This window comes from Leptolyngbya sp. 7M, assembly GCF_018128485.1.
Genome location: NZ_CP070897.1, coordinates 4,234,777 through 4,292,447 on the forward strand (window position 1 = coordinate 4,234,777; position 57,671 = coordinate 4,292,447).

Here is a 57,671-nt window from a genome sequence, read left to right on the forward strand (position 1 = left end):
TTGGGAGGTTTTGGTTGTAGACAACAACAGCCAGGATCAGACTGCCGCAATTGTTGAAGCGTTTCAGACCACGTTCCCTTGTCCACTCCGCTATTGCGTAGAACGCCAGCAAGGCGCGAGCTATGCTCGCCAACGAGCGGTCCGAGAGTCCTACAGTGAGTTAATCGGATTTCTCGACGACGACAATTTGCCCGATCCAGGCTGGGTGTTGGCGGCCTATCAGTTTGCCCAGCAGCATCCTCGAGTTGGTGCCTACGGCAGCCGGATTACTGGCGAGTTTGAAGTGGAACCACCGGCTCATTTTCAGCGCATTGCCCCCTTTATGGCGATCGTAGAGCGAGGTTCCCAACCCCATCGCTATGAGCCTGAGAAAAAGCTACTGCCCCCTTCGGCTGGGTTAGTGGTGCGCAAACAAGCTTGGCTGGCTCATGTACCAGAGCAAACCCTATTGAACCGTTTGCACTTCAAGCGATCTGACGGTAATGATTGCAGTGAAGATATCGAGGCATTGTCCTACATTCAGCAGTCAGACTGGGAGATTTGGCACAATCCTGAGATGCGCATTGCGCACAAAATTCCGGCTTGGCGATTAGAGCGTCACTATTTGCTGCCGCTGTTTCGCAGTATTGGTTTAAGTCGCTGTGCGACGCGCCTAGTGAGTATGATTTGGGGCCGCCGCGTTTACCGTCCTCGGCTTTGAAGCAGTGGGCGTATCTGAAGTCCAGCAGGGTTTGCAGATGCTCAACCGCAACCAGCACTACGGAGCCGCCGTGGCCCCCATTACCGCCTGCTGGACCGCCCGCCGGCACATATTTCTCCCGGCGAAACGCCACTAGGCCATCGCCGCCTTTGCCTGCCTGCACTTCAATTTCAGCCTGATCAATAAATTGCATTCTCTTCTCACCTCCACCTTTAGATGGTAGGCGATTCCCTTCCCAACTGCATGGGCTTAAACGCGGGTGAGAAAGAGCGCTCGTTCCTCGTTGCGGCGGCGAACCAACCCTGGCAGAACCTGCCCACCGCCGTAAACCCAGCGAGAAAACTGATTGGCCGCGCCTTGATAGTCTCTCTGGTTCAGCAGCGAAAGCATGGTGGATTGGGCGAATGCACCGGATCCTACATTAAAGGTGAAGGACACCAGCGCCGAAAATTGATTTGAGTTGAGCGGTACCTTGACCAGATTGCGCACGGCTTTTTCAAACCGCATCAGGTCTTTTTTCAGCAATGCTTCCGCCTCGGCCTTGGTGATCACATCTCCTGGCCCCACCTCTGGCCCCGTATGCCCATAGCCAATCGTCCAAATCCCAACCGGATCGCGATAGGCTTTCAGCACTAATCCTTCAAATTTCTTCACTAGTTCCAGTCCCTTTTGATTGATCCGACCTAGTTCCGAGGAGCCACCGGGATTCGGAGTCGTGACATTATCGGCCCGGAAGGCAGCAGCCCAAGTCGCAGGGCCGACCATGCCATCGACCTGCAATCCCTTTTCGCGCTGAAACTGGCGGCAAATTTTGTCGCTCTGCGGCCCGTAGAAGCCATCAACCTGAATCGACCAGCCCCGCTCTTGCATCCGTTCTTGCCATTGTTTAGCGGCTGTATCGAACTTGAGGGGTGCACCGGGCACATACTTCAGCACTCGACCTGGATAGGGCAAGCCTACGGCTCTTTGACGAGTAGCAGGACCCAAGGGGCCAGTCTTCTGACCATCTACTGCAACTAAGGCATTGCCCTGCTTCACACCAGTTAATGGATCCTTCTCAGCATCTTTGCCTGAAGCAGCACTATTGCGTCTTCTCGGTTTAGCCGCGTCTGTTTCCTCGGATGGAAGCAATGGATCACGGTCTGGACTGAAAGAATCCGCAGAAAGTGGATTGGACCTTTGACCAACTGGCTTACGAGCATGAGGTTGGGCAACATCCGAAATGTCAGCGGCGTCGAGGTGGAGTGATTTGCTTGAGCGGTTGAGTGGAGAAGGCAGCTCAGCAAAAGGCGATTTCTCCAACGCATGGGATTGATTGGGTTGGGGTAAGCGGGTTCCTGGGTTGCCCAATAGACCACCCAGAAGGCCATAATGGGCCGTAGAGTCGGGGCCTGTGAGAATCAGAGTTGTGCTAGTTGGAAATTCGACCATCTTCAGAGACTCCTTGATGCAGCATCAAGGAATACTTACGGTCCCGGAATGATTAAACCGCAAGATTCGCTTCCTGGCTGCAATTACGTTTTAAGAACCGTTGTAGAGTGCCCAGTCAATTGGGTTTGGTCTCAGGGTTGTACAAAACTTCAAATCAGAGCACGTTAACCAGGCAAGCCCTGTATGAAATAGAGGTGTAGGTCATTTCTTGGTTATACTGCTGACGGATTGAAAGCGGTAACGTCAAAATATGATGAAAGAGCGTAATGTTTACGGTCTTTAGATGATTGTTTCAGTAATATTACCCAATACCCGATCCGTGATTCGGGAGTTGTGCGGCTTGAATTTTAGGGAACTCTACAAAGTAAAGTTCTGCTAATTCAGTCCATGCAGAGATATACCTAGATGATAAAGGTAGTCCTATTCCCATATGATCTGCTCTTTAAATCTAGGTAAGGTTTTTTCACTCATGTGATTTACGGAATATACAAGCATGACATCATCGAAACGCGCACTAATTACCGGGATTACCGGTCAAGACGGTTCCTACCTGAGCGAACTGCTGCTGGAAAAGGGCTACGAAGTGCATGGCATTATCCGCCGAACTTCAACCTTCAATACGGATCGGATCGACCATATCTATGAAGATCCGCATGAAGAACAGGCTCGTCTATTCTTACACTATGGTGATTTAACGGATGGAACCACCCTGCGGCGAATTCTAGAAGAAGTGCAGCCAACCGAGATCTACAACTTGGGTGCCCAGTCCCATGTGGCAAAGTGGCCAACCTTTCCTCTGGCGGCATGGGCATTGATGCCACGCCCTTGATCCATCCTGACAATATTGTGTTGGCGCAGGATATTGCCCAGCATTTTCAGCTCGTTTGTTTGGGAATCGATGTGCTGACGCCAGATATCAGTCGCTCATGGCGCGAGGGCCAGTTTGGGATCGTGGAAATTAACGCGGCTCCGGGAGTGTATATGCACCTCAAGCCGGCTATTGGTCACTGCGTCGATGTGACGCTGCCGATCCTGCATACCTTTTTTGAGACCGGAGACGATGCCCGTATTCCCATCATCACGTTCAACTATTTGCCCGTAGACGAACTACAAGAGCTAATCGATCAGATTTTGCTGCAACACCCCAATTGGATAATCGGAGCCATCTGTCGCGATGCGGTTTTTATCAATCGCTCCGAAAAAAATCTGTCTGGTTCCTACAACACCAAAGTTCAGAGCCTGCTGCGCAACCCCAAACTCGACTTGCTAATTGCCGAGTACCGCGAATCGGTATTTGAGCAGGAAGGGCTGTTCTACGACCGCAGCGATATCTTGATCCTCGATGATCCGACCGATATTGAACTGACGCTTAGTCGGGTGGTGCCAGAAGATGCTGCGGTGGTGATTAAAGAAAGAGACGCTATCTCAGTGCGCAGTCGGGGCTTGGTCGAGCAGTACAATCTGGGCGAAAATGAGCCGTTCAAGCGGATCTACTGGAGCGAAATTGCCGCAATTCTTCAGGCGTTGGCCGAAAAATGAATTTTGCTATGACCTCCAAGCCGATTGGTTGAAGGAGTTTCTGACTTCTGACTCCTACCCACTCTAACGCGACCTCAAATAGCGCCGCTGCAAATCAATCGTGTCCAACAGTTCACCAAGACTGTAGATTACTTCGGCCAGTGATTCGCGGAAAGTCGCATCTTCGGTCAGTTCGGACAGGGTTGACAAGAAGATTAGCTCAGCTTGAATGGCGTCGGACAGCAGCGCATAGTTCGAGCGAATCACCTGATGAATGGCGTCCATAACCTCATGACCAAAACAATCTACAAACCCTATACTACCATTTAATGGCAGTACTGTTAGTAGGAAGTGTCATCTAACAGTAAGATTGGCCGAAGCTCGATCCAGGAGTAGGCTACGAGTTGTTGCTATGTCCAACTGGTCCGGGAATGCCCATTCGCAACACTATTAAAGCTGTAGCAGCGTCTAAGGGAGACAACACCAACTACAAGTTTTGGAAGCGAACTGGGTTCCCACAGAGCACGGCTTACAGAATTTATAGAGATCCCACCGTCTACCCCTCTGCTCCTGTTCTGGAAGTAATCTGCAAGGTGTATGGCGTGCAGCCAGGAGACTGTCTGGAGTATGTGCCCGATGAGGAGGGATCTAGCTAGCTGAACGCTTTCAACCTTAAGGCAAAAATCCTGCGTCTGTGGTTTGTTCAACCGCATCAGAAATAGCTCCAGAGATTGCTCTAACCGGTCTCGCGGATTGCCAGCGCCAAGGCTTCGTCATGGGAATCTGCCACGCTGCGCCCTGGCAGAAGCCAGCTCTACTGTATAGCAAACTACAAAACAGCCCGATCAGCCTCTGTATGCTGTATACAAAGAGTTTGGTATACTTATAGAGCTTGAGTAGCCAACTAAATCAACCAAATTTTCAGCTCGTGCAGTACTAGCGGCTCGCTGGCGACGGGCTAAATGCTTGTACTTATCCATGCTTTATCGAATAGGCAAGCAGTGGCCAAGAGGCTCTCACTCTAGGCTAACCAGCTAACCAGGTCGAATTGACTCAAACATCCGAGGCTTTGTCAGGTCTGAGGATTGATCGAGCTTGAGAATGAGTAAAGTTTAAAGAACAGCACAATTTCACAACCAGTTCACAACCAGTCATACCTGCCCCGCAACAAGCGATTCAGCACCCAATCGATTCAGCACCAAGACGCATGAGGAAAACAGTATGCACAACTTGAAGGTTGTCATCATTGGTTCGGGCATTGGCGGTTTGACCGCAGGCATTGCACTGGCTCAGGCCGGGTATCAAGTCGAGATTTATGATCGGGTCGGGGAATTGCGTCCGGCGGGGGCAGGTATCTCTCTCTGGTCTAATGGGGTCAAGGTTCTCAACCGTTTGGGCCTGGGCGATCAAATCTCGAAATGTGGCGGTCAGATGGATCAGATGCAGTACCGCTACTGCACCGGCGAATTGCTGAATCATATTGATCTGTATCCGCTGCAAGCGAATTTTATCTTGAGAAGTTTGAAAGTCTGAAATAATTGCAAAATCGAGTACGCTTTGACTAGCGTAGTAGGCTTTGTTCTCATCTCCCAAGACAAAGCGATCGGCTCCGGGTGCACTACCTAAGCTCGAATCACCAAGCAGCACATCAATTTTTCCAGCACCCGGTTCTGCTGCACCCGGATCAATGCCAAGGATAGTATCATTACCTCCCCGTCCCCATAAAATGAGGTTAGTTGTCGGGTCGCCGAGGAGAATATCGCTGCCTGGAGTACCTGGATTTAATAATCCTAGAATTGAACCAATAATGCTATTGTCTTCAGAAGGTTCTTCTAGGAAGGTAACAATCTGAGGATTTGCAAGAGAATAACTCTGCCATACTCCAGCTATAATTATGGATAATAGTTGATCGGTATAGCTCTGAAAGGGGTTAAGGGTAATGAAAGAATTAGAAAAAGTATTGTTTCCGCGCTGAAACCAAGGGAAAACGTTCATAGTTTATTTAGAACAGAATATGACTAGAGTGAGCTTGAGCTAAACAAACCAAATAAAATCTGGAGCTAGACCAAGATGAAATCGACTATGAAAAATCAGCCCAATCTATCAAGCTGTATGAAAGCTTGGGGCAGCGAAGCCAGCAATTGCAACTCAAAGCTAGACCTTTTAGCTGAAAGGTCCAAGATAAATTCAGGCTTTAGCTGCTTTTTACTGTTGACTGCTAATTTTCTGTGTTAGCTATGTTGAATGCACTAAACACAGCTTCATAATCTTCATCAACAACCTTCTCGTCAACGTATTTACACCCAAATTGCTAAAAACGCTCGTTGCTTGCCAAAACATAGGCCATCTTGATTGACAATGGACCTGAATTGACAATCGATTGACCACCATGAAATAAACCAAAACGCTGAGGTTCAGACAAGCGCTTGAAGATGCTTGACTGACAAAACAGCACCCTTGAGAAGCACACCTTTACTTGCTGCCTGAATTTTTACATATTTATTTGACGCAGCTCAGTAGCTTCCTTGCTTCTTTATCAAGAAAAAACATTTGTTACTAGTAATACTAGTTAGGAAAATGCCAAAACGGCTTCCTAGGCTCGATTTTACAGTGTTCTACGTGATTGTACTTAAACTTTATAAAATTTTTAACTAAGTGTTTTGCTGTATCAGAAAAAATATAGGTTGAGTAATCCGTGGTCAGGATGTGGAGCAGAGTGAAAATCGCTAGCTGTTGTTGGGTTGGCAGCACAAAAAACTCGCCTAATTAGATAGACGAGACCAACAGCGAATTGAATCAAGTGTCCATTGAGCAGCAATACGAGTTGTCTTCCCTCAGCCCTGCCCCTCCAGCGGATGTGTATACTGAGTTGAATCGAGGGTAGCGCGATTAGAGTAGGATTGGTCTGGCCGCCAATCCGGAGGGTAGAAGGCAAACTTGAATCTTTCTGTCCAGCTTCGAGCTATGCGCAGATCGTTGAACAGTCTACCCCATTCACCTAAGGCGATCACAACAGGATTGTAAGAGCGAATTGGCTGGGTTAAGCCATAGACTGGTGGGTTGTGGAGCTGCTCTTCGGCAAAGGTGCCAAACCAGCGATCGAACACAATTAAAACGCCACCATAATTGCGGTCGATGTACTCCTGGTTTGAAGCGTGATGAACTCGGTGATGGGAAGGTGTATTCAAAAGCCATTCTAGCGGTCCCAGTTTAGGAATCAGCTCTGTATGAATCCAAAATTGATAGAGCAAGTTAATTGACAAACCTGTGAGAACAGCAAGCGGATGAAAGCCTAGCCAAATTAGTGGTATAAAAAACAGAATGTTGCCAGACAACCAACCCGTCCAGCCCAACCGATACGCTGCAGACAGGTTCAAATGCTCGACTGAATGATGTACAGCGTGGGTTGCCCACAGCCATCGCACTCGATGGGTCGCCCGATGGTACCAGTAATAGCAAAACTCGATACCTACAAACAGTAGGAGGAGATTCCAACCGGTATTGAGTGGCAGAGTGAACAAGCGGTGTTTCCACACCCAGAGCAGAATTCCTACATGTACCGATTTGAACATGGCGCTAGTCACAGAGTGCCCGATCGCGACTCCAAGAGATGCCAGGCTCTCTTTCCAAGAATAGTGATAGTTGCGGCTGCGCCGGATGAAGATAAATTCAATTAGAATCAATCCTATAAAGAACCAGTAGAGATGGTAAGTGAATAGGTACCGCATAGCAATGTTCTCCGGACTGAGCCATTGAAACGGTGATGCCACTCTGCTGTAAACAGCTCATCAGAATATGCATATCTGTGGTTGAATCTTCTACAACAAGTGCGGTACCCATAGTTATTCCCTCGTATGTAAGCAGCAGGTTAGAAAATGAACTTGAAAATTGCTATCGTCGTTGTTATTAGGCCATTAAGTAGATCAACATCATCAATTTGAAGAGCCGTAGTGTCAGCGTCTCGCTGGTGGGGGCAAGATGCCCGCACTGCATCTACCGTTTAATTAGATTGACCTACTTAGCCATTAGCCATTAGTCGTTAGTAGTAAATCGGTTGTTCACCTGATTACAAACGGCAAATCACTAGTAGTGCAATGACGCATGACGAATGTTCGCCAAAGTAGCATTCCCCCATTTGATAAATTTTTCATGTATTTCATAGTAACCTTTGCTCCCTACCTCATCTACCCCTCCACTCAATTTCTACAACTGCACCGAAGAAAGATCAGAAGCAGGTTGTAGGTGTTTATGAATAACCCCCAGCACTGCCTCAGCGTTGAGTGGTTTACTAAGAAAGTCGGAGGCCCCCACAAAGTTTGATCGCAGCCGATTGGCGTAACCATCGCTTCCAGTCAAAATCACAATTGGCGTTTTACGGAAACAGGAAATCTTGCGTAACTTCTCACAGATTTCATATCCATTCACGTTTGGCATTATCAAATCTAAAAAAATTAAATCTGGTTTACGAGCCAGCAAAATTCCAATTGCTCGCAGCGGATCCTCTACCCCCAAAAACTGATACCCCGATGTAATCAGCAATTGTTCCATCATGTTGCGCACCGTTGAGCTATCGTCTACGCAGGCAATCAATGCTGAGGTCGGTGTGACCATAATCTGCGCGGCTCTGGGCGGCTCCCGCTGAAATACGAGACCGGGTAAGTCAGCAATACTTGTGAATTCTACGAGACCCATCTGATTAAAGTGCTGCAAGGCTGATGTGATCTCTACTACATCTCGTCGCATTTCTATAGCCACATCTCTTAAAGTCCGCTGGCCATCGAGCAAATGGATTAGGGTTTGATATAGTTGAGCTGATCCTAACTGCCGTAGTTGATTGGGCTGCTTGATGATCGGAGCTTGATTTGGGGAATAGCCCTCTAAACCAGCTTGGTGCCATCGTTGTTGCCACAAGTCAGCCTTCCCAATAGCCATGTCTACTCCAATTGGCTGGAATAGAGGTGAGAATGTTTTACTATACTGAATTCTTTCTGTTACCTCTGTGGCCTGCATCACATCAAATATGACTTCAGTGATAGCCACATCAATGAACTTTTCGGCCTGTTCTAGCTTGATTCGCTGCTGCGTCACCCACAGGTTTAATAGGGCATACTCCCAGCTAAATTCATGTTTGGTTGGATCGACTTTCGCTAGGTCAGCTTGCCAAGCTAGCCGATAGGTTGGAATGCGAGGGCAAAACGTCAGCAAGTTCCGTCGCCATCGTCGCACAGGATGTGGGCCGCCTGTTGCATATAGAAGACGACCTTGACAGAAATAGAAATTCCAACACTGTCCTGCGGCGTCAGTCTGCACCAACTGGCCGGTGAACCGAAGCTGCTCAAGATTTTTTAAGAATTCGATATGTCTCAAAGCGGTCACTCTTCTCGCCTCAAAACTAGCAGGCAATAGACTTTGATTTGATGCTGGATTTAGGCTAGAACTCCTCACATGGTGATCTAGCGATCGTGGATACGAAGTGGTTGCTCTACGAATAACTGTAGATTTCCGTAGGGTGAATCCTGGTTATTTTCGGCGTGTGCAGGTGGATCTGAATAGCCGCAGGTTTTACCCCAACGATAGTTGGTACAGGATTTGAGACTCGAACCCTAGATCGGCAGATAATTGCAAACCCTGGTTGAAGCGGTAGATACTCAAAACTTAATCTGCACCCTACTTAAATCCTGCATGGGAATCCTGACTTCGATCTTTATGGAGTCCCTTCTTCGAGACAGCTGAGATGGAAACGTAGTCATAACAGCACAACACTCAATCCATAATCTTGTGTTCGATTCAGATCTGGCAATGGTTGATAGCAAGATTAACTGAATCTTCAAATATCCTGGATAGAAACTGGATTGCCTGACGGCGAACTCAGCTGTCGTGCAGCCTGATTCTTTATAATATTCTTTATAATAGAGGCTTTGCTTCAGCGCTTGATTCCGGGTGAGGTTGGTTATAAAGTTTCGTTGGCTGTCACGAAGCTTCGACAGGTGTGGTCTACTACAACCCCGATAAACCTGGCAGTACACCTGTAGCTCTACTAGAGTTGAACAAGAATCTCAATCTTGGTGCTGATTCCTTCCGGGTTATTGGCTAGAAATTGAGTAGATTTGATTTGCTTCAATTGATCGTGCAATTGATCCACTGAGACTGTCAAGCATCTACATTTAGCAAGGAACAGTGGTCTGTTACCTGCTAGTCTATTAACCGTAGAAACAACATACGCTGTGGTAAGCTCTGAGTGCTGTTTAGGGTTTGCCTCGTAAGCTTACACAGCAATTACGGCTCTGGGAATTTCTTCGTTTCGTGTTTCAAGGCTCTATTTATTAACTAAGTCATCTACTATTTCTATTTGCTCACACCTATCTAGGTACAGATCTAGTGAGTACTGATTCATCATTCAACTTGCGTCTGCATAGCCTTTATTACAATTTAGGATGTATTCTACATCAACAGGGCAAGTTGGCCGCAGCAGCCGATAGCTACAGTCAAGCACTAGCGCTGAAGCCAATACCAGCAGCTACAGCTTCCCAACGACGTCTGACGATTGGTCCTGAGCCGCATGGTCAACGGGTGAAGCGATCCCACTCCCAGCGCCATGTCAACTCGATTGATTACGCCAAGATTTACAACAATCTAGCCTGTTTGTTTGTACAGCAGGGGCGATGGCAGGAGGCAATTCAAACCTATCAGCAGGCGATTGCGATTCAACCTAACCAAGCGGCGTTGTATAACAATTTAGGTCGTGCCTTGTTTCGCCAGGATCCGGTGCAGGCTATTGGTGCCTATCGCCGTGCGATTGAATTGCAGCCCGATTTTGTCTTAGCGCACCACAACCTGGGCTTGACGCTGCAATATCAGGGACAGCATCGTGCTGCCATTGACTGCTTCCAACGCACATTGCAACTCAATCCAACCCATCTGTCTGCTCATAGCGATTGTGCTGTCTCTTGGTTAGCGTTGGGTGAAATCGATTTAATGCTGGATAGCTTGCGGCAGGCCATTCAGCTTGATGCTGACAAACTTGAATCTTACTGCGACGGGGTTGAGCAGGTGACAGATACCGATGATGAGTTGCTCTTAGCGAAAAAAAGCTGCGGTCGGTTTTTGCAAACGCTATTGCAGCAGACTGAATCAATCGACTGGAAGCCGGCCCGTGATTACCTGACTCAAACCTATTGCCATTGGGCCAATGTTCTAACCACCTATGGCGGCAGCGAACAGCTACGACGAGCCGAAATCTACTATCAGCGAGCCTTGCAGCTACAGCCGAAAAATGTTCTGATTGCGCTAGGGTTAGCCGACTGTTTAGTACAGCAAGAACGGTACAATGCAGCAATTTTGGTTTGCCATGCGGCTTTAGCCATTTGTCCGGATGCTGCTCCGATCTATCAGAAAGTAGGGTATGTCTTGGAGCAGCAACAGCACTACTCAGCTGCCATCATGTATTATCAAAAGGCGTTGAATTTGCCAAGTCAGTCAAAGCTACCGTTAAAACTACCATCAAAGCTGCCATTAAACAAGGCAGTTAAGATAACCGAGTTCACAGTAGGGTTGACAGCCGTTGCGGAAAGTGTTCCCCATGCTGTTTCCAAAAGCTACTACGCTTCCACTTGGGATTGGATGGTTGCCCATGACCTGACGGATAACTATGTAGCGTTATCGCTGAATGCCTTTGGCAAGACGGCCAATGCGGCAACCCAGCAGTTGGCGATGGAGCAAAATGATTATTCTATTGGTTCGGCTGTTGGTTTAGCAAATACTAGCTCAGCTAATGCTAATTCGGGTAACGGCGATAGTTGTGCAGGGTTGAACTGTACGCGCTGTTTGCAGCAAATCTGGGATCGGTTTAATCCAATTCATTTAGGTGATGGTTTACATATCTGCAATGGAAATCCCGTATCTATTGATACATTTCCTTTATTTGTTGCGAAGCTTCCTTATGGACAAGCTTGGGCCGTTCCGCAACAGAATGCTTGGATGGTGTGCAATGCCATTGCTGTACTTACGTCTGATCAATATCTGCTAGCTGATCTTTACCGTGCCTATCCCGGACAACTACCTGGATGTGACCATCCTGATTCTAATCTTCATCGAATATATACACAACCTTCTCTGGCTTCGTTGCAGAATATTGAAGGAAGGGTCGCCGTGTTATCAAGTCTCTCTGGTAACACCTACTTTCACTGGATGGTCGATGTTTTACCTCGCGACCAAATCCTGGTGCCGGTGCTCGATCAAGTCCGGTTGGGATAGGTCTAAATTTAATCCGCCTGCCCCACCAGGGTAAATGCTGCCCAGCATTGGGGATGGGGGTATTGCTGCCGGGTTGAGAGCATGGCTTGCCGTAGGGCTTGAGCCTTATCAGACTGGTGTAGCAGATTCTGATAAAACTGCGTCATCAGATAGGCCGTACTCTTATCGGGTACTTTCCAAAGCGAAACAATTACACTCGGTACTCCTGCCGCAATCAATGAGCGCGATAGGCCAATGACTCCATCGCCGGTAATTGTACCTCGACCCGTATCACACGCGCTTAGAACCACCAACTCTGCGCCTAAGGACAATTCGGCAATTTCAGCTGCCGTCAGTAGGCCATTTTGCCCGACGGAAGTTGCCGCGTCTGCTGGGTTATTAGAATCGGGTTCTGGCGCAAGCGCAAGCGCACCGGGAATGGTATGGATTCCAGCTGGATTGGTAACGCTATACTCTAGCAGTCCATGAGTAGCCAAATGGATCAATCGGGCCTGGGGCATTTGTTGCACGATTGTTTTCTTGGTAGCATTTGCCCCAGTGTATACTTTGGCATTAAAAAGAGCAGCAATCATCTCAGCTTCGCGTTGGGCTTCTGGCAACGGCATCAGGGGTGGAATCGTTGGTGATGTTGGCATCGTCGGGTTGCCCACGATTAGCACGGTATCCGGAGCAACGGCTGTTTGGTCGTACAGTGAACTCAGTTCCTGTCGTCGCTGGTGAGTCATCGCCAGAACTTGAATTGAAGGGGCAATTAAGACCGTATGCTGCTGGATCAGACAGGTGCCCTGTTCATCTTGGAGAGCGGCAAAGGGAACAAGAAACAGCTCAGCCTGGGGAATAACAATGACCCGCGTCGTGGAATCAGACGGAAATTGATCTCGAATCGGACGGATTAACAGATCATAAAGCTGCTGGAATGGATAAAGCAGTGGCTGCGGATGGGTTGGCTCTACATCGGGTTTGCTGTTGATTTGAGCTGACGCACTGCTGATCTTGCGTCCCCTTGCACCAATCATGGCTCGGCTCAGATGCACCAGCTCGCTGAGCGGTTGATCCAGATTAGCTAAATCAGTTGAGTGAAAGCTAATATCGCCGGTGGGCTGCACGACCCAAATATAGAGCTGTAGATGAGACCCGTCAACATTATTGATCAACGAATACTGTACGAGTACAGCGTTCTGTTGTTGCGCAATTTGTTGAATCGAAGCAATCGTGGGGGCCGAGGCGGCTAACGCTCTGGCCTGCTGATCCGAAAGCTGATTCGCCAATAGCTCTACAAAGGCTCTGGCTCGACCTCGTTCCGCCACTTCTAGCGCTTTGAGCTGTTTCTCCGGATTCGCTTGACTGACCAAAACGTCTTGCAGGAACTGATAGGCTTGGAGCTGGGTTTCAAAGAGCGAAACTTTATGGGTGTCTGATAAGTCAGATTGCCGTAATGTTTCTAAAATTTCTAAAGCGTCATAACATGCCTCTTCAGCAGCGGCAACTTGCCCTTCCTGGAATAATGTACTCCCTATATTCACCAACGTTATTCCTTGACCGGCGCGGTCGCCAATTGTCCGCGCGATTGCCAAACTTGCCTGAAGATAAGATAACGCTTGCGTGTATTGCTTCAAATACATATAGGCAGTGCCGATATTGTTGAGCGCAAACCATTCTCCAGAACAGTCGCTCACCTCGCGGGCCACCACCAGCGCCTGCTGATGAAATTCCAACGCCTGTTCAGGCTCTCCCAGATCTAAATAGATGGCTCCAATATTGTTCAGCGTCACGCCAACCGGAATGCGATTGCCTAATTCTCGCTGTACCGCTAAGGCATCTTTTAACGCAGCTAAGGCTTGTGGGTATTGTTTCAGATTGATGTAAATGGCACCGATATTATTGAGGATCGTTCCCTCCTGAGTGCGGTCACCAATTTGCCGCAGCAGGGTTAGAGCCTGCTGAAAGTGCTCCAAGGCTAGGGAATATTGCCCCAAATTTCGATAGATGCCGCCGATACTATTCAAGACAATGGCGGTTTGAGCCTCATCCTTCAGTTCTTGCGCAATTGCCAAAGCTTGCTGTGCGGACTGTAAGGCCCGCGCGTACTGACCTAAGTAGCTGAACGCAGCGCTCATGTTGTTGAGGATGAGACTGGCTTGAGCGCGATCGCCTGTGCGATGAGTTAGCGTCAGGGCCTGCTCAAATGGATATCATACTTGACACCTTCGTATTCACCAGTTTTGGGCAAATGTTTTTCTAGCAGTCCTAGTTCTCTAACAGTCGCCCCACCCACCGCCGTATTGATCACCTGATCCTGTGTTCCAATCGCAATACGGATGACTTTTCCAGAGTTGTTACCAGAATTGTTATTCGCACTCGTCTGCTCAGAGTTTGTACTGGAACAACCGCTCACTATTGCCACTGAAGCCATCACCAAACAGGACGCAATTCCTTGCTTGAGCCAGTTCTTATCTTGCATTACTCAAATTATTCAACTCATTTGGAACTTATTAATCCAGTAGTTTGGATACCCATCTGTAAATCGATATACATCTTTTGCGAACAGGGGCATTTGACTGATAAAAGTCTTAACTGAGTTGATACATTTTGTTTATGGCTAGCTGCGGTAGGCCGAGGCGTTTTAGCAGAGCTAATCTGGCTGCCCTGCTCTAGCCCAATCATCCTAGGCTTGTTTAGACAATCCCAAATAAGGAAGAAACGCTCGCCGCACTTCTGAAGCACCCCGCAGGCTTGGCTCGATTACGGCAGTAAACCAGGACGGATCGCCCGTGAGAAAGTGAGCATGCAGATCAACTAACTGTCCATAGCGATTAGCGACTTCTTGAATAAGAGTGTTGATCTGCTCAAGACTTTTGCGGGCAATCGCTGGGTCGATATTGAGAAAATTGCGGCTGTCATCACCTAAACTAGAATCGTATACATTACCTAGTAAAATAGGGCGAATCGGTAAATGTTGGACGAAGTGGTTAAGAGCATTAGCAAAGACATCCATTCCCCTACCCGTATCTTGAATCAATCCCTGCAACAGATCGTTACCGCCAATCGTGATCAGGGCAATTGCAGGCTCCTCAACCCTTAATCCCTGGATTTGAGCAGGTAAATCCTCAACCGTCGCACCATCAACAGCTCGATGCTCCAGCCGAGCCGGTCCCCTAGAGCTGAGATCCTGACCCGCAAATTCGGGAAATAGCACATCATTATTCCAAACCAGCAGTTGACCAGGGTGAACACCAAACTCGTTGTAGTGTCCACAGTCGAGAATCGAATCGCCAAACGTATATAAAGTTATCATTGTCTTTTGAATTGAGCAGTACCTACACAAGGAGACAGAAATCAGTATATCGCTCGGTGCGCTCTGTGGCTCTGTAGTTTAGCTATATCCAGTTGATTCAGACTCAAAGCCAGAAGCTAAGTTCCGAATCAGGATTGTAGAAGCTAGGCAGCTTGCGCCACCCGCTTGACCCCAACCCAACGGCTTGTTCCACAATATCTGCCGCTCGTTTGACGCCACCCGCTTGTTGGAAATGCACTCAGTCCCCCTCCATGCGCAATCACGGGCTGAACATCCAACCCTTTGCACGCTGCTGCAATGCAGTGAAAAATCTCTTTCATGTTTTGAACGCTGCCTAAAGACGCATAGATTAACAGCTGTCCAGTCAGTTGAGTAAATGGAAAGGTTGTCAATCGAGGAGATAGATTGCGAAAGAGTCCGGTGTAATGAAAACGACCGGGTATGTCGGGTATCGGAAACTCAAAGGCAGCAGGCTGTTGGCTAATGTGGGTTTTGGCAATCGACTCGTAAGTTTTACGATAGGGCAGCAACTTCCACTGTCGGCAATAGTGATTGATTACGCCTAGAATCGGCTAGCCGAATTCGGCAACGCCGGAAAATTAGCAGGAACGATGGAGCCGATGTACGGTTGGTAATTGCCACCAAGCTACCGATGGATGCTCGTGGTGCTCTTCGTGATAGCCAAAGTGGTAGCAGGTAATAAATGACCAGAATATCGGTAAAGGATTGGTACGAGCGCGATGGCTATTTTTGAAACCTTCACTTGGTTCGTTATGGGTTAGAAACGTGCCAAAGTAGAACAACTGCACTGAGCTTAGCACCGATGGAGCAACCCAAAATAGAGTTAGGTTATTTTGAGGAACATGTAGAATGTGATGCAGCAGGATATAAACCAGCGTTAGCCCAATCAACTGCTTCCACTTCCAGTAGCGACTTATGAAGTAGAAATACCAGCGTACAGGATGGTTGTGTTCACCGTCATGAAAGTCCGGATCTTGATCGCTGGCCGGATAGCGGTGATGCAGCCAATGTTTTTCCAGCAGTTCCCGGTAGGAGAACAACCCATAGCAGGTCACGGCCAATGAACCGAGGAAGTGATTAACCTTGGCTGATTGGGGATACGTTTCTGAGAACGCCACTATGAAGGCAACACAAAATCTTCCGATCCTGCTATCAACTCCCCCAATAGCGGCACCGCCCGAAAACGAAGGTGGATTAGAGCTAGGGCGCGTGGTAGCGGCACTGCGACGGCAGGTCTGGCTGATTGCTGGTGTGACAACCGTGATGATAGGGGCAGCCGTTCTCAAAATTGTAACGGCAACGCCGATTTATCGATCTGGTTTTGAGATTTTGACGGAACCGGTTACGGTGGAAACAGAAGTTTTGTCTTCTCTTCCCCAAACCCTGAGCAGCCGCCAAGACCAGTCCCTAACGACGACAACGCTGGACGAGACCAAGATCCGGGTTTTGCGTAGCCCCGATGTCTTAAACCCGGTTGTGGAGCAACTCAAGCGTGACTATCCTGAGATCACCTACGAAAGTTTGATTCGCGATCTGGTGATTCAAGTTGATGCAAAGAATATTTTGCAGGTCTCGTATGGCAACCCCGACAAAGAGCTGGTTCAAACTGTTTTGGATCTACTTTCCGAGGCATACCTCCGATATAGCCTGGAAGATCGCCGTCAAGATATTCGGCGGGGGATCGACTTTGTAGACAGCCAATTGCCTGCCTTAAAAAGTCAGGTAGCCCAATGGCAAGGCCAACTCCAGGAATTTCGGCAACAGTATAATTTGATTGACCCAGAGTCACAGGCTAGTTTGTTGTCGGATCAGATGGGGAGTCTTAGACGGGATCTGATCGAAACTCAAACTCAGCTGCGCGAAACTCGCTTGACCTATCAACAATTACAAACTGCTTTATCACAGCCGTCGCTGGAGCAAGCTGGTTCGTCCCCGCTCGTTGATAGTCCGCGCTATCAGAAATTGCTCGATCAATTATTGGAGATCGACAGCCAGCTAGCGCAAGATTCCATTCTTTATCTAGAGCGCAGCCCTGAACTGAACGTATTGATCCAACAGCGGCAGAATCTGTTGCCCTTGCTACAGCAAGAAGGCTTTCGGGTGGCACAGCAGGTAGCTAGTCAAATTCAGGAACTCCAGGATCGGGAGCAGTCCCTGAGTGCCTCAATTGGCTCAACCAATCAACAGATTAAGCAGCTCTCTGCTGTGATGCGCCAATATACCGACATCCAGCGAGAGCTAGAGATTGCTACTGATAATCTCACCCAATTTTTGGCGAAGCGTGAGGGGCTACGCATTGATGCAGCACAGCGCCAGTTGCCGTGGAGATTACTAACTGCACCCAATGAGCCTTATCCTAGTGCGGCAAGCACTAAACGAACGCTGGCATTAGGAGCAATTTTAGGATTACTGCTGGGTACAGGGGCCGCGTTGGCGATTGATCGATTGAGTAGTGTGCTACACACCTCTAAAGAAGTAAAAGATAGTGCGAAGCTGCCAATTCTAGGGATTATTCCGACGAATAAGTCACTGAACGAGTTGGATAAATGGCTCAGTTCAAATGCAGTGTTAGGCTCTCTAAACGGAAGCGGATCGATCGATTCTCTTCAATTCCATCGACTAATGGCTGATCCATTTCTAGAAGCCTTCCGACTACTCTGTGTGAATGTGAGACTGTTGAGTCCAGATCGGCCAATCCGTTCATTGACCGTAAGCTCGCCCGTTCCAGCCAATGGTAAAACCACGGTTGCCTTCTATTTGGCGCAGGTGGCGGCAGCAATGGGTCAACGTGTTCTATTAGTCGATGGGGATCTGCGGCGTCCTAGCCTGCATCATCGGTTAAATTTGTCGAACTCCCGCGGCCTAACTGATCTGATTGCTCACAGTCTGGAGTATGAGCAGGCCATTCAACAAACACCTTGGGAAAGCAATTTATATATTTTGCCCGCAGGATCGATTCCGCCAGAGCCTACCCGCATTCTCTCTTCTGAATCGATGCGACAAATCATCGAGAAAAATCGAACTGCTTTTGACCTGGTCATTTATGATGCTCCTCCGCTGCTGGGCTTTGCAGATACCTATCTGCTTTCCGAGCATACGGACGGCATTTTGCTTGTGGCTCGCTTGGGCCAATTGAAGCGTTCGCTCCTAGAAAAAGCATTAGAGGACTTAAGAATATCTTCTATTCCAGTTTTAGGGCTTGTCGTCAACGACTCTGCCGAGAAAACAGGCACAGCCTACAGCTACTACCGGTATTAAGCTGCGGTTCAAGCATTGTTTAGATAATGAATTGGAACCCCATGCTATGGAGTCGAACCAACGACCAATCACAGCAAAAAGCCGGTCAAGGCACATAGAGCCCGTAGCGCCGTCAAACGGCGACTGGTTCCTCGCTGGATCCCCGGTGTTTCAGCGGTAACGATGCTGGTGCTGCTGTGCCTTACCATAAATTTCAGGGCCTGGTCAGACCATGCACGCGAAACTGAAGAGCACCAACGCCTGAATGATGAAATAAAGAAAGCGATGATCGAGAATATCGCCTTACAAGAGCAGATACATTATTTGAAGAATGACTCGGACACGGTCGAAAAAGAGGTCAAAAAATTCGGTCTTGTCCGATCCGAAAAGATGAATTCGAAACCGGCGAAGTAGAACGAGCGGAGAGGTCTATCAACCGGTACATCCACCATAAATAGCTGCCTTTTGCCTATCAACTCCGCGCAACCTACAGGAATTCCTTCCGAAATCCTGGCCCGCGTCCCCGAAAACGCGGGCCAAACCATCTTATTAGGAGTAAATAAACCACTAAACACCGGCGTCATGCGGAATCATTGGCCGAGAAAAGCTTCGACACAAGTTTGCACAGAATAGGCATATTAGTTCAAATTAGCGACTATAGTTATTTGCTGGAATACGCAATACAAGATTCTCAACTCACGCAGACTTAAATAAAGGTAACTTCGGTAAAAGTATAATTATGGGATACGGATTGATCGCCGGTAACGGTCAGTTTCCATTTCTTGTCATCGAAGGTGCTCGGCGACAGGGTGTCGAGCTATCCGTGATCGCGATCAAGGAAGAGACGTTTCCTGAAATAGAGAGTGTGGCCGATAAGATCAAATGGGTCGGGATAGGCCAGCTTGGAAAAATGATCGAGTTTTTCAAGCGCGAAGGTGTAAATAGAGCGATCATGGCCGGACAGGTAAAGCACATACAGATCTTTTCAGGCTCGCTACCCGATGCCCGGATGTTGAAAATGCTATGGAATTTGCCGAAACGCAATACCGATGCATTGATCGGAGGAGTTGCAGCAGAACTTGCGAGAGAAGGGATTGAACTGATCGATTCTACTTATTTCATCCAAGACAAGTTAGCTCCGGAAGGTTCAATAACTAAACGATCTCCGACCAAGGTCGAACAGGAGAATATTGAATATGGGCTCAATGTTGCATCTGAGATCGCCAGATTAGATCTAGGCCAGACGATCGTTGTCAGAGCTAAGGCGTGTGTTGCGGTGGAGGCAATGGAGGGCACCGACGCCACTATTCGCCGGGCCGGAGAGCTTGCCAACGGCAAACTAACGGTCGTTAAAGTAGCCAAGCCCGATCAAGATATGCGCTTTGACGTCCCTGTAGTAGGTGTGCCAACTGTCGAGACGATGATCGCCGCAGGCGCGACGTGCCTTTCCGTGACGGCCGGGAAAACACTCATCTTCGATCGTGACGAAATGATCGCTCTGGCCGACAAGAACAAAATAGCGATCATCGGCAACTGAAAAGAAACAAATCTGTTTTTTTGACGTATCAATTTCTTCAAAGAAACCCTCTCAAATTGGAGAATAAATGAAGCAACGAATTTATAATTTCTTTCTTGTTATTGTTCTGCTCGTGCCATCCATTGCGCTGGCACAGGCCCCCATCCGCATTTCGCCACAGGAGCGGCAAATAGCCGAAACTATCCAGGCAGATCAGCTAAGCAATTGGCTACATTTCATTGCCTCTGATGCAATGGCCGGGCGCGACACGCCATCCCAGGGTCTTGACGTTACGGCTGAATTCTTGAAGATGAAGCTTTCACGATGGGGCTTCAAGCCGGCAGGCGACAACGGCACCTTTTTCCAAAAGATGGCTTTACGAATCGAGTCTATCGATCCCGCGGATAACAAGCTCTCGCTAGGAGGGCAGGATTATTCGCTCAATACCGATTTCTTTCGGGTGAACGGAAATGGCAAGGCTGACGGAAAATTGGTCTATGCACGCCACGGATGGATGATCAAGTCAAAGAATATAGATGCATACGAAGGCGTGGACGTACGGGGAAAGATCGTAGTTCTTTTTGACGGTGGGTTCCCGAATAGAAATGCCCTAACAAGAATGCCAGATGGTGTGACCCAGTCCGACCTGACAGGCACAAAAGGGGTTGATTGGGCTGACCCGGCAACATACGCGGAACAGAAAGGAGCGGCTGGCATCATCCTCGTAGCAGGCCCCGGAATTCAAAGTGCGTGGGGCCAGATAAGAGGATTTCTTGGACGTGGCCGGATGGTGGTGGAACGCTCAGCGTCCCTGCTACCCAGTCGCCGATTCGTTTCTCTTGCTGACCGAAGAAAATAAAGAAAACGCCAATAAACAGAATATCGTCAATGGGCCGCAGGAGTGCTCGCAGTGCTGCTTGCGATAGACCAACGGGTTTGCCGTCATCTTGAATCACCCGAATCTTTGCAAACCGTTTGCCTGGTGTTTGCCCTTGCCAAACAACTTCAAAATAAACAAAGTAGCCGCTGTAAACAATAAACGAAATTAACAGACCAATCGCCAACAGCCACAGCGGCACCTGACTGTAATTAATCTCCAGCCGACTGAGATAGGTCATCAAGCGGTTGGCAAAAATGATCCAAAGGATCCAAAATCCGACTAACCCCACGCCCAGCAAATGATAGTCGATCAGCAAAGCCAGTGCTCTGCTGCCGATGCCCGCCAGCGTAAACTCTAGCTCAACGCTTTCAGGAGTCGTTAGTTTAACTTGTTTGAACAAGGGCATAGTCAAGACAGCGGTTGCGAGGAGAGCTGGAGCAAAAAAAGTTGCATCCAATCAACAAAGCTAGTTACTAAATCTGGCGGTCGCGCAGTTGCAGACCAAATCCTTCCCGACGGCTGCGCAGGTCGTAGTAAATCACAGCCTTGATCGCTTGCCAAAGTGGCAGCATAAACACGTTGCCCAAAAAGCTGACGGCATAGGAAATTAGCAGCAAAAATGGAGTCGGGTCAACGGTCTGGTCCGATGCAACGGCAGCAAAGCCTCCTTGCACCAGATTGGTCAAGAGCTGGATCAGAATAACTAAAGGCAGGGTGATTAGAAAGGTGACAGCCAGGATCAGGATGATGCGCCAACCATTCTTTTGGGTCAAGCGCCAACTGCGGCCAAGGGATTCGATTGCCCCCACCTCAGTTTCTACGGCCAAAGCCACTTCTGGAACCGCGAACCGAGCTGCCAGCCACAGCAGCAAGCCAAGTACCAGTAGAATCAGCAGAATCGATAATAGGCCAATCCCAATCAGCAAACCAGGATCGTTAACATTGGGCTGGGGAGCACTAAAAGGGTTTACTCCCAAAGCTGCAAAAATCGCCACAAATACAATTGCTATACCAATATAGGCCGCTATCACAACGCTGAAGTAGAGCAGTCCCAGCAGCAGCGACATCCAAACAAACGACCAGAGGCGGGAGTTGGTAAACCGCTTGGCATCGCGAGTTGTTTCCGGTTCGCTGGTTAGCTCGCCAAAGGCAAGCCGAGAAATAGCCGCAGAACCAGCCATGTATTTGCCAATACAGTAAAGCAACAGAACGATCCAGGCTGGAATAATCAGCCCCAGCAAGGCGTAATAATTCTGTGCTACAGCAAAAAATCCAACGATAAATGCCATCACTACAATTGGCAAAATTACCCATAGGGTGGCAAGTAGAGCAGTGCCAAAATACTGCTTGAAATGATTGCTGTATAGGCGTAACCCGGCACTGACTACATTGCCGACACTAAGGGGACCTTGAAGGTTAGAACTGGCAGCCATCGGATTTTTGCTCCACTATCGCTGGTATATTGCTGGTATACAGACAAGCCCTAGAAAATCCCTTTCTAATCAAGACGATACCCTTCCCACGAGCTAGATTCCTTAATCTTGCGGTTCTTCTTTACAGAAGATAGCTCGGCCACATTGCTCAAGTATGCTGCTTCCACTTCAACCATAAAAGATGCAGACTGCTAGCGAAAACCCAGCGAAAACCCAGTGAAACAGTGTTCAGCTGTAGGGAATCGGTTAGGCTGGTGTCAGTTTTCCCGGTTTAAACTGCGATTGCTACAGGGTTTATGAACATTCAGCGCTGGATTGCTCGTCGAGAACAGAGTTGGAAACAGCTTGATGCGCTGCTCAATCAGGTGGAAAAACGGGGTCTAAAATCCCTCAGCGCTAGTGAAATTCAAACCTTGGCGAGTTTGTATCGTTCGGTTGTTGCTGATCTCGCCCGTGCTCGCACCCAGCAGGTCGGTGACTTGATCGTGCAGAATTTGCAAGCTCTGGCTACCCGTGCCTATTCCCAGATCTATCAAGGTTCAAGGCAGCAAGAATGGAATGCCGTGCGCGAATTCTACCGCTGGGGATTTCCAGCCGTGGTCCAACGCTCTAGAGGCTATATTGCCTTAGCTGTAGGGTTGTTTGGGCTAGCTGCCGTGGTGAGCTGGTGGCTGGCGTGGCGCGATCCAACCTTTTTGGCGCTGGTGGTGCCGCCGATGCTGGTAGTCCTACTTTGGGCGCATCGAGTGTTTCTTCCAGCTATAGCAGCAGCTTGATGGCTAAAACAGTAACCCAAACAATTAATCTAAAGCAATTAATTCAAACAATTAATCTAAACAGCTTAAGGGGAGCATCAGAACCTTGCGCATAACGAAGCGCGCTCCAGTTCTTAGCTCCCCTTGTCTTACACAGCCTCGTTTACCCTAAGAATACTGTAGTTTCAAGAGTTATTCAAGGGGAGGCGAAGATTTGAATTGGCGGTGAGTGTTCTAAGCCCTCTAGCATCTTGTAGGAGGGCGATGAGTTCATTGTCCTGATAAATTCCTGTATCTTTTGCTCGCGTGCCTAACCCATAGTCAGCCGTGTCGATCTGATAGTCGAAGCCTTCCCGTACCAGGATCCGATCACCTTGTCTTCCTCTGAAGTTTCTAATTAAGGTGGGAGTAGTAGAGCTGAGCCGGAAGCTGTCGGCCTTGGCGCTGCCTCTGGCAACTTTGGCCATGTTGAGCCAATCATCTTTGATCGCGTTCCAGACATCAGCACGACTACCGATCAGCGAATCATCTGCAGCTTGGCCTGACTGGCGAATTTGATTCAGCGCTTTTAGGGTGGTGCCCGCTGTTCCTTTTTGGCTGCCCCCATTGCCGCTGCCTAAGCCAACGATTAGGTTGGATCCAAGATTAATTGAGGGGGTAGTACCCAGCTTTAGGGTTGATTGAGGAGGCGAGGGGTTAGAAAGTGGTGCGGTCGGCAAAACGGTCAACTTCTGGGCAAACACCTTTTGGTTACTGTCGGCGCTATCGTCAAACTCAGGAACTGCATTGGTTGGATCGAAGAAGGCAATGATATGATAATTGCCGGTTGGTACTGCAGGAAACGCACCACTCCAGGTCACAGTTCGCCAGTTAAACGGGGCTAGTGATGAGATGTTGGCATTGCCCAGTAGCCAGTGAGATCCTGTGGTATTGGTCACACTGCGATCGGTAGAGGCATAGAACGAAACCGTAAAATTGCCTGATGGAGCTGTGCCATTGTTGCGGGGATAGGCAGTGACGCTAAAGCTTCCTCCTGACCTGACTGATAGTTTGTTGAAGCGGCCAAATTGAGTATCAAACCAGCGGTCATAATCTACCAGATCAGGACGATCCGTGGGGCGACGGATTTGATTGTCCTGGCTAATCCAACTGTTGATGGTATCGAATTTATCTTTAGTAATCCGGGTGGCGTCATTGGAAACAGCCAGTCCTTGAGCATTCAAATCGCTGTGGGAGACAACACCGTAAATGGTTTGGTTACTATTTAACCAGACAGGACCACCGCTATTTCCGGCAATGTAATCGAGTTGCGTACTCTGCAATTGATGAGTTGTCGGTTTAGTAATTTGCCCAGTTTGGGTAGACATGTTGTAGTTATCCCAAACCCCGTTTCGATCCGCATCAAATCGGTCGCCTGGATAACCCGTCGCCGTGACGCTAGTGCCAGCCGCCAAGGTATCTGTGTAGCCATAGGCGAGCCAGCCCGTATGATTGCCTAGGTTGCGATCCAGGGTAAGGACTCCCAGATCCCAGTCCAAATCTTGATTGGCTGACCAGTTGGCAAAGGTTGTCATCCAAGCTGCTTTGGCTCGACCAAACCATTCGTTACTGGCGGCATAGGTATCGGTTGCTGACCGATTGCTGATCGCCCTACCCCCGGACCCGGGGATAAACTCAACCACATCAGCAAAACCGCCCAAATCTTTATTGTGAAAGGCGTGTCCAGCCGTTAAAACATGATATCTGCTCACCATCGTGCCAGACGAGCTAAGAATCATATCATCCGCCGTGTAGAGCTGTCCATCCAGACCCCGCCAGCGGGCCAAAATTCGCCCAACTGTACGAAAAGGATAGGCTGTGTAATTCAAAACGGTTTGACGGCCATCAAGACCAATGATGCCTTTGCTATCTCCGACAATATCGCTCGTCATTTTCTTATTGATGGTACTAAAGCTGCGTTTCCTACAGGGTTTTCAAGGAATGGTGAGATGACTGAATTGAGCAGTTACGATTGGGTTAATTTTGTTCAACTTGTTGCGATGCGTCCCCAATTGCAGCAGACTCAGAATCAAGATCAACCGAGCTGCTTCTAATACCACTTCTTTCTAACTGGGCTACCAGTCGAACTGTAATGCAGATTCCACCATCGCCCAAAACTTAAAACTCAAAACCCAAGATTGTTATAAAAGTCCGCAGTTCGTGAGACAGACTGTTGGTGAATTGCCGCTGGCGTTCTCCGGTTTCCGACAACTGATTGTAAAGACTGCTCATGGCCTGCACAAATCCCTCAACTTCAACGGGCACTAGCTGAGCAGGTAGGGACAGCGGCTGTGGCTTACCTACTTGAGCGCTAGCCATTTGGTTCATTTGCCGCAGGGGGCGCAGCGAACGGCGGATGTACATAGCAATCAGTCCAGCAATTACGGCGAGCGCTAGCAGGGTGGCAAACAGCAGGGTGTTGATTAGCGTTGAGAGCACATTGTAATCATGGGTGACATCGCGGGCGAGATACAGTTCTCCTAAGAGCTGCCCAGTGCGGGTCACAGGTTTACGACAGAGAACGATCTGGCGACCGTCAATGCGCTGCACGGTTGGGTTGCTGGAAGTCTGCGCCCACGGTATAGCAGGCATCTTGGCGGCAAAATCGACCAAAGGACCAGAACGTGCCAGTACCTTACCATCTTCGAACCGCTTTGCAGCCAGCCACAGATTCGGAGACGCCCACTCATCCAAAACGGGCTGCCATGCATCAGGGTCAGTCTTCGCAAGTCGTTGACTCACATGGGTGGCCACTGTCGCCATCGTTTCCTTATGATCAACAACCAGCATTTTTCGCATTTGCCAAGCCGTCCAGGTGCCAATGCTGCCAATACCTAACAGAGCGATCGTGGTGATGCCTACGGTCAACCGCAGTTGCAGCGAAGTGCGCTCTAGCCCTAATTGTTGTTTAAAAGATGGCGAAATACCGTGTCGAATCCGCATGAGAATGCTAGAGAACCCATTGGCTAAAGAAAACTAGAGGCAAAAGTGGCGATTGATCGGCTGTTTGATCGGTCTGTGATTGGTCCGTATTGCTTGTAATCTGAACAGATTGGGTGCTAGTCAATCCGGAAATCTTGATCGTAGTGTAACGGAGCCATCTTGGGGAAACATGATTTTTTCCTGAGTGATTTTTCATTTGATGTAATCCCGTCTGCGATGGGATCTACTAATCTGCTACCACTCAAAACGAGATCCCACAGCTCGCTGCTTAAAACTCCTCTGCTGCCTGCTTTCTGTCACCCTGAGTGCAGCCATACTCGTGAGGTTATCAATCTAAAACCAAAATCTAGAATGGGATGACTTGCAAATAGTCTCTCCGCCTTCCATCCATGTCCAATGATCCATCGCCATTTTCATACCTACCCACAGACTCTGACGAGACCGATCGGCTAGAAGAGATTGTTGCATGCGAGCAGGCAATTTTAGCCCATCCCGAAGTTTTGGCTGCCTATTGGCGGCTGGGGTTACTGCATTTGCTGCAAGGCAACGAAGCCGAGGCTCAATCAGTCTGGCTAACGGCCATGCTGAGGTTGGAGGCAGACCAGGAAGCAGAACAACTCGCTGCTCTACGGCATTTGTTGCAAACCGAAGCTCAACAGCAGCTAAGACGCCGACCCGATCTAGCCGAAATTCTTTGCCATCAAGCCCTAGAAATTCAGTCCGATCAGCCGGAGCTGTATGTGCTACTGGGGCGGGCAGTGGCATTACAGGGCGATTTAGATGGAGCGATCCAATGGTGGCAGCAGGCGATTGATATGCACTCAAGTTTGGCAGAGGCAAACCGGGTCTCGCCGAGCTGGACAGAATCAAACTGGGCAGAATCAAACTGGGCAGAGCCTTACCGCTACCAGAGTCAGGTTTGGCAAAAGCTGGGGGATTATCCGCAGGCGATTGCGGCAGCCCAGCAGGCAGTCAACCTAGCGCCAGACTGGCAAAGCTATTATTGCTTGGGCGTCTGTTTCGGCTATTTACAAGCTTGGCAAACAGCCCTGCCCCACTTCCAGCAAGCAGTCCAACTGCACCCCAATTGCCCGATGCTCCATGCCGATCTGGGATGGGCTTGGCTGTGTCTGCAGCAACCCGAACTGGCGCAGCAGCATCTTCGAGTCGCTGTGCAGCAGCAGTCAAATTTTGCCGCCACTTACCTCGCCTGGATCGCATCCTTGCCAACAGGTCGAATCGATGAAACCATCGCTGAAAATCAAGCCCTACATACCCAACTGTTACAGACCCTGTTACAGACCCTATTGCTTCCAACCGGTGAACCAGCGGCAGTTTGCCAATTCTCTGCCGCTGTGCAGGCAATCCTGCAACGGCAGGCTATCCAGGCTAGGCCAGCTTCATCACCCCTGCCAGCCCCTGTGCCAGCTCCAGGATTTCAACCCCTTCTTTAACGATACGTTTGTGGTTCTCTGTGGTGATGCGCTGATCGATCTCGATCTCACCGAAGCAGTGCGTCAACATCGGGAGAAGGGAGCCATCGCTACTGTTGTGACCAAAACCGTGCCGCGAGAAGAAGTCTCTAGCTATGGTGTGGTAGTGACAGATGAGCAGGGGCGGATCAAAGCTTTCCAGGAAAAACCCTCAGTGGCTGAGGCATTGAGCACCAACATCAATACTGGGATTTACATTTTTGAGCCAGAGATTTTCAAATACATTCCCTCGGGTGTGGAATATGACATTGGTGGCCAGCTTTTTCCTAAGCTCGTGAAGGAAGGCGCTCCCTTCTATGCCATGGCCATGAACTTTGAATGGGTGGATATTGGCAAAGTGCCCGACTACTGGCAAGCCATTCGAGATGTGTTGCGCGGCAAAATCAAAAATGTGCAAATCCCAGGACAGGAAGTTGCGCCGGGAATTTACACTGGCCTGAACGTAGCCGTGAATTGGGACAAGGTAGACATTCGAGGCCCAGTTTACATCGGCGGCATGACCCGGATTGAAGATGGTGCCACCATTATTGGTCCGGCGATGATCGGCCCAAGCTGCCATATTTGTAGCAATGCCACGGTAGATAATAGCGTGATCTTTGAATACTCTCGCTTGGGGCCGGGGGTGCGCTTGGTGGATAAGCTAGTGTACGGTCGTTACTGCGTCGATAAGACGGGAGCCGCGATCGATGTGCAGGCTGCCGCCCTCGATTGGTTAATTACGGATACTCGCCAAATCATGCCGGCTAATCCACCCGAAGAACACCGGGCGATTGTGGAACTGCTGAGTATCGACAGCAAATAGTTGGAACTGAAGGAACGAGGGCAAAGAGGCTGATGCGCCGCTGGCGGTTTCCTCCAACCCAGCAGGCAAATCTTTGCCCGACTTGGTGATTCTGTGTTGTATCAAGGCCCAGCCGCCCCTGCTCCTCGTTTCTTGTCAGCATTATCCCTCTGCCGATCGCAGCACACTCAAAACTCAAGATTCCGTCTTTCACTACTGCTCTCTGCTTCGCTCTCTGCTTCACAGTATCCTAGGGAGTGAAGGACTCAAGGTGATGCATATGAGTGCAGCGACGGAATCGATAGAACTTATAGTCTACCAGGGGCAGTTTGGCGAATTTACAATTACCGCTGCGGATCGACGAGGAGTGGTGATTTATCGAGCCGGACTGATGGTAGCCGCGCTGTGTTTTGCCATTGGGGCAACACTGGTGCTTTGGCGAGCTAATGATCCAGCCGTGCAGATGGCGGTGACTCCGCTCTACACCCTATTTACGGTTGCTCTAGGGGTGGGTTTAGCAACCATCCATATCTATCTGGCCGCATTGCATCGAGCACTCCAGATCTTTTGGTTGATTGGTACAATAACATCCTTGTTAGTGGCTCACTTCTACTCCGAACCGTTTGCTGTCACGGTGTATCAGCATCCAGAGACCATTTTGGGCGTTGGCTTCACCTTCGCTGCTTTGACGGGCATTTTTTTCAAAGAAGCATTTTGTTTTAATCGGTTAGAAACCAAACTCTTAACGCTGATTGTGCCGCTGCTGCTGCTTGGCCATTGGTTGGGCGTTCTACCGCTGATCGTAGAAAAAATCCTGCTGGCTGCTTGGGCCGTGCTATTCGTAATCTTTGCTCTCCGAAAAGCCTTTCAGCCCATTCCTCCCGATATTGGAGACAAGAGCGTGTTCGAGTATCTAAAACAACAGTCAAAGCAGCAATCCAAGCAGCAATCCAAGCAGCAGACAGTGGTCTAGATCCTCCTGTAGCTAGTCAATGCTTTTGGGCATACTGAAGCTGACACCGGCTCAAGCACACGAGTTCTGGCTGAATAGTTGGTATGGGCCGAGCCAGGTTTAACTGGGCGTCGGTTGCTAAATTGGCCTGACCAACAGATGCTCTGAGCGATGGTTTTCAAAGCAGTGGTTTACAAAAGCGTGGTTTACAGACGCAGAAGGAGCATGCAGTGACGGCACGGGCATACTGGTTAGCATGGTCGCAAATTCCAGGAGTTGGCACCATTCTGCTCAAGCGTCTGCACGAACAGTTTGGCTGTGTTTCAGTGGCCTGGGAAGCGGATGCTGTCGATCTAGAAACTGTGGAGGGAATTGGCTGGCAGACCATTGAAGTGATTCTGAAAGAACGACAAAAGCTGGATCCAAAACGCAGGTGATTCACCTGCTAATGGATATTCTAGAAATTCTGGAATTTGTCCATCGCCAAAACCTGTCCCACCTCAACCTGCAACCCGCCAACCTGAAGCGCCGCCAGCAGGACGGCAAACTCGTGTTAATCGACTTTGGAATTCTGCAGGGGGTGCCCGAGCTGGCTGATTTTTCTGGCCGTAGGACAGTACGCTTCGAGCAGCCTTTAGAACAGCGGTTAGGCCAGATCAGCCGTTTAGTGGGAGTCCCCAGCTACTACCCGCCAGCCGGATGGGCCGAGCGCACTGTCCTACAGCCAGAAAAATCGGAATTTAGCCGCGACCTCTATGCGGTTGGCATGATTGGAATTCAAGCTCTCACCGGCATTCAACCCAACTATCTCACCATCGACCGCAAGACTGGCGAAATTATTTGGCGCTTCACCATCTCCGATCAGCCAATGGTGCCCGTTAGTGAAGGTCTCGCCCGCATTCTGACCAAACTGGTGCGCCATGATCCGGATCAACGCTATCTCAGCGCCACGGAAGTACTCGACGATCTGCGCGCCCTGAATCAGCCCACCGTAGCTCCCTCATCCTCAGCCTGGCTAACCAATCGCCCGGTGGTGTTTGGCAGGCTGGCAGCTGTGCTGGTGTTGCTGTTGGGTGGAATTTGGAGCTACTACCGCTCAGTACAAGCGCAGCAAATTGCTTCCTGCAATACGACGATTACCTCAGCCCAGTCGGATGTGCAGCTAGTTGTAGCGGCCAATCGCGTCTTAGAAGCCTGTAGTCAGGTAATTGCCCGTCAGCCCAACGATACTCAGGCATTGAAAAACCGAGGTCAGGCCCTGATGCTGTTATGGAAGCACGAATCTGCTGATGCAGCCAAAATTCTGAATCGAGCCGTAGAGGACTTTCAGACCGCGATCAAGATTCGCAGCAGTGATCCTCAAGCGTTCTTCTACCTAGGATTAACCCAGTTATTGCAAGATAATCCTACCTATTCCGAAACCTATCGCCAAGCCATCAACCTATATCTAGAACAGGATGCGGCGACGCTGTCGGCATCCGACTGGCCGATTCTAGCCGAACTACTCGCTTTTTTAATTAATCAAAATCCGCTTACCCAAACCGACTACGAACAGGCGAATGTCCTGTTTGAAAAAGCCCAGACCATCAATCCTGCCTCGGTGAATTTAATTTACAACCACGGTTCTTTCAATGCAAGAGCCGGCAACTACCGGGACGCCATCCAGATTTTTGGCGATCAAGTGTTAGCGAAAGAGTCCCAAGCCCAGAACTATCGAGCTTGGCTCAGCCAAGCCTTTGCCGCCTTGCTTCTAGGCCGATCCGGCTTTCCTGACGCCCTCAACGCCTTCAAGCAAGCGCTAGCCCTAAAGCCCACCGATCCGCTAGCACAACAATACAGAACTGAATTAGAGACTTGTCTAGCTAACCAACAAACGAATCAAACCACCTGTGCTTTAGATCGGCTCACTCCGGTTGATTTGGGCAATGCCTTTGCCACTGTTTTTCCGCTGATGCCCCTCTACAACTGTGAGCAATATCCAGTGTTGGCACTCGTTGAGCGCAACGATGCAAAACCGCTGTGTGAATAAATTTTTGGATTTTAGAGTTTAGAGTTTGGATTTTAGAGTTTGAATTATAAGTTTTGAATCTACAGCCCTGTGGGCATAGCTACGCTAAAGATTCTGACAGCCTGATAGCATGGGGGTTGCAATCAGTCATTTGTCGTGTCTTTATTTTTTTGTTCCAATTACTGCTATTCAGTGGGTCCACCAGATTAAACGGTAGATGCAGTCGGGCATCTAGCCTGCACTAGCGAGACGCTTGCACTGAGTGCTTGCGTTCTAAACTATTTGACAAACCCTAGGCCCCTAGTCAAGCCAAAATCTAAAATCCAAAATCTAAAATCCAAAATCAGTCTCCAACCATGTCTCAACCTACACCCCGCCAAATCCTGGAATTGCTTTTGCCCCATCTGCGAGTCGCTGCCGCCTACGCTCGCCAGATCCAGGCTCAGATTGTAGCCCACCCTGCTAAACAGGCCGATAACTTTTTTGCCGCCGCCCTTAGCGATGCCGATCTTTCAATTCAGACCTTTGTAGAAGTGGCGTTACTAGGTCTGTTCCCGAATATTCGCTTCTACGGTGAGGAATACGAAAAATCTTATAACACCAAATACTTTCGAGCCATTGATCTGGGACCACAAGATTACGTCAGACCGAGAGGCTGCCTGCGCAGCACGAGCATCCATCACGCCTGAGTCATCAATGCCTGGGCTATCAAGGATGACTTGTCCTTGGGGAATATGGGAATGGGTGACTTGCAGCCTGACTTCCTCGGTTCCCAAAACTTGTTGCTTACTCTCGCCAGTTGCTCGGTCAATGAGTGAAACATGGGCCGCAATAGCTTCAGTGGTCAAAGGAATTGGTCTGGTTCCTGACTGACTGATCACTTCAGCCCGATCCGCTGCTCCAGCTTGAATGCGGCAGAGTGTTCCCGTTTCTGGAATCTTAGCGGTCGGCAGTAGGGCGCGACGGAGCAGGGCGTTGATCAGGGTACTCTTGCCAGAACTGAAACAACCACCAAATGTTAAAGTAACGTTGTTAGTCCAACATTGGAGTATCTTTAGCAAATCCAGATCTTCTATCATCCCTGCATCCGTCTTCTGAATCGCCTGGATCAGATCACGCAGTTGTTCTAACAAATCACTATGGCGTGTCCAGATATCAGTTGAGTCGGCAGTCTTAGCGTGTTTGTTCATATCCACATTGCAATTTTTATAGGGGCATTGAGTTCGTAAAGGGAAAGGAGCATTGGGCAATTGGTGCCACCTTCGATCAACCCAGTTGCTTGACCTTGACTAAAACATCTTTGAGGTCAGCTCTGGCAGAAGATATCTTGGCTTCAAGTTGGCTGAACTCATGCAAACGCCGAGCTTTTTCAGCTTCATCCTTCAATCCTTCCTCAATGGTCTGATGAATAATGTTTTCCTCTTCATCAATATAAGCTTTCACCTGACTACGAACTTCCTCAAAAGTCTTTCTATTCAGTTCTACTCGAATGTTTTCAACAAGTTCTTGACGCTGATACTCTTTGGTGGCCTGGTAAATCTTTTTGCGCTCTTCGGAGCTGAGCTTCTGGAATTCCTTGTCTGCATCAATGTCAGATCGTCTGTAACTGTAGAGTTTCAGGAACCTCTCAACCGCTTTATCTTTAAGGCGATCCTCAAGTCCAAAGCCACCAGTGAGGATAACAGATACTAATAGGACCGGAATGGCAATCCAGAAAACAGCAAGACTACCTGTGGCTAAAAATGTGATCCACGCAGTAATTTGAACTAACAGGGTTGTAAGCAGCCCCCGTAGTCCCAATGCCGAACCAAATACAACTCCCGCCGGATCGCCAAGCAGTAAACCAGCCAATGCTGCTAAGACACGCTCGGCAGAACCATACACTTCACTCTCTTGCAAAAGCGGAATGCCTGGGATCTGAGCTTTCAATTGGGTGTATTCCCGACTCAGTTCGGTTATTCGATCCTTAACCTCACCATGCATTCGTTCTAGGATGGCTTTGATACGTGACTCCAGCCGACTAGTGAGTTCACTACCCAAATCCTCTAAGCTTGCTTCAAACAGCTGCTTAACTTCATCTGTAACTTTTTTCTGATGGTTGGGCAACGCTAAAAAGGCTTGGTTTCCTCCCTCAAGCGTTTTCAGTTTTTTCTGCTTGAGCAACTTCGGAAGTTTTTCAGCCAAGCTGTTGCCATAGGCATCAAACTCAAGTTCCACAACATTGAGGATCTCTTGCTGATACCGATCAATTAAGTGGTCTAAACTCTGCCCACGTCTCCTCAACTCAGCGAGTTTGGGTTCAAGCGACTCCCTTGCTTTGATTAGTTCTTTCTGATCTGCAGAGAGGGTTCCCTTAAATTTAGCGATCGTTTGCCGCAATGTATCAGCCCGGTTGACACCCAGCTCTACATATCGCTGAATGTGACCAATCATACGCTCTCTTAATAGAAAGTCCCTCAAGCGTTCTTCAAGCAACAAAATTCCTGATTCTTGCAGCAGAGTTTGATCATTTGAGAAACGTCCTTTTAGAGCCTTCTGAGCATTGACAAAATAGACATCATAACGGGCAAAATCGGCAAGCGACTGTCCTGTGTACTTAGGTCCACCCAAGGTCAGTTCAATAATTCGGCTCCACAGAAAGGCAATCGGATAGTCATCGGAATCCGGTCGATCATCATGCATCAGATTCACGACCCAAAACATACGAAGTCCAGTCTTTTGGGCATCATGAAAAAACTTCCGACTGGATTCATTGGCCAGGAAATCACTTCTGAATAGGGCAATGGCAGCGTCACAACGGGGGATTGCCTCCAGGGTAATAGCAGTGCGTTCTGGTAGGTCATCAGTTCCAGGAGAGTCTCTCCCAGGCTGAACAGCAGCGCAATCGCCTCGAAGTGGGTTCGGAAGTTGTATTGACCGTGAGAGATGATTCAGTTGTAGCGATTAGACCTGCCTCTGAAACCACAACGTCTGACAGCGTCACGTCTGGAGCGGCTGGTTCCAGTGAATCTTCTAGCTCGTCGTCCTCAACGGTAATTCGTCGAGAAACCACGGTGCAGCAGACCCGACCCGCTCCGGCCCCCGCTCCGGCCCCTGCTGCTGTGGATGATGACGATGATGATGATAATGGGGCAGCTCAACCTGTACGCGGCCTCTGGTAGGTTATCGGTTGACGCCCTCTTGAGCAAATTTGCTCATCAAATAGCCAAGTAAGCGCTGGAATCAGGTAAATTCTGGCGCTTTTTGGTGAAGGAAGTGTTTTCGACTGTAATGGGCTATGACTTGAAAACCCACGAGGTTGTAGAGAGCGACCCAAAGATGGTTCAGTGAGGATCTAGAGGTCAGCTCGGATTGTAAAAGAATAATCGCCACCCGGCTCTAGCTGGTAGTCGCACTTTTCGAGAAAGCGAGTCAGTGGCTCTTTGATCAAAGCGCGTCCTAACGACGGTTCAACCGACAGTTCGCCGCGCCTGAACCGCCACTGAAACTGCCACTCAAACTCGCTGGCACGCACTTCTCCTTCAATCTTGCCTTGCTGCCAAGACTGGTGCGTGATGCGGACATAGGCTGTGGTTTGAGGCAGACGCTTGCTCATAAGCAGCTTTAAGGGTAACAGTTACAGTTCGCCAGGTGAATTGGCTAGATGGACGGGCACAGAGCACTAGAGCTATCTAGATCGAGCCACTTAACCACTTCTCTCAGACTAAACCTCAGATTCAGTTAACCGAGAATCTATACTAAATAAGAATTATTTCGGGCGGTGTTTGGCCTTGCCTACTCTCCACGGGCTGAGCTTATGACGGTGGTTTCCCTAGAGTCTGTTACTCCAAAGACGCTACTTAGAGACCGAACTGGAAACAGGCTGAGCATCTGGCTCATATACCCACAGCACTAGTCCCTTGGGAACCCGCGTTAGCAGCACCGAGTTGCCCCGCTGAGCTAGGAGAGCTGCCTTTTGCCGAGCGGTCTCTACCGTCGGGAAGAACTTGACGTAGGCATAGTACTGCCCCTCATAGTAAATGGCGCTGGTGGGTTTGGGGGTATCGGGCAGCAGGATGTGACAGCGATCCACCAATTTTTGCGAAAAGATCGGCGTAGGTTCCATAGGCGGGATGGGCAATTGCGACGAGCTAGAAGCCAAGCTAATCTGTGAACTAGAATGAGTAACCATGCTGGGCAACCTAAATCGAAAAGGGACAGAGCTGGAGCATAGAACGGGTTGTATTCAAAACCTCACCCAATCTTTGACCTACTGATGACCCAAGGGCTGACTCAAGTGATGGCCTGAGTGACCTCTGTAACTTGGTCCCAACAACTTGGTCCCAACAACTTGGTCCCAACAACTTGATGCCAAGGACTTGGTCCCAACAATTTGGTCCCAACAACTTGATGCCAAGGACTTGGTGCCAACGACTTAGAGATACTATAGAACTTTATGAAACGAATGTAACGAAAGTTTGCAATTCCGCCAAGGGTAATTGGCGAATTTCATTAACTACCAGCGCAGTTGGCTAGAAATAGAGGTCACGATGGAGATTTTGGAGATTCTGGAAGCAGACTACCGCAATTTTCCGCGAAATCAGACTTACCGTATCTATGCTGAGGATGTCTATTTCAAAGACCCCCTGAACGAATTTAGGGGGCGAGGGCGCTATCAGCAGATGATCCAGTTCATCAACACCTGGTTTCTCGATCCCAATCTGGAGTTGCACCAGATTCAGCGCACGGACAACCAGATTCGCACCGACTGGACTCTGAGCTGGACAACCCCATTACCTTGGCGGCCTCAGATCGTGATTTCCGGTTGGAGCGAGCTACAGCTCGATCACGAGGAGCAGATCATTTCCCATGTAGATTACTGGCACTGCTCCCGTTGGGATGTGCTAAAGCAACATTTTTCTGGCAAGGCAGCCACACCGTAAAGGTCGTTCCTTGGTTCAGCGTACTGGTCACCTGAATCTGGCCGTGGTGGTTCTCCACAATCACTTTGGCAATTGCTAACCCTAAGCCAGATCCTACCGGGCGTTCAGAATGTTGGGTAGCCGGAGAAGTGCGAGCCGGATCAGCCCGATAAAACCGACGCGAGACGTTTCGTGTTTCTCAGCGAAAAGTACCAACTGACCTTCTCTTCGGCATTAACGGCCAGCTTTCAAATGTTGCGGTTCAAATTACACCGGAAACACCGGTACGCGTTTTTGTCCAGCTGCCGTCGGCCGCCGATAGTCCGGATACTGTTACGTTCAGGTCTGACATGATCCGCGTCTTGAAGGATTCGATGATCGTTCATTCGGATTATGAAGGCATTTCGGTGATCAGTTTTGATGTTCTTGCCGAAGCAGGCACGCCGCCGGGCGGATATTCTATTTTGCTCAAGAGGAACTCAGAACTGTTAGGATTTTTGCCCGGAGTATTAAATGTCACTAAGGCGAGGTAATTGTGAGAAAACAGTGGGAACAAGGGCGAATATTTACTTTATTATAATGTTGATTTTTGGCAACCGGTGTGCATAATTTGAGTGTTCACCTCCCCGGTGAACACCAGGTCACGAGGGGTGAGGACTTGTGACCTAACGGGCGGCGGTGTGGGAGACGCCGCCCTTAAAATTTTGCCCGATAGCAGAAAAGGACATTTTCGGAGATCGAGCAGATTTAGGTCAGGCTGATAATGCAGGCTGCATATAGCTCCGCACGAGAATAGTTAATGGGATCGCGACCGCCGATATTTTGACGGGCGGTCTTTTTATTGTCTGGTATGAAGAAACGTGGGAAGAGTAGACTGCGAGATTGGCTCTTCAAGGACATCACCGAGATGGAGGGCCCTCACGAACCGGCAGGCCGGCATCCGCAGCACGCTTGGTGGAAAGTGATGTGCCTTACGGGTGTAGATTATTTTTCCACCCTCGGATATCAACCCGGCATCGCACTGATCGCCGCGGGTGCCCTTTCACCTTTTGCAACGCTCGTCCTTGTTCTTTTAACGTTGTTCGGCGCTCTGCCGATGTATAGACGGGTTGCGGAGGAAAGCCCACATGGCGACGGCTCCATTTCAATGCTCGAAAGCCTGCTTTCCCGATGGAAAGGAAAGATGTTTGTGCTCGTTCTGTTAGGATTTGTAGCAACCAGCTTCATCATAACGATCACGCTATCGGCCGCGGATGCTACGGCTCACATCATTGAGAACCCATACGTGGCTGAAAATCTCCATTTTCTGGATCACCGGATAATTGTCACGCTTATACTTATCGGCATTCTCGGTATAGTCTTTCTCCGCGGTTTCAACGAAGTGATCGGTCTTGCGGTGGTAATCGTCGCCGTTTTCCTAACACTAAATTTGATCACCATAGCGGTCGGTATTTACCAGATCCTTTTCGTGCAGCCTGAAGTCATCGCAAACTGGCAGACAAACATCTGGGAACATCCGTCAGTTGAAGGAAGCCTTATTTATCTTGCAATTGGTTCACTCTTGGTATTCCCGAAATTGGCACTCGGGCTGTCAGGATTTGAAACAGGCGTTGTGGTGATGCCGCTTGTAAAGAGCGATGAACCAATGCCGAAGACTAACGGCCGTGCGGTCCATCTATCGTCTCTCGGCTCCGAGCCTCCATCCGCAGACGTAGAAAAGCACATAGGGGGCCGTATCCGGAATGGAAAGAAACTCTTGACCGGGGCGGCAGTGATAATGAGCTTTTACTTGATAGGCAGCAGCATTATCACCACGATGCTTGTGCCGTATTCTGAGATCCAGGAAGGCGGCAAGGCATATGGTCGAGCGATCTCGTATCTCGCCCACGACTACATCGGACCTGCATTCGGGACGGTTTACGACATTTCTACTATCACTATCCTTTGGTTTGCCGGTGCATCTGCAATGGCAGGCCTTTTGAATATCGTTCCTCGCTATCTGCCGCGTTATGGAATGGCCCCGGATTGGGCTCGGGCAACACGGCCGCTCGTATTTGTTTTCACGGCGATATGCTTTGTTGTAACGATACTTTTCCAGGCGCGCGTCAATGCACAGGGCGGCGCGTATGCTACCGGAGTCCTGATGCTGATGACCTCGGCGGCGGTTGCCGTTACGATCTCTGCTCGCCGAAAGGGACAAAAACGTTGGTTGGCTTTTCTGGCAATAACTATTGTTTTTTCATATACGACGATAGTGAATATGATCGCGCAGCCGAGCGGAATACAGATCGCTTCGCTGTTCATTCTTGGCATCATTGTAACGTCGTTCATATCAAGAGCTCTTAGGACGACCGAGGTGCGTATCGATGATATAGAATTCGATGAAGCCGCACTTCTTGGCCCTCATCATCGGTTAGCAGCAGCGCTTTGGCAAACCGATTGGTGTAGCTCCTGAACCGTTCAATTGACCGCAGTACCGTAAACGTCATTAGAACTGAGCGCACACCTGTAGCTCGGTTTTGACGCAGGCTGACATCACTGAGGTCTTCAGGAATGCCCTCAAAAAATTCGATGGAAGGAGTTGAGGCAACCATAGGAAACTTAACAAACCTATAAGCTTCAGTATAAGGCGGTTAGGGAACTCGCCGAAAGGCAATCTGCGGCCTTCAGGTTTTTGCTCAGTCTTGGGTGTAGCTTAGAAAGCGGCAAAATCTTCTAAAGTGAGAAACAGGTAAAGTGAGAAACAGAACGAAGTTCAGGTGGGCGATTCTTGCTAGATGGACTAACACAAGATGGCTTGACACAACTGACGGAACCGACCTTGTGGCTTCAAATTGGCATTGCGGCGCTCTGGGTTGGCTTTGTGGTGTTGGTAGCCTTTGGGCTGCGGTACTGGAAACTTGTGGATGCGGAAGTGATTCGCAAAGTGGTACATATCGGTGCCGGAAATGTCATCTTGTTTGCCTGGTGGTTGGGGATTCCGGCTGCGGTGGGGATTGGCGCATCTATTTTATTTAGCGCGATTACGCTGTTATCGTACCGATTTCCGTTATTGCCTGGAATTGATAGTGTTGGACGCAAGAGCCTGGGAACTTTCTTTTACGCCATCAGTATTGGCGTGTTGATTGCCTGCTTTTGGCAAAACGCTCCCCATATTGCTGTGCTGGGCGTATTAATCATGACCTGGGGCGATGGCTTAGCCGCCTTAATTGGGCAACACTGGGGGCAGCATCGCTATAAGCTGGGCGGCATGCAAAAGAGTTGGGAAGGCTCGCTGGCCATGCTATTGGTGAGCTGGATAATCAGCAGTTTGATTCTACTTAGCGTTTACGGATCAAGCTGGCAAGTTTGGGCTGTTGCTCTGGTTGTGGCAGGGGTTGCCGCAAGTTTGGAGGCGTTTTCAAACCTGGGAATCGACAATCTGACTGTGCCACTGGGAAGCGCTGGAGTTGCGTTTTGGCTCAGTCAGATGCTTTTAGCGGTGTGAACTAACGCTTTAACCCTAGCTATCAATAGCCACTAACCAGTTGGCTGCTCCATCGATTGTGCAAGTGCGGGGGGTGGCTGAGTCAGTTGATCGAGCATTTCCAGCATTTCGCGTTCAAAGGCTAACTGTGCCCGATTAGTTCTGCCGCCGATATAGAAATTGTCTGCTGTGCGCAAGGCCCAAATCTGAGAATGGGACACGTAGCTGAGCACGACACCCAGCATCAGCAAGCCAAAGCCAGCATAGACGATTGGGATCCCCGGATCGGCTTTAATTTGCAGTCCAGTGCTGCCGATGATTTCAACAATTGAAAGGGTTGTGCCGTTTACGTCGGTAGACATGCCTTGACGGACAGTAGCAATCAGTTTGCCCTGCATATCGTAGACCAGCAAAATGCCCTGTAAATCCTTTGCAACTACAGAAACACCATCGCTCAGATCCGGCTTAGTCGGAATCCAGGTGCCCCATAGTCGGCCTGCTCCACCCGTATCGAGTTGGGCCATCGGCAATTGTAGGACGGGACTATTGTTGAGGCGAAACCGCACGGCAGCCACGGCCCAATCGGCCTGATAGAAGGTAACACCGTTGTGACGCAGCGGTTTGTTGACGTGAATCGTTTGCCGATCGACTTCTTCGCCTGCTTGATTCAGCACCGAAAGGTCGGAATAGAACTGATCGATTGTGCCGTCAGGGGTGTAGTCAATCCAGAAGCGATTGACCTTAACTGACCAATCTTTGGGAATTTGGGCTGCCGCCCACGGACCAGCATCGAAAATATTGCGCACCTGAAATGTTTCACCGCTGGGCACCATTTCCTGCGCAAAAAAGCCGGTCATTGCCCCCCAAATTGCCCCCAACAAAATCAACAGCATGCTGGCATGAACGACGATTGGCCCGATCCGTCCCACAATTCCTTTATGGGCATAGAGTTTGTCGCCGTCCTGAAAGATCTTGTAGCGGCGTTTTTGCAAAATCGGAATGAGCTGATCGAATGAGGCTTGCGGTAGCTCAGCGCTGAGGGCAAACTTCTGAAACTGGCGCGGTTGACTGTAGAAATTCCAGGTGCGGGAAAACCAGCGTAGAGCCGGAAGCTGGCGTTGGAAGGTACAGGTCGTGAGGCTGGAACAGCAGTTCCGCCTGTAAATTCATTGATACTGGATACAACTTGGCAGACCCGTAGTGGTTGAATTGATTGCATGTTCAATATTTATCCCTAACGAATCTGAGCGTATTGCTTCACGATCACACTAAAAAACTGAGCTGTTTCCTTGCGATTCTATAATTGGCAATTGAGAACTTGTGACTATCGACCAAGTGTTATAGATTTGCATTGCCCGATCGACTTCCATTAGATATTGTCCTAATAGCAAGTAGGTCAACAAAACCAGGAGTGCAAAGCTAAGATTACCTAGTAAAAATGCTTCAAAAATACTACCAATGAGCAGCGAAGTTAGACCAGCCACTACTGTACTAGCTTGCAAGAAATAAGATGGGTTACGTTTGCTGAGTTGCGATATTTTCACAATGGTCTGTATACAAGATAAGCCAAATAGGATCAGCGGGAAAAGTCCCATAATACCCAAGTTGGCTCCAGCTCCTAACCACGAATTCTCACCGTAAATAATTCGAGAACCTCGTAACGGTGCACCAAAAACAGGGTAGTTTGTGAAGGCTCGCCACATAGCTGCCCAAGGGCCTGCCCTTGTATTGTCAGTTGATGTGAATCTGTCAGCAACAGCAGGATCTGTACCACTTAAACTAGAGAGATCAACTCCTAAGGTGGGCAAGATAATGATCAAGGCAACTCCTATAACTAGACCGAGTCGCAACAGGGCGGTGGGTTTTTGGCGATAAAAAAACAAAATAGAAATTGCTGACATTAGGACGCCTGTACGTGAACCCGTTAGAAACAGAGCATAGACAGTACATAGCAACCCAAGAATCCAAAATATTTTATTCCAAAACCATTTGGGTGAACTCTCTACCATAAATACAAAACACGGAACTGTTGATGCTAGTAACACAGTAGCGTGTAATGGATTACCAGTGGTGCCTAGAAAACGTCCTTGAACAAAGGTAATTGGATGGCGATCGAATAGTGCTTGGTATGCGTTGACAAGCATAAAAATAATAGCAACCATAGCGATTGACCATACTGCCAGTCTAAATGCCTCATCGTTTTGTAACCAACGAGATGGACCTAACCTGACCGTATAAACAACAAAACCAAATGTCAAAATGGCTAAAATTGCAAATTCTTGATCTCCATAGAGTAGGGTTTTAATTAAAACAGCAATCTGAACAAAAAATAAATACCTCACTGCTTGAGGTACCAATTGTTGCCGCCAGCCGTTTTGAGCTTTTTGTCCAACCATGAATACGAGCGCTAGCAAAACAATGGCAAGAGGTCGCCCATTATCGCGCAGTTGCTGTAATGGGAAAACCAGCGGTGGTGGTTCCAAAACAAATTCGTCTCGAAATTTTCCTAAAGATGCTGCAAAGCAACACAAACTGAATAATAGCCATGCTAGGTGAGGTGAACGGTTAGCTTGCACCACCAAAACTAAACCAAGCGCAATCCCAATTAATCCAGGAGGGCTGAAAACAACGTTCAGAAGCTGGGTGACAAAATCCATGGGTTAATTTCTCACGCTGTTCTTGTAATGGTAGAAAAGTTGAGGTTATCCTCGGTTGTCTGGCTTAAGGACAAGTTTTGCAACATCTCTTTCCACCGAATGGCCCAAATTTCGGATGCGTAGGGAGCTGCAGACTGCTGAGAGCGCTGTCCCCAGGTTGGTAATTCGTCGTAGTAATGATGGAATACCAACAAAGCTTGAGTCAAAGCATTGACATCGCTTGGTGGAATAATTAAACCGTTGTACCAAGGACGAACAACTTCCACCCCAGAGCCGCAAGCATCTGTACAAAGAATAGGTAATCCTGCGGCAGCCGCTTCAACTAGAGCCAAGGGCCATGGGTCAGAGCGACTAGGGAGAATAAATACTCCTGCTGTTTGCCAGATGCTATTCATCTCAGCCGGTTGCAGAAACCCTCGATTGACGATACCTGATACTCCCTCCCAATGAAATTCTAGAGGACCTTTTCCACAGCATACTAGCGGCCAGGGATCAGTGACTTGGGAACGATAGTTACTGTACGCACGAACCAGGATATCGACAGCTTTTCCTGCTGTATAACGTCCTACATATAGGAAAGATCGAGGCCAAGCAGATTGCAATCGTTGTGTCTGTAACGCTGACCAAGTTGTGTAATCAATTCCATACAACCCGCGTACAATTTTAGCTGGATCAACACCCAAGCGGTAAGCATACTGCCCCTCCCCACAGGCTAGCGCCATACAGGCCGATAAAGCGATTGAACAGCCACATCTCGTGGTTAATGGTTTTATCGAGTTTATCGAGCTGTTTGTCGAGATATTTGTCGAGTTGGACGCGATCGAGTTGGGATAGGTGCTGCACCTTGCGCGTCAGGGCTTCCAAGTATGGCAAATCCTCGATCAGGGTTAACAGGGAAGCAAAGTGGAGGATGGGTTTGAGAACGGGTTTGTACCAGTTGAGGTTGCTGTAGATGTCTACGCAAAATTGGTGTTCCGTATCACTCAGAGGAATAGCATTAAACAACACAATGATCACCTTATCGCCATAGACCGGAATTCCCAATTCCACCGTATAGGGCGTGTGCAACGTCAGCTTGACTTCGGTTATCGTTTCGCGCCAGATCCGCAGAATGTTCAGCGGCGAATCCAGCATAGTTTGAAACGTCACGATACCACCCTGCTCGGTTTTTTCCAGCGAGCTAACTTTAACCACCTTCAGGTTATTCAAACTAAGGCTATGGATGGTTTCCAGGTGCTTCAGATTCAGCAGGTGATAGATTTGCGGCAGATAGGGATAGGGCAGAAGATAGGACTGGCTGATCAGGTGATAGGGTTGCAGTTCGTCCATGCGGGCTTGGGCCGCAGCCAAGTGATTTTGAGCCGGATAGAAACTGAAAGGCAATTTGGGTGGGGCCACCTTTTGCGGCTGGGGCTGAGGTTGGGGTTTGAGCGAAACCCAGCTTAGAAACAGGACAAAAATAGCCAGTAACACCAATCCTTCGGTGAGGGAGAGATAGCCATCCTTGAAGGCAGCAATACCGCGATCGCTGAAGCTAAATATCCAGGCTAGAATACCTATTAGCCAAATTGCACGCTTTAGCTGAATCGTGAACTGATCGGCTTCTAATGAACCTTCGGATACTGGCTCAGATACTGGCTCAGATACTGGCCCAAGCAATGACTCAGACAATGATTCAGACAATGGCTTAGATAATGACTCAGACGGGTGGTTAGATGCAACGCTCATATTGCTGTTGCTGTTACAATTATCAGACATAGTTTCAGAACCTTCAGGTGATTTTCAACGGTATGCCTGGGTCGCCATTTGCTCGGCATTTAGTCGGCATTTAGTTGCATTGGTAATTGACGGCATCTCTCCAACAGCTAGGGGCGATTTAAAACAGCTACCAATCAACGCTGAGTAGCACTCGCTAAGGGCACCATTGCAGGTCTCGCTTTTGCTTGGTCAGATGGAATCAGTTTCCAACCTGCTTTTAAGAGCATTTGGCAGGTGGCCCATCCTTTAGAGCCTCTGGGAATGTCATAGTCTGGCACACTCAATCCCGGAAAAGCAGTGTATGGCTTCCAAGGCTCATGGGGCTGCAGACGCATATGCAAAATCTTTTCGCCATTGGTTGCAAAGCCTTCTAACCAGCATATTTGTCCAGACATAATAAATTCCTCAATTCAGCAAGAGTTCAACTGATCCTTGGCTACCTAGCCTGAATCGCTTCATAAACTCTTATCTATAGTGCTATCCTAAAAAAACTCGAATCTGTTCTACCCGAAGGAGAAGATTAGGCTAGGATATTCAACTCCAAAGGTGGAGATGATAGCAAAACGAAAATAACAAACGAAAACGAATGATTATCGCTATTTCTTGCGGAAAGTTGCAAATCTACCTATAGGTTAGGAATCAAGTAACTCGCTGGAGCAACCGACGCAACAACGCCGTCTGGATATCCAGCGTTTTGTAGCCAACTCGATCAAACAAAATCGTTACTTTATCGCCCTCATAGCGCAACACCGTTCCCAAACCCCATTCCTTGTGAGTAACTTGAGAATTCAGAGCATAGGGTTGACGACTGGACGCTTCAATGCTCACTCCGGCTTTACAGTTATCACAGTTATTGCAGGGGCTGTTGTACTGTTCGCCAAAATAGTTGAGGAGATACTCCCGTCGGCAGCCTTTCACGTCGGCATAACTCCGCATCATCTCTAAACGCGACTGTTCAAATTTCTGTCGCTGTTTCCGCGCTTGAGTGATCTTTTCAGCTACGTCCTGACTTATTGCTTCTAGGTTATCTATTGGTTTGCAAAAGCTGATTTCTCCTGATGGGGGTACCTCTAGTACATCAATTTCTGTCAGACTATTCAACAGCTTATTTAGCTTTAGTTTAGACAATTCAGTCTTTTCCTGGAGCTGTTTTACTCGGCAAGGGGAGAGGAGAGCGTTTCCGCCCCTTTTTTCATGCTTATAACCTTGAAACAACTAAAATATAGCCGTCGCCACGACAGTTAGGACAGAGATATTGCGCGCAGCGCGCCTACAACAGTGTCCTATCTCTTCTGCAAACACTATAACTGAGGCAACTGAGAAAAAGGTGAGATCAATACTGAGAAAACTACTCTTTGAGCTTTAGACATACTAGAACTAAAGCTTATGAAACATATGAGGTTATTCTCCATGCAATCTACTTCAACCGTCTCTCGTCCCTTAGCAGTCCTCCGTTCTGGTAGTACAGGTGACGATGTTCGCTTACTTCAGCAGCGCTTGAATATCATCCGCACCATTCCTGGGCTAACCGGTTTAGCTGCATTAACCGTAGATGGAAACTTTGGTCCTCGGACCGCAGCAGGCGTGCGACGATTTCAAACTCTATTTAATCTCACAGTCGATGGAATTGTTGGCCCTCGAACTTGGTCCATTTTATTTCGGGAATCGCTGCCAGATTCGTTCTCAGAAACCACAAACTTTAAACCCTTTCGAGTTGAGTTTGCTCCTGGGTCTACTTCCGGCATCGTTGAAACTAGTTCAGTGCGAGGCGATTTTGAAGTTTATGTCGTCAATGCCAAAGCTGGACAAATTGTTCGGCTCAATATCACATCTCTAGAAGATAACGCTGTTATAGATTCAATCGTTGCTGCTAATAATCAGGAATTGATTCCAGGAATCGATGACATCTTGAGGTTTCCGCTGACCGGTGATCATCTGATCGTAGTGGGTAAAACGCGCGGAAACGCCACTTATCAACTTGAAATTTTGATCCGCTAGTTTCGCTTTCATTCACGGCTGCATTTGGCAGCGCATGATTTTGGAGGATGCCGTCACGCTGCTCATCAAGTCTATTGGACAGGGCTACTTCCGTCTGTTTTAGTAGCATTTAGTGGCGGCTCTTCTTTGGTGATATAGCCTTTTTCAGGCTAGTGAAGTACGAAAAACGGGGTGCAGGGGCACTGCCCCTGCGTGGGGGCAGTCCCCACACCCCCTATACCTCACATGAGTGAAAAATGCTGTAAGACGACCTTGAATGGAAACACCCCCTATTGCCGTGCTGATAGCTGTAAGCGATTCTTCTACATCCGTCAGTTTTCAATTCGAAGCAATCGGAGTATTGTTTTAGGTACGGATAAGAGTTGCCTTCTATGGTTTCCAGCTATCAGCAGGTGATCGCGCAATTAGGGATTGACATAGAGCTGTTTCTGCAGCGACTAGAAGCAGGTTTATATAAAAAGCCGCTCAGTCAGCGGGACAAGGAAATCATCTGTTTGTTTTTGCTAGGCTATCGCCGCAAGCAAATTGCTGAGAAAGTTAACCTGTGCGATGCCGAAGTTGGCAATCAGCTCAATGCCAACATTTATCCCAGAATTGCCGATTTAATGCAGGTAGAGCAAAGCGAAATCGCCAATAACTGGGTGTTGATTCTGAATTTTTTGCTGAATCCAACGCATGGCTATCGGTTGAATCCGGCCACTCAGTTGAACAGCGATAATTTTCAAGGCAGCTTTGGGCGGCAGATGTTCTTCTATTCGCCGGATCAGCGCATTGTTCAGCTTCAAATCAAAGGAACCCAACGGTATCAACAGGGGTTATATTACCAAGCGCTGCTATTTTTCGTGAAAGCCTGGAATGAAGAACAGAAAATATACAGCAGAGGTAATCCAGAAATTTGCATTTATCTGAATAACTGTTTAGTTGAGTATCAAAGGCCCTTTTTAGAAAAACAGAACATTCCCATCTATACTCTGGCTGTAGTTGTGCCGTTTCATCATAATCAAGGGAGAATTGCGGCAGAGATTCTACGCGGAATTGCTCAGATCCAATCTCAGGTTAACTTTCAGAATTTTGACATTCCCAGCCTAGAGATGGAATTCTGTCAATCGGCAGAATCGGATGTTAGCCAAAATGGGAAATCTGATCAGGCTGAGCAGCCGAAAATCACTGGATCCAACATCTTCTCGGTTTTTGGTAATGCCGGGCCGATTACGTCTAGCAAGCTCGCATTGCAAATCATGGTTGTCAACGATCCGAATCATGTTTATGACCCCTACAATCAGACGGCTGAACGATTGGCCAGCTTAGCTCCTCAGCTCAATCTCAGTGCTGTGATTGGTCACTACTCTAGCGAAATGACCCAAACAGCCTCAAGCTAAGGTGGCTCAAGCTCAGCAGCAGCTCAGCCAAACTCAAGCCCAATTACAGTCAGCGCGCAAAAGCTTAGCAATTGACGAGAAAATTTACAACGACCTTGCTCCGTTGCTGATTGATGGTGGGATTGCGCGCGTGCAGGTGGTTCGGCAAGAGCAGCAGGTGATCGAGTCACGGGCAGAGGTCAACCGTCTGGAGCAGGAAGAGCAACGCTTGCAATATGCGATCTCTCAAGCCCAACAGGAGTTGGCTAACACGGTCGCCGTATCAGGTAAGGATTTGCTAGACAAAATTGCCGAAAACAATGAGCAGATTGCAGCCATCGATAGCCAGTTGAATAAGGTGATTCTCGATAATGAGTCTCAAATTGCTGAATCCGAGAAGCGATTGAGTCAAGCTCAGCTAACCCTGCGATATCAGGAATTGCGCGCACCTGTTGATGGTATTGTGTTTGATCTGCAAGCCAAAGGCCGGGGATTTGTTGCCAATTCCTCTGAACCAATCCTCAAGATTGTACCGGGCAACGCACTGGTTGCCGAAGTTTACATCACCAATAAAGATATTGGTTTTGTCAGCGAAGGAATGCCAGTGGATGTGCGGGTTGATTCCTTCCCATTTAGCGAATTTGGTGACATCAAGGGTACTTTGGTCAATGTTGGCTCGGACGCTCTACCCCCTGACCAGATTTACAATTACTATCGGTTCCCAGCCAAGGTTGAAATTGACCGACAGGCTATCAGCGTCCGGGGAAATGAAGTACCCTTGCAGTCCGGGATGTCTGTCAGCGCTAATATTATTACCCGCAAGCGTACTGTCTTGAGCATCTTCACCGACTTCTTCACTCGTAAAACTGATAGTCTCAAGAACGTTCGTTAATTAGTGGCGTAGTCATTTATTGAACTATTCAGTTGATTTACCCAGTCAATTGATTTCTAGTTTTGAAGTTTAATCTCGCCCTTAGTTAGTTTATTAGGCGCTAAGGGCGATTTTTTTACGAATTCCTTATCGATTACTTGCTTATCGCTATCTGACTCTAGGCATTCAATGAGGTTCGAATAAAATTATCCTTCTTGAAATCTTGCACCTGCGTTAAGCCATTTCGCAGCTAGGCTGTCCTAGCTGCCTTTATTTTTTAGGCAGAAAAATTTGTGCCACTGTGTGAGAATTGAGCTAAGCTTAACGAGAGTTCAGAGGGCATGATGATTTGATTGGTATACCTGGCATGGTTGACGAGTTAGTTAAAGTTAGTTAATTGACTGGTGATTGCCTGATCTCAGTGCCAATATGGCTATGTTTACATTAGCCAATCTCATCTAAGGGATGTCGGGCGTTTTTTTTTATTGACCAGCCTAATTTGATCGTAGATTAGCTGCTTTTGCTTGCCAATTTAAGCAGTTAATTTATTTAAGTAGCAATAATCGGTAAAGCGTTTCGTCAAATATATATTTGACAGAGATGGAATGCTGATTTTACAAAATAGATGCTAACTTCTAGCATCTCAGCGTATTCTAAGGGTTGAATTGCCGTCAGGATATAAGGATTGGTGACGATCAATTAAAGTGATGAAGTGCCGGTATGGCTTAGTTAAAAATTCTAATTATGCTAACAAGATCGCGTTTCAAGCGATTAGTTTTTGTTGGTTTGAATATGGCAATTAAGTTTATTGAATCTTACGTATTTCATAGTTCATATTTGATGGCCAATGCTAAACTTTGCATCTAACAGTATGAGGAGCAAGCTCTGCTACATCAAGGATCAAAATTAGGATCAAAAGGAGCAGCGGTAGCTATTACTCTCCTAGCAATGCTTGAGTCGCAGGAGTAACGAGCAGGAGTAATTATGTCGGAACTGATTACAGTCAATCCCCCCGGTACACCCTCCACCGGCCCCACTCTGGGTTTGAATATTATTAATGAACAGCCCGTTCAAGTGTTTAAGCAATCGGCTACGGGGCCAGTCGTTGTAGCGGGTAGTCCAGGACGAGATGTGATTCGAGTTAGTTCTCCCGGTGATGTGACTGGCTATGTAATTGAAGCAGAAGCTGGCAATGACGAGATAATCGGGGGGGCAGGAGAAGATCAGTTGTCTGGTGGTGCAGGTAACGATCGGATTGAAGGCGGACGCAGTCGAGATAAGATATTTGGCGGTAACGGTAACGATCAGCTTTTCGGGAATGAAGGAATTGACGTTATTGATGCAGGCGGATCGACGGCTACTGCAACTTCCTCCATATCCGCTAGCCGTTGCAAATGCAGCTCTCGTTCGTCAGGGGATAGGCTATCTGGATCCACTTCGCGCATTTGATGGTAGGTATCTCGAATACTTTCCACTGCAGCCATGTAGGTGGTGTATTGAATGAACCATTCTGCCGCGTCATAGGACCAGGTTCCCTGATAGTGCTGGTGAAGGTCGGTGCAACTGGCAAAAAACCGATATTCGCTGTTACCGATTGTAATGCTGGGAGAACGATGTCCCTGCTCGAAGTCATTTAGTCGGGTCAGAATGGCTGGTGAGTGGGGTTCAAACCCAGCGCTGCCATTGATTCTGGCAATTAAACACAATGAGTCATCGTTAGGAACCAGACCTTCGATTAGATAATCAATCAAGCGTCTAATCATCCTTCCCTCCCAAACTTCAAACCTCTGGCATATTTCTACCCATTTGAGCATAGAAAGACGAATCCACCAAGCACGGATGTTGTCGCTCTATTACAGTTACAGCACTGACAAGCAAGGTTAGAATTAATCGTGCTGACTAGTGCAATATCAAAGCTGCACGGTTATGCGCTGCTCTACTTGAAGAAATGCTTCAGAGAATGGAGCAGATTCTGGATTTCGATTTGGGGCAAGGTTGAATGACTGAACGACTGGACCGGATTGAAGCAATTTTGCTGCAACTCTCGGAGCGACAGGATCGCTTTCAGGGGCAGCTTGAGCAATCAACTCAGCAACTATCGGAACGGCAAGACCGCTTTCAGGAGCAGCTTGAGCAATCAACTCAGCAACTCTCGGAGCGACAGGATCGCTTTCAGGGGCAGCTTGAGCAATCAACTCAGCAACTCTCGGAGCGACAGGATCGCTTTCAGGGGCAGCTTGAGCAATTCAATCAGCAGACACGGCAACTCATTCAAGACACCGCTGGAGATCTGGTTAGCTTGTTGAGTACGTTAGCCTCTGATCTCGATGCGTTGAATGCTAACGTCAACGCCTACATCGCTCAGTCCAATGCTTTTCTTGCCGCTGAGCAGCGGGACCGGGCAGAATTTCGTCAGCAGATGGTGGGGCTACAAACTGAAACACGCAACATCTTGCGGGAACTGGCACAACGGCGACAGTCCCAAAACGGCGATGAGTGAAGAGCAGATCTAAGCCAAATTCTGAACGGAGAGGGGGGGATTCGAACCCCCGTTGGGTGTGACCCCAAACTTGATTTCGAGTCAAGCGCATTCAACCACTCTGCCACCTCTCCAGAGGCAACCGATCTATTGTAATGCGTGAGGGTGCAATTCGGCGATCTGCAAATCGAATTTTGGGTTGTGGCAATTCGACTTTAATCCTTCTGCATGGCTACAAAACCCTTGGGTGTCGATTGGATTGCGCCTTTCTGCGGCAGAGAATGTAGGGTAACGCGATGTTGAAGCAGCCACTGTTGTGTCGCCGGGTCGATTAGGTCGCCAAACACAATGGCAGTTTTGGGCTGAAGTTTTTCTAACAGTTGGGGGCTGAGGGGATTACCGGACCAAGCAATCACATCTATTTTGGATAACCGCTGCCCCAAGTCAGCCTGCCGCTTCAGATTAGGCACACCCTTGAGCCACAACCAGGTTTGGTGATGAAACTGTATTCGCAGAATATCCGGTCTCGTATCGATCAGCTCAACTCTGGTACCACCAGCCTGAATTTTGTGGCTTATGGAAAGGGGTAAAGCAACTCCCTGCTGGTTTTTTACCTGCTCGAATAATTCTGTGTAAGTTATTGTGGAGTCAGATGCAAATGTATTGTGAGATGAAGTAGAAGTATTACTGCTACTGCTGGGACTACCGTAAAAAATACTGACTGATTTAGCTTGAATCAGCGTTTGCCATGCTTCGACGCTGTCTGTGGTCAGGCTGGGAGCGATAGCCCAATCGAGTTGATTAATGCCTTGCTGTTGTAGAAATGGCAAGAGGCTGAATTGCACATCTTTGAGGTTGCCACTGTGAATCAATCCAATTTTGCCTTTGTCCTGAATCACGAGGGCAGGCTGATCGGAAGTTGGAAGCACCGTCACCTGAGACAAATTAGCGGCAGTGTAGCCAACTGGTACAGCTACTAATCCAATTCCCACCAATCCGGCTAACCACCAGTAGCGATGCAGGCGTTGCCATTGCCAAATCAGCAAGATCAGACCATACAGCAGCCCAACCTGAAGAACGTTCGATTTGATAGAACAGCGGATCGCGGCTGATCAAATCGCGCACTTGGTCGAGTCCGGTGTCGGTCTGGCTGGTCAGGGCCAGCAGCATCCGGTCTGGGTTCCAGGGCGAAAAGATTGCTTTGATGACGCCTTCTACATCCGGTAAGGTTTGCACCTGACTATCGCGCCACTGCCGGGAAAACAGGTTTTGCAAGGCTAGATTATCAGCCTGGTAGGCTTCCGGAAAGGGAAACTTGGCCTGAACACCGATTCCGATCAGATGTTTGGATTGCCGTTGTTCTTCGGGCAATTGGCCAGCCCGGTAGACCGAGAACTGCACGGTATCATAACGACTCAACCGGCCTAACCGCTCGCTCACTTCCAGCATGAGCAGCAGATCGGCTTTGTTGGGATTATCGGGTACCACAATCGCCGTACTGGACAGATCCTGGGGAGCCGTGAACGGGTAGCCTGCCTGCAACAGTTTCAAGTCGGGCAGTTTGGCCACCTGTTCGCGCTTTAGATCAAAGCTGGTGTCAGCATGGATTTTGCCCCAGAGCTGCTGATCGGTGACGCGGCTACAGGAACGGCGTTCACGCGGATCGAGCCGGAAGTTGATCTGCATTTTCGAGTTGGGCTTGATGCTTTCAGCAGGAATGTCAATCCGCAAGGACTGGCGATTGGCCCCGCTGACAGAAGTGAGCCGCGCGCCCCCCAAGGGCACCCCATCCAACTGCACCTCTACTTGTGAGGTTAAGGGATTCACCTGGGGGCCATAGCTGTAGCGCAGCGTCATCGAGCTACCTGGCAAGATGCGGTCGTCGGGCAGGGCACGAAAATCAAACTCCAAGGCGGGCGCATGGGAGCCGCGCACTGACACGTCGGTATAGGGCTTGTCTTCAAAAGTTTTGAGGTCGCTCAGCTGGAACCGATCGGTAGGTGGCAGGTAGCCGCGCCATTCGCGCAGGGGAGGCGGAGACACCGCCGTCACTTCGTTGACAAAAATCACACTGCCCGTCCCCAACTGGCGATCGGGAGCTTGCACCATAAACTGTACCGCTTTCTCTACCGCTTGCGCCGTATTGCCAGTGGCAACTAACACCGGGGTTTTGCCCTGATTCACCGTTGTCATCAGCAGCACACCCACGTCATCCCCTAGCGCTTTCTGATTGCCATCTAGGAGTTTGCGGTTTTCCAGCGCTACCGGTAACTCCAATTCCCTCAGAATCGGCTGCTCGTTTGGGGTGCCAATGATCACTAACCGCTCGGCATCGTTGACTTGGTCGGGTGTATCTACAAGGCGACTATCGAGGGCGCGATATTGGGCAATCTGGCCCAATGAGGCTTGAAAGCGGGCGGCAGTGGTCAACCAGGTTTCGTCGAGAGTTTTAGGCTGCAAATAGGCAATTTGGTTCGGCTCCAGGCTGAGGGTGTCGAACACAGGATAGGGATAGCGGTCGAAATTGAGCGAAACCGGCTGTGGCTGGACGTTAAAAACAATCTTGGAATCTGGCAAAATTTCCGACCACAGGGATGGATCGTAAGGGTCCTGGGTACAGGTGGGTGAATTATTTTGTAATGCAGCAATGGCAAGTTCGTTGTAGTCCCGCAGTAGGCGTACCGGAACGTCAAAAATGGCGCTGCCAACTCGACCTTCGGGCTGATTGAGGGGCACGCTGCCAATGCTGGTACCGTTGATTAACACCGTTAGGTTGGAACGGCTGGCATACAGGGCCGGCGAATGACGATAGCGTAACTGTACCTTCACCGTGTCGGTTTTCCAGTGGCGCGGTCGGGTAAACCACAGTCGCGTTTCGTCATAGATACTCTCTAGCCGCAGGCGGTTGCTGACAATCGGACTACGGTTGAATTCCAGCACATACTGACCGGCGGAACCGGGCGCTAGAACGGGCGTTTTGGGTGCAGCAGGCACAGCCACCGATTTGGTCGCTGTATTTGTAGGAGGATTCGTTGAAGCATTCGCTGGAGCATTCGTAGGAGTATTTCCGGTTTGGGCCAAAACTGGCGTTGCGAGTTGCGCTAAACTCAAGCCCAGCAGCAGCCGACAGAGAAATAATTTCATCTGCGGCGAGCGATTGCCACGCTGGTTAGCACGATTGACAGCGGAGGATTGGGGGAATCGGAAGGGAAATTGACTTGTCATAGGGCGGGGTTGCACCGTGATGCGTGAATAAATCAGGACAGGAGTGATTTCTCAATCAGAAGCGATGGCCTGTGGCGTTCCGGTGCTGTCGGGCAATGCTGATGGTTCCGCTGATCCGCTTCAGGACGGTAGGCTGGGCTGGCGGGTGCCCCATCGCGATCCAGAAGCAGTAGCAACGGCTTGTATTACGATTCTGCAAGAGATTGCCAAACGCGAACAGGGCCAACCCTACGACCGACGCTGTGATAGTAACTGGTTGCGGGAACAGGCCATCGCCCTATTCGACAAGGCAGCGTTTGCCCAGCAGTTTCAAGCCTTGTTGAGAGCTAGCCAATAAGACGGTTATCCGCCCAGCAGCATTCGTCATCTGCCTATCTCGGCTCCCTTGAGATCGGCTACGATTTTACATATCAGGAGGTTCTGACTTGCCCACTCGAAGACAGGCAAATACCGCCTGCACTAGAGGTTGTGCTTAGCCGTCGTAATCCGGCGAACCGCTACCCTTATCCTTTTAGTCTGGCGAATCCTAAAGCAAAAGTTGAAGCTATCTTTAGAAAGCAGCTCAATCAGTCGAAAACTGTTTTCTTAAGTGGGTAAGTGATGCTTGTACAAGCATGGCACCCATTGCCAACGGGCAACCTTCTTCCAGCGACGGCTTGAATGGCAGCTAACCGCTTCCTTCAGTTGGTAGATGGGTGAGAAGCAATCGAGTGACACAATCTGAGTGGCGAATCCAGATAACGCGATGCGGGTCAGAGCCTTCGAGTGACACAATAAAACAATCAGAAAAACAGTCAGAAAACAGTCAGAAAACAATCAGCCGTATAAGACTATCCGTTTGTCTAGGAGGGTAACAGGTGAATCAAAACAGCTTTAGAAGCATTCAAATTTCAGGGTTTGGCTTCTGGTTGACCCTCCTGGCAATCGTGTGGTTGCTCAGCTCGATTGGCTTAGGCTGGCTGGTTAAATCGGTTTTTGTGTTGATTGGAATTATTTTGCTGATGCCTGTGGTTGCCTTTCTAGGCTTTCGCTGGTGGCTGAAGCGCAATCTGGTAATCGACCGCTGCCCAGTCTGCGGCTATGAGTCGGCAGGGATCAACAACACCCAGCTGCGTTGCCCTAGCTGTAGCGAGCCGCTTAAAGTGGAACACAAGCATTTCCATCGCCTCACCCCACCCGGAACCGTGGATGTGGATGCGATTGATGTGACGGTGAAGCAGATCGAAGATTAGGATTGCTCAAATTTATCTAGTTCTTGCAATCATGTCTGTCAGTCATGCGATTGGTCCTGCACCGTTAAAAAGTGACAATCGGCTTGACTGGCCAGGAATTTGAGCATGCTATGCGCAGATGGGAACTCTTGGCTGTGCTGCAGAGGGGATTGGAGTCCCCAAGCACATCAACAAGCACATCAAGAGTTTATCCAGCCCCTCAACTCCCCAACGGACGATACACCCGATAGTTGATATTTGGGAAAATATTGTCGATCGCTTCTACCTTTTGCAGCCAGCCTGAGTCGATCTTGGCTTGCAAGATGTCTTCCCAGAGCTTGTTAAACCGCATCAGGTGAGAGCGGGTGCGGCGGACCGCGTAGGGCACCATTGTGCCAGTGCGCATAATAAACGCCCAGTCAGAAGATTGGGCCAGCAGCAGCTCACGAGCCGCTTGGTTCAGGGCACGGGTTTCTAATTCATCGCTCGGTTCGCGACGCGATAGGTTGATCATCCGCTCGGCAGCTTTGTGCAGGTGGGGATAGATCCAGGCGTTGGTTTCGTTCAGCCAATACTCGTGGAAGCCTCGGAAACCCCAGCTCGACTGAGCCGGACGGCAAACCTGCTGCGTCGGGTGTTTCCTCAGATAATCGGCTAGATGGGTCATTTCGTAGGTGCTTTGGTCGAACCAGGTTTTACGGAACAGGTAGTCGATAAACCAAGGACCTTCATACCACCAGTGGCCAAACAGTTCGGCATCGTAGGGAGACACCACAATCGGCGGACGCTGCATGATGCTATAGAGGTGCTCGATCTGGCGCTCGCGGTTATACATAAAGTTGCCCGCGTGTTCTGCCGCCTTCTCTTTGGCCCAGTAGGGGTCGTATTCTGCCTTGTCGCTCAGGCCCAGGCCACGTCCGGTGATTTTGTGGTACTTGATGCCGGTATTCTTGCGCTGGCCGTTGGGCATAACGTAGGGCTTGATATACTCATAGTCCGCATCCCAGCCCAAATCCCGGTAGAACTCCCGGTACTCCGGCGCACCCGGATACTGCAAGAAGTTAGGCGGCAGCAGTACATCGTCATCCAAAAAAACAATGATTTCGCCCCGCGAGCGACGCACGCCATAGTTACGGGCACCTGGCAGACTAGCCCAGTTAACTCGGAACCAGCGGATTTTTTGCTCGATAGCTAGTTGCTCCAGGTATGCCTGCGTTTCCGGCTCATGTTGGGCAGTTTGATCGACGATCAGCAGTTCATAATTAGGATAATCTTGTTGCAGCACATTCGCCAGCGTTTCCCGCAGCACCTGCTCGCGTCCATAGGTGGGAATAATCACTGAAACCGAGGGCACCATGACCTATACCTCCTGTTAAAACTTGCTTAAATTTGCTTTAATTCGCTCAGACTTCCGTTCTTACTGTTCCCGCTATCACCTTCGTCGCTGCTTTTTCTTTTTCTTCTTCTTTTTTTTCTTCTTGCCCTTCGGATTACTTTCCTGTTCTTCCTCTTCGTCTGGCTCTAATTTGGCTAAACGCTCAATTTCCGGCAATTTGAGAATCACACCCGCAAAAAACCAGTAGTAGACCGCGACCGGATCGACATCGAGTGGGTAGTAGTAGGTGTTGTAGCTGATAAATAGAACAAACACCCAGAGCGTGGCTCCATAGCTGCGAATATTGCGATTACGCACCGAGCGATAGGCTTTGAATGTCACCATCGTCAGGACCGTTACCACAGCTAGAAACGCCAGTGTGCCAAACGGTCCAATTTCGTAGATCAGCTTGGGATAGTAGGTTTCCACTAGCTCGGTTTTGCCCAGCGCACGGGCTGAATTGGTCGCCCGCCCCAATCCGGCACCCAGTAAGCCGCCTTCTTTTAACGACCAGAAAAACTGGGCACGAATAAACGCATCGGGAGGCGAAGCCGCCCAGCGCACGATAAAACTGTTAATCCGCTCCTGCACTGTAGCTGCATTTTGCACCGCTGCCACACTCAGCACCACACCTAACCCAATGGCGATTGGAATAAATCGCTTCAGATTGGCTACCTGTCCGGTGAGGATCAACAGCAGCCCCGCCACGGTCGGAACTAATGCCAAAGCAATCCGTTGCCCAGACACCACAGCCAGCACAAAGGTCATTCCCAAGGCGCTCAGTCCCATCACCCGGCCATAGAACTTGGGATCGCTGAAAGCCGAGGCAAAGGCAAAAAACGTGCTGGAAATCAAAAACCAACCCCATTGCCACGGTGCTACGAACGTACCGGGTAGCCGAATTACTCCCTGTTGCGGGCTGTAGAGCAACGATCCGCCGACAAAACAGCGCGCTTCCAGCGATGCCTTGAACAGATCGGCTCCTTCGGCAAAGCGCGTGCCTGCACATTTCCCTGTTAACAGCATCAGGTACTGAATGAAGGCTAAACCGCAGCAAATCAAGATCAAAATGCTGGATAGGCGCATCAAAAACAGCATTTCTTTCTTGTTGCGGATC

General features: G+C 49.0%; 55 protein-coding genes, 1 tRNA gene and 2 pseudogenes (2 of these 58 only partly in view). 27 read left to right on the forward strand and 31 right to left on the reverse strand.

Annotation, left to right across the window (positions count from 1 at the left end):
* A protein-coding gene (gene hpsE, locus JVX88_RS21675) for a hormogonium polysaccharide biosynthesis glycosyltransferase HpsE (protein WP_211620175.1) crosses the window boundary here: on the forward strand, positions 1–700 show its 3' portion. Its footprint begins 101 nt before the window's first position; only the last 700 of its 801 coding nucleotides appear in the window; its start codon lies beyond the left edge, outside the window; the stop codon is at positions 698–700.
* A 19-nt stretch (positions 701–719) separates the two neighbouring features.
* On the opposite strand, the pseudogene JVX88_RS21680 reads toward hpsE, so the two are convergent.
* Positions 720–893: pseudogene (locus JVX88_RS21680) on the reverse strand (GTPase ObgE); the annotation flags it as partial.
* A 56-nt stretch (positions 894–949) separates the two neighbouring features.
* The gene (locus tag JVX88_RS21685) at positions 950–2,131 is read right to left on the reverse strand and encodes a glycoside hydrolase family protein (RefSeq protein ID WP_211620176.1); all 1,182 of its coding nucleotides are present in this window, start codon (positions 2,129–2,131) and stop codon (positions 950–952) included.
* Between the two features lie 493 nt (positions 2,132–2,624).
* On the opposite strand from JVX88_RS21685, the gene JVX88_RS21690 reads away from it, so the two are divergent.
* On the forward strand, positions 2,625–2,960 hold the full coding sequence (locus JVX88_RS21690) for a GDP-mannose 4,6-dehydratase (protein ID WP_410503722.1): 336 nt from the start codon (positions 2,625–2,627) through the stop codon (positions 2,958–2,960).
* Entirely contained in the window at positions 2,912–3,670 is a 759-nt protein-coding gene (locus JVX88_RS21695) for a hypothetical protein (protein WP_211620177.1), read from the forward strand. The genes JVX88_RS21690 and JVX88_RS21695 overlap by 49 nt, the downstream gene beginning before the upstream one ends.
* Before the next feature lie 63 nt (positions 3,671–3,733).
* Here JVX88_RS21695 and JVX88_RS21700 read toward each other — a convergent pair whose 3' ends face one another.
* On the reverse strand, positions 3,734–3,934 hold the full coding sequence (locus tag JVX88_RS21700) for a hypothetical protein (protein ID WP_211620178.1): 201 nt from the start codon (positions 3,932–3,934) through the stop codon (positions 3,734–3,736).
* A 146-nt stretch (positions 3,935–4,080) separates the two neighbouring features.
* Here JVX88_RS21700 and JVX88_RS44285 point away from each other — a divergent pair, with 146 nt between their 5' ends.
* Together JVX88_RS44285 and JVX88_RS21710 are read left to right on the forward strand one after the other, a co-directional pair.
* Positions 4,081–4,305 (forward strand): helix-turn-helix domain-containing protein, encoded by a 225-nt coding sequence (locus JVX88_RS44285; protein ID WP_211620179.1) that lies wholly within the window; start codon positions 4,081–4,083, stop codon positions 4,303–4,305.
* Positions 4,306–4,870: 565 nt separating this feature from the next.
* Complete coding sequence (locus JVX88_RS21710; RefSeq protein WP_211620180.1) at positions 4,871–5,182, forward strand: FAD-dependent oxidoreductase; 312 nt, start codon at positions 4,871–4,873, stop codon at positions 5,180–5,182.
* Positions 5,183–6,483: 1,301 nt separating this feature from the next.
* Here JVX88_RS21710 and JVX88_RS21715 read toward each other — a convergent pair.
* Positions 6,484–7,377, reverse strand: coding sequence for a sterol desaturase family protein (locus JVX88_RS21715; protein ID WP_211620194.1), 894 nt, complete (start codon positions 7,375–7,377; stop codon positions 6,484–6,486).
* 475 nt (positions 7,378–7,852) lie between these two features.
* Positions 7,853–9,025 carry a response regulator gene (locus tag JVX88_RS21720; RefSeq protein ID WP_211620196.1) on the reverse strand — a complete coding sequence of 391 codons (1,173 nt, stop codon included), beginning with the start codon at positions 9,023–9,025 and terminating at the stop codon, positions 7,853–7,855.
* Positions 9,026–10,027: 1,002 nt separating this feature from the next.
* On the opposite strand from JVX88_RS21720, the gene JVX88_RS21725 reads away from it, so the two are divergent.
* Complete coding sequence (locus JVX88_RS21725; protein WP_211620198.1) at positions 10,028–11,902, forward strand: tetratricopeptide repeat protein; 1,875 nt, start codon at positions 10,028–10,030, stop codon at positions 11,900–11,902.
* Between the two features lie 8 nt (positions 11,903–11,910).
* Here the strand turns inward: JVX88_RS21725 and JVX88_RS21730 are convergent, their stop codons facing one another.
* The 5 genes from JVX88_RS21730 to JVX88_RS21745 form a co-directional block, all read right to left on the reverse strand.
* Positions 11,911–14,076 (reverse strand): CHAT domain-containing protein, encoded by a 2,166-nt coding sequence (locus JVX88_RS21730; protein ID WP_225931672.1) that lies wholly within the window; start codon positions 14,074–14,076, stop codon positions 11,911–11,913.
* Entirely contained in the window at positions 14,073–14,363 is a 291-nt protein-coding gene (locus tag JVX88_RS21735) for a hypothetical protein (protein WP_211629097.1), read from the reverse strand. Before JVX88_RS21735 ends, JVX88_RS21730 begins: the two co-directional genes overlap by 4 nt.
* A 204-nt stretch (positions 14,364–14,567) precedes the next feature.
* Positions 14,568–15,197: an SGNH/GDSL hydrolase family protein gene (locus JVX88_RS21740; protein ID WP_211620202.1), complete on the reverse strand. Its 630-nt coding sequence runs from the start codon at positions 15,195–15,197 to the stop codon at positions 14,568–14,570.
* A gap of 103 nt (positions 15,198–15,300) precedes the next feature.
* Positions 15,301–15,435: a hypothetical protein gene (locus JVX88_RS40890; RefSeq protein WP_263975202.1), complete on the reverse strand. Its 135-nt coding sequence runs from the start codon at positions 15,433–15,435 to the stop codon at positions 15,301–15,303.
* Between the two features lie 361 nt (positions 15,436–15,796).
* Complete coding sequence (locus tag JVX88_RS21745) at positions 15,797–16,336, reverse strand: fatty acid desaturase (protein ID WP_211620204.1); 540 nt, start codon at positions 16,334–16,336, stop codon at positions 15,797–15,799.
* Between the two features lies 1 nt (position 16,337).
* Here JVX88_RS21745 and JVX88_RS21750 point away from each other — a divergent pair, with 1 nt between their 5' ends.
* The 3 genes from JVX88_RS21750 to JVX88_RS21760 all read left to right on the forward strand — a co-directional run bounded on the left by JVX88_RS21750 (position 16,338) and on the right by JVX88_RS21760 (position 19,992).
* On the forward strand, positions 16,338–18,476 hold the full coding sequence (locus JVX88_RS21750) for a GumC family protein (RefSeq protein WP_211620206.1): 2,139 nt from the start codon (positions 16,338–16,340) through the stop codon (positions 18,474–18,476).
* A 162-nt stretch (positions 18,477–18,638) separates the two neighbouring features.
* Positions 18,639–18,869, forward strand: a complete 231-nt coding sequence (locus tag JVX88_RS21755; RefSeq protein ID WP_211620208.1) for a hypothetical protein — start codon at positions 18,639–18,641, stop codon at positions 18,867–18,869.
* Between the two features lie 325 nt (positions 18,870–19,194).
* Positions 19,195–19,992, forward strand: coding sequence for an LpxI family protein (locus JVX88_RS21760; protein WP_211620210.1), 798 nt, complete (start codon positions 19,195–19,197; stop codon positions 19,990–19,992).
* 695 nt (positions 19,993–20,687) lie between these two features.
* Here JVX88_RS21760 and JVX88_RS21765 read toward each other — a convergent pair.
* A complete protein-coding gene (locus tag JVX88_RS21765; RefSeq protein WP_263975203.1) occupies positions 20,688–21,308 on the reverse strand; it encodes an RDD family protein in 621 nt (206 codons plus the stop codon).
* Positions 21,309–21,324: 16 nt separating this feature from the next.
* A complete protein-coding gene (locus tag JVX88_RS21770) occupies positions 21,325–22,284 on the reverse strand; it encodes a hypothetical protein (RefSeq protein ID WP_211620212.1) in 960 nt (319 codons plus the stop codon).
* Positions 22,285–22,580: 296 nt separating this feature from the next.
* On the opposite strand from JVX88_RS21770, the gene JVX88_RS21775 reads away from it, so the two are divergent.
* The gene (locus tag JVX88_RS21775) at positions 22,581–23,060 is read left to right on the forward strand and encodes a DUF6576 domain-containing protein (protein ID WP_211620213.1); all 480 of its coding nucleotides are present in this window, start codon (positions 22,581–22,583) and stop codon (positions 23,058–23,060) included.
* A gap of 164 nt (positions 23,061–23,224) precedes the next feature.
* Here JVX88_RS21775 and JVX88_RS21780 read toward each other — a convergent pair whose 3' ends face one another.
* Positions 23,225–24,970 carry a trypsin-like serine protease gene (locus tag JVX88_RS21780; protein ID WP_211620216.1) on the reverse strand — a complete coding sequence of 582 codons (1,746 nt, stop codon included), beginning with the start codon at positions 24,968–24,970 and terminating at the stop codon, positions 23,225–23,227.
* 226 nt (positions 24,971–25,196) lie between these two features.
* Complete coding sequence (locus JVX88_RS21785) at positions 25,197–26,021, reverse strand: hypothetical protein (protein WP_211620218.1); 825 nt, start codon at positions 26,019–26,021, stop codon at positions 25,197–25,199.
* Between the two features lie 389 nt (positions 26,022–26,410).
* Between JVX88_RS21785 and JVX88_RS21790 the strand changes: the two genes are divergently transcribed.
* From JVX88_RS21790 to JVX88_RS21810, 5 genes are all read left to right on the forward strand, one after another.
* Entirely contained in the window at positions 26,411–27,475 is a 1,065-nt protein-coding gene (locus JVX88_RS21790) for a tetratricopeptide repeat protein (protein WP_211620220.1), read from the forward strand.
* Positions 27,476–27,485: 10 nt separating this feature from the next.
* Positions 27,486–28,316, forward strand: coding sequence for an NDP-sugar synthase (locus tag JVX88_RS21795; protein ID WP_317134407.1), 831 nt, complete (start codon positions 27,486–27,488; stop codon positions 28,314–28,316).
* A gap of 259 nt (positions 28,317–28,575) precedes the next feature.
* On the forward strand, positions 28,576–29,268 hold the full coding sequence (locus tag JVX88_RS21800; RefSeq protein WP_211620222.1) for a DUF2301 domain-containing membrane protein: 693 nt from the start codon (positions 28,576–28,578) through the stop codon (positions 29,266–29,268).
* Between the two features lie 209 nt (positions 29,269–29,477).
* Positions 29,478–29,684, forward strand: coding sequence for a hypothetical protein (locus tag JVX88_RS21805; RefSeq protein WP_211620224.1), 207 nt, complete (start codon positions 29,478–29,480; stop codon positions 29,682–29,684).
* 11 nt (positions 29,685–29,695) lie between these two features.
* A complete protein-coding gene (locus tag JVX88_RS21810) occupies positions 29,696–31,276 on the forward strand; it encodes a tetratricopeptide repeat protein (RefSeq protein WP_211620225.1) in 1,581 nt (526 codons plus the stop codon).
* 521 nt (positions 31,277–31,797) lie between these two features.
* Here JVX88_RS21810 and JVX88_RS21815 read toward each other — a convergent pair.
* Together JVX88_RS21815 and JVX88_RS21820 are read right to left on the reverse strand one after the other, a co-directional pair.
* On the reverse strand, positions 31,798–32,445 hold the full coding sequence (locus JVX88_RS21815) for a dynamin family protein (protein ID WP_211620227.1): 648 nt from the start codon (positions 32,443–32,445) through the stop codon (positions 31,798–31,800).
* Positions 32,446–32,521: 76 nt separating this feature from the next.
* Positions 32,522–33,730: a hypothetical protein gene (locus JVX88_RS21820; RefSeq protein ID WP_211620229.1), complete on the reverse strand. Its 1,209-nt coding sequence runs from the start codon at positions 33,728–33,730 to the stop codon at positions 32,522–32,524.
* Positions 33,731–34,149: 419 nt separating this feature from the next.
* On the opposite strand from JVX88_RS21820, the gene JVX88_RS21825 reads away from it, so the two are divergent.
* Positions 34,150–34,416, forward strand: a complete 267-nt coding sequence (locus JVX88_RS21825) for a hypothetical protein (RefSeq protein WP_211620231.1) — start codon at positions 34,150–34,152, stop codon at positions 34,414–34,416.
* Positions 34,417–34,589: 173 nt separating this feature from the next.
* Here the strand turns inward: JVX88_RS21825 and JVX88_RS21830 are convergent, their stop codons facing one another.
* Both JVX88_RS21830 and JVX88_RS21835 read right to left on the reverse strand, forming a co-directional pair.
* Complete coding sequence (locus tag JVX88_RS21830) at positions 34,590–34,850, reverse strand: DUF3146 family protein (RefSeq protein WP_036005539.1); 261 nt, start codon at positions 34,848–34,850, stop codon at positions 34,590–34,592.
* Positions 34,851–35,090: 240 nt separating this feature from the next.
* On the reverse strand, positions 35,091–35,426 hold the full coding sequence (locus tag JVX88_RS21835; protein WP_211620232.1) for a hypothetical protein: 336 nt from the start codon (positions 35,424–35,426) through the stop codon (positions 35,091–35,093).
* Positions 35,427–35,784: 358 nt separating this feature from the next.
* On the opposite strand from JVX88_RS21835, the gene JVX88_RS21840 reads away from it, so the two are divergent.
* Positions 35,785–36,177, forward strand: coding sequence for a DUF2358 domain-containing protein (locus tag JVX88_RS21840; RefSeq protein ID WP_211620234.1), 393 nt, complete (start codon positions 35,785–35,787; stop codon positions 36,175–36,177).
* On the opposite strand, the pseudogene JVX88_RS38830 reads toward JVX88_RS21840, so the two are convergent.
* Positions 36,095–36,271 (reverse strand): annotated as a pseudogene (locus JVX88_RS38830) (ATP-binding protein); the annotation flags it as partial. The gene JVX88_RS21840 and the pseudogene JVX88_RS38830 sit on opposite strands and share 83 nt — an antisense overlap.
* Before the next feature lie 235 nt (positions 36,272–36,506).
* On the opposite strand from JVX88_RS38830, the gene JVX88_RS21845 reads away from it, so the two are divergent.
* Together JVX88_RS21845 and JVX88_RS21850 are read left to right on the forward strand one after the other, a co-directional pair.
* Positions 36,507–36,689, forward strand: coding sequence for a hypothetical protein (locus tag JVX88_RS21845; protein ID WP_211620236.1), 183 nt, complete (start codon positions 36,507–36,509; stop codon positions 36,687–36,689).
* Positions 36,690–37,063: 374 nt separating this feature from the next.
* Complete coding sequence (locus tag JVX88_RS21850) at positions 37,064–38,611, forward strand: amino acid transporter (protein WP_211620238.1); 1,548 nt, start codon at positions 37,064–37,066, stop codon at positions 38,609–38,611.
* On the opposite strand, the gene psb28 is transcribed toward JVX88_RS21850, so the two are convergent.
* Positions 38,499–38,750 carry a photosystem II reaction center protein Psb28 gene (gene psb28 / locus JVX88_RS44290; RefSeq protein WP_211620240.1) on the reverse strand — a complete coding sequence of 84 codons (252 nt, stop codon included), beginning with the start codon at positions 38,748–38,750 and terminating at the stop codon, positions 38,499–38,501. The two genes, JVX88_RS21850 and psb28, sit on opposite strands and share 113 nt — an antisense overlap.
* Positions 38,751–38,953: 203 nt before the next feature.
* Here psb28 and JVX88_RS21860 point away from each other — a divergent pair, with 203 nt between their 5' ends.
* Entirely contained in the window at positions 38,954–39,643 is a 690-nt protein-coding gene (locus JVX88_RS21860) for a diacylglycerol/polyprenol kinase family protein (RefSeq protein WP_211620242.1), read from the forward strand.
* A 32-nt stretch (positions 39,644–39,675) separates the two neighbouring features.
* Here the strand turns inward: JVX88_RS21860 and JVX88_RS21865 are convergent, their stop codons facing one another.
* The 6 genes from JVX88_RS21865 to JVX88_RS21890 form a co-directional block, all read right to left on the reverse strand.
* The gene (locus JVX88_RS21865; protein WP_211628806.1) at positions 39,676–40,788 is read right to left on the reverse strand and encodes a cytochrome c biogenesis protein; all 1,113 of its coding nucleotides are present in this window, start codon (positions 40,786–40,788) and stop codon (positions 39,676–39,678) included.
* A 102-nt stretch (positions 40,789–40,890) separates the two neighbouring features.
* Positions 40,891–42,279, reverse strand: a complete 1,389-nt coding sequence (locus JVX88_RS21870; RefSeq protein ID WP_211620243.1) for an O-antigen ligase family protein — start codon at positions 42,277–42,279, stop codon at positions 40,891–40,893.
* Positions 42,280–42,290: 11 nt separating this feature from the next.
* The gene (locus tag JVX88_RS21875; protein WP_211620245.1) at positions 42,291–43,001 is read right to left on the reverse strand and encodes a glycosyltransferase family 4 protein; all 711 of its coding nucleotides are present in this window, start codon (positions 42,999–43,001) and stop codon (positions 42,291–42,293) included.
* Entirely contained in the window at positions 42,952–43,962 is a 1,011-nt protein-coding gene (locus JVX88_RS21880) for a hypothetical protein (RefSeq protein ID WP_211620247.1), read from the reverse strand. The genes JVX88_RS21875 and JVX88_RS21880 overlap by 50 nt, the downstream gene beginning before the upstream one ends.
* A 209-nt stretch (positions 43,963–44,171) precedes the next feature.
* Positions 44,172–44,432, reverse strand: a complete 261-nt coding sequence (locus tag JVX88_RS21885; RefSeq protein WP_211620249.1) for a hypothetical protein — start codon at positions 44,430–44,432, stop codon at positions 44,172–44,174.
* 244 nt (positions 44,433–44,676) lie between these two features.
* Positions 44,677–45,138, reverse strand: coding sequence for a DUF3553 domain-containing protein (locus JVX88_RS21890; RefSeq protein ID WP_211620250.1), 462 nt, complete (start codon positions 45,136–45,138; stop codon positions 44,677–44,679).
* A gap of 309 nt (positions 45,139–45,447) precedes the next feature.
* Between JVX88_RS21890 and JVX88_RS21895 the strand changes: the two genes are divergently transcribed.
* From JVX88_RS21895 to JVX88_RS21915, 5 genes are all read left to right on the forward strand, one after another.
* Positions 45,448–46,035: a peptidoglycan-binding domain-containing protein gene (locus JVX88_RS21895; protein ID WP_211620251.1), complete on the forward strand. Its 588-nt coding sequence runs from the start codon at positions 45,448–45,450 to the stop codon at positions 46,033–46,035.
* A 371-nt stretch (positions 46,036–46,406) separates the two neighbouring features.
* Positions 46,407–47,414 (forward strand): hypothetical protein, encoded by a 1,008-nt coding sequence (locus JVX88_RS21900; RefSeq protein ID WP_211620252.1) that lies wholly within the window; start codon positions 46,407–46,409, stop codon positions 47,412–47,414.
* Between the two features lies 1 nt (position 47,415).
* Entirely contained in the window at positions 47,416–48,285 is an 870-nt protein-coding gene (locus JVX88_RS21905) for an HlyD family efflux transporter periplasmic adaptor subunit (RefSeq protein WP_211620253.1), read from the forward strand.
* 963 nt (positions 48,286–49,248) lie between these two features.
* Positions 49,249–49,713, forward strand: a complete 465-nt coding sequence (locus JVX88_RS21910; protein ID WP_211620254.1) for a calcium-binding protein — start codon at positions 49,249–49,251, stop codon at positions 49,711–49,713.
* A gap of 550 nt (positions 49,714–50,263) precedes the next feature.
* Positions 50,264–50,764, forward strand: coding sequence for a hypothetical protein (locus tag JVX88_RS21915; RefSeq protein WP_211620257.1), 501 nt, complete (start codon positions 50,264–50,266; stop codon positions 50,762–50,764).
* 26 nt (positions 50,765–50,790) lie between these two features.
* Here JVX88_RS21915 and JVX88_RS21920 read toward each other — a convergent pair.
* The 3 genes from JVX88_RS21920 to JVX88_RS21930 form a co-directional block, all read right to left on the reverse strand.
* A tRNA-Ser gene (locus JVX88_RS21920) sits at positions 50,791–50,877 on the reverse strand.
* Between the two features lie 81 nt (positions 50,878–50,958).
* Positions 50,959–51,735: a hypothetical protein gene (locus JVX88_RS21925; protein ID WP_211620259.1), complete on the reverse strand. Its 777-nt coding sequence runs from the start codon at positions 51,733–51,735 to the stop codon at positions 50,959–50,961.
* The gene (locus tag JVX88_RS21930; RefSeq protein ID WP_211620260.1) at positions 51,689–53,968 is read right to left on the reverse strand and encodes a cellulose biosynthesis cyclic di-GMP-binding regulatory protein BcsB; all 2,280 of its coding nucleotides are present in this window, start codon (positions 53,966–53,968) and stop codon (positions 51,689–51,691) included. The genes JVX88_RS21925 and JVX88_RS21930 overlap by 47 nt, the downstream gene beginning before the upstream one ends.
* A gap of 43 nt (positions 53,969–54,011) precedes the next feature.
* Between JVX88_RS21930 and JVX88_RS21935 the strand changes: the two genes are divergently transcribed.
* Together JVX88_RS21935 and JVX88_RS21940 are read left to right on the forward strand one after the other, a co-directional pair.
* Positions 54,012–54,305: a glycosyltransferase gene (locus JVX88_RS21935; RefSeq protein WP_263975204.1), complete on the forward strand. Its 294-nt coding sequence runs from the start codon at positions 54,012–54,014 to the stop codon at positions 54,303–54,305.
* A gap of 520 nt (positions 54,306–54,825) precedes the next feature.
* The gene (locus JVX88_RS21940) at positions 54,826–55,200 is read left to right on the forward strand and encodes a hypothetical protein (RefSeq protein ID WP_036006047.1); all 375 of its coding nucleotides are present in this window, start codon (positions 54,826–54,828) and stop codon (positions 55,198–55,200) included.
* Between the two features lie 199 nt (positions 55,201–55,399).
* Here JVX88_RS21940 and JVX88_RS21945 read toward each other — a convergent pair whose 3' ends face one another.
* Complete coding sequence (locus JVX88_RS21945) at positions 55,400–56,536, reverse strand: 1,4-alpha-glucan branching protein domain-containing protein (RefSeq protein WP_211620262.1); 1,137 nt, start codon at positions 56,534–56,536, stop codon at positions 55,400–55,402.
* A gap of 75 nt (positions 56,537–56,611) precedes the next feature.
* A protein-coding gene (gene hpsL / locus JVX88_RS21950) for a hormogonium polysaccharide biosynthesis protein HpsL (RefSeq protein ID WP_263975205.1) crosses the window boundary here: on the reverse strand, positions 56,612–57,671 show its 3' portion. 602 nt of this gene lie beyond the right edge of the window; only the last 1,060 of its 1,662 coding nucleotides appear in the window; the start codon falls outside the window, past its right edge; the stop codon is at positions 56,612–56,614.

Coding starts and splice junctions, on each gene's coding strand:
- JVX88_RS21835 (WP_211620232.1), bottom strand. CDS start 35,426: ATGGTTACTCATTCTAGTTCACAGATTAGCTTGGCTTCTAGCTCGTCG.
- JVX88_RS21815 (WP_211620227.1), bottom strand. CDS start 32,445: ATGAACAAACACGCTAAGACTGCCGACTCAACTGATATCTGGACACGC.
- JVX88_RS21790 (WP_211620220.1), top strand. CDS start 26,411: ATGTCCAATGATCCATCGCCATTTTCATACCTACCCACAGACTCTGAC.
- JVX88_RS21750 (WP_211620206.1), top strand. CDS start 16,338: ATGAAGGCAACACAAAATCTTCCGATCCTGCTATCAACTCCCCCAATA.
- JVX88_RS21800 (WP_211620222.1), top strand. CDS start 28,576: ATGAGTGCAGCGACGGAATCGATAGAACTTATAGTCTACCAGGGGCAG.
- JVX88_RS21945 (WP_211620262.1), bottom strand. CDS start 56,536: ATGGTGCCCTCGGTTTCAGTGATTATTCCCACCTATGGACGCGAGCAG.
- JVX88_RS21770 (WP_211620212.1), bottom strand. CDS start 22,284: ATGGCTGCCAGTTCTAACCTTCAAGGTCCCCTTAGTGTCGGCAATGTA.
- JVX88_RS21810 (WP_211620225.1), top strand. CDS start 29,696: ATGGATATTCTAGAAATTCTGGAATTTGTCCATCGCCAAAACCTGTCC.
- JVX88_RS21900 (WP_211620252.1), top strand. CDS start 46,407: ATGGTTTCCAGCTATCAGCAGGTGATCGCGCAATTAGGGATTGACATA.
- JVX88_RS21895 (WP_211620251.1), top strand. CDS start 45,448: ATGCAATCTACTTCAACCGTCTCTCGTCCCTTAGCAGTCCTCCGTTCT.
- JVX88_RS21735 (WP_211629097.1), bottom strand. CDS start 14,363: ATGCAAGATAAGAACTGGCTCAAGCAAGGAATTGCGTCCTGTTTGGTG.
- JVX88_RS21875 (WP_211620245.1), bottom strand. CDS start 43,001: ATGGCGCTAGCCTGTGGGGAGGGGCAGTATGCTTACCGCTTGGGTGTT.
- JVX88_RS21775 (WP_211620213.1), top strand. CDS start 22,581: ATGAACATTCAGCGCTGGATTGCTCGTCGAGAACAGAGTTGGAAACAG.
- JVX88_RS21755 (WP_211620208.1), top strand. CDS start 18,639: ATGCTGGTGCTGCTGTGCCTTACCATAAATTTCAGGGCCTGGTCAGAC.
- JVX88_RS21915 (WP_211620257.1), top strand. CDS start 50,264: ATGACTGAACGACTGGACCGGATTGAAGCAATTTTGCTGCAACTCTCG.
- JVX88_RS44285 (WP_211620179.1), top strand. CDS start 4,081: ATGCCCATTCGCAACACTATTAAAGCTGTAGCAGCGTCTAAGGGAGAC.
- JVX88_RS21840 (WP_211620234.1), top strand. CDS start 35,785: ATGGAGATTTTGGAGATTCTGGAAGCAGACTACCGCAATTTTCCGCGA.
- JVX88_RS21870 (WP_211620243.1), bottom strand. CDS start 42,279: ATGGATTTTGTCACCCAGCTTCTGAACGTTGTTTTCAGCCCTCCTGGA.
- JVX88_RS21760 (WP_211620210.1), top strand. CDS start 19,195: ATGGGATACGGATTGATCGCCGGTAACGGTCAGTTTCCATTTCTTGTC.
- JVX88_RS21830 (WP_036005539.1), bottom strand. CDS start 34,850: ATGAGCAAGCGTCTGCCTCAAACCACAGCCTATGTCCGCATCACGCAC.
- psb28 (WP_211620240.1), bottom strand. CDS start 38,750: ATGGTTGCCTCAACTCCTTCCATCGAATTTTTTGAGGGCATTCCTGAA.
- JVX88_RS21685 (WP_211620176.1), bottom strand. CDS start 2,131: ATGGTCGAATTTCCAACTAGCACAACTCTGATTCTCACAGGCCCCGAC.
- JVX88_RS21910 (WP_211620254.1), top strand. CDS start 49,249: ATGTCGGAACTGATTACAGTCAATCCCCCCGGTACACCCTCCACCGGC.
- JVX88_RS21845 (WP_211620236.1), top strand. CDS start 36,507: ATGATCCGCGTCTTGAAGGATTCGATGATCGTTCATTCGGATTATGAA.
- JVX88_RS21780 (WP_211620216.1), bottom strand. CDS start 24,970: ATGACGAGCGATATTGTCGGAGATAGCAAAGGCATCATTGGTCTTGAT.
- JVX88_RS21850 (WP_211620238.1), top strand. CDS start 37,064: ATGGAGGGCCCTCACGAACCGGCAGGCCGGCATCCGCAGCACGCTTGG.
- JVX88_RS21930 (WP_211620260.1), bottom strand. CDS start 53,968: ATGACAAGTCAATTTCCCTTCCGATTCCCCCAATCCTCCGCTGTCAAT.
- JVX88_RS21690 (WP_410503722.1), top strand. CDS start 2,625: ATGACATCATCGAAACGCGCACTAATTACCGGGATTACCGGTCAAGAC.
- JVX88_RS21885 (WP_211620249.1), bottom strand. CDS start 44,432: ATGTCTGGACAAATATGCTGGTTAGAAGGCTTTGCAACCAATGGCGAA.
- JVX88_RS21740 (WP_211620202.1), bottom strand. CDS start 15,197: ATGATAACTTTATATACGTTTGGCGATTCGATTCTCGACTGTGGACAC.
- JVX88_RS21710 (WP_211620180.1), top strand. CDS start 4,871: ATGCACAACTTGAAGGTTGTCATCATTGGTTCGGGCATTGGCGGTTTG.
- JVX88_RS21700 (WP_211620178.1), bottom strand. CDS start 3,934: ATGGACGCCATTCATCAGGTGATTCGCTCGAACTATGCGCTGCTGTCC.
- JVX88_RS21785 (WP_211620218.1), bottom strand. CDS start 26,021: ATGCGGATTCGACACGGTATTTCGCCATCTTTTAAACAACAATTAGGG.
- JVX88_RS21715 (WP_211620194.1), bottom strand. CDS start 7,377: ATGCGGTACCTATTCACTTACCATCTCTACTGGTTCTTTATAGGATTG.